The organism is Pseudomonas sp. MAG733B, from assembly GCF_036884845.1.
Taxonomy (GTDB): Bacteria; Pseudomonadota; Gammaproteobacteria; order Pseudomonadales; family Pseudomonadaceae; genus Aquipseudomonas.
Genome location: NZ_CP145732.1, coordinates 3,943,151 through 4,000,374 on the forward strand (window position 1 = coordinate 3,943,151; position 57,224 = coordinate 4,000,374).

Annotated in this window: 50 protein-coding genes and 1 pseudogene (1 of these 51 cut by a window edge); 12 read left to right on the top strand and 39 right to left on the bottom strand. The window is 60.4% G+C overall.

Going from position 1 to position 57,224, the window contains the following annotated elements; all coding sequences use genetic code 11:
* Nucleotides 1–10 precede the first annotated feature (10 nt).
* The 7 genes from V6Z53_RS18070 (at nt 11) to V6Z53_RS18100 (ending at nt 6,735) form a co-directional block, all read left to right on the top strand.
* On the top strand, nt 11–1,303 hold the full coding sequence (locus tag V6Z53_RS18070) for an OprD family porin (RefSeq protein WP_338586515.1): 1,293 nt from the start codon (nt 11–13) through the stop codon (nt 1,301–1,303).
* A gap of 65 nt (nt 1,304–1,368) precedes the next feature.
* Nucleotides 1,369–1,995 carry a TetR/AcrR family transcriptional regulator gene (locus V6Z53_RS18075; protein WP_338580971.1) on the top strand — a complete coding sequence of 209 codons (627 nt, stop codon included), beginning with the start codon at nt 1,369–1,371 and terminating at the stop codon, nt 1,993–1,995.
* Nucleotides 1,996–2,179: 184 nt separating this feature from the next.
* A complete protein-coding gene (locus tag V6Z53_RS18080) occupies nt 2,180–3,145 on the top strand; it encodes an amino acid ABC transporter permease (RefSeq protein WP_338580972.1) in 966 nt (321 codons plus the stop codon).
* Nucleotides 3,146–3,160: 15 nt separating this feature from the next.
* A complete protein-coding gene (locus V6Z53_RS18085) occupies nt 3,161–3,931 on the top strand; it encodes an amino acid ABC transporter ATP-binding protein (protein ID WP_338580973.1) in 771 nt (256 codons plus the stop codon).
* Between the two features lie 68 nt (nt 3,932–3,999).
* On the top strand, nt 4,000–4,839 hold the full coding sequence (locus V6Z53_RS18090; protein WP_338580974.1) for a transporter substrate-binding domain-containing protein: 840 nt from the start codon (nt 4,000–4,002) through the stop codon (nt 4,837–4,839).
* Nucleotides 4,840–4,929: 90 nt separating this feature from the next.
* Nucleotides 4,930–6,237: an FAD-binding oxidoreductase gene (locus tag V6Z53_RS18095; RefSeq protein ID WP_338580975.1), complete on the top strand. Its 1,308-nt coding sequence runs from the start codon at nt 4,930–4,932 to the stop codon at nt 6,235–6,237.
* 27 nt (nt 6,238–6,264) lie between these two features.
* The gene (locus tag V6Z53_RS18100; RefSeq protein WP_338580976.1) at nt 6,265–6,735 is read left to right on the top strand and encodes an Lrp/AsnC family transcriptional regulator; all 471 of its coding nucleotides are present in this window, start codon (nt 6,265–6,267) and stop codon (nt 6,733–6,735) included.
* 25 nt (nt 6,736–6,760) lie between these two features.
* On the opposite strand, the gene V6Z53_RS18105 is transcribed toward V6Z53_RS18100, so the two are convergent.
* The 5 genes from V6Z53_RS18105 to V6Z53_RS18125 form a co-directional block, all read right to left on the bottom strand.
* Complete coding sequence (locus V6Z53_RS18105) at nt 6,761–7,036, bottom strand: type II toxin-antitoxin system RelE/ParE family toxin (RefSeq protein WP_338580977.1); 276 nt, start codon at nt 7,034–7,036, stop codon at nt 6,761–6,763.
* Complete coding sequence (locus V6Z53_RS18110; protein WP_338580978.1) at nt 7,036–7,308, bottom strand: ribbon-helix-helix domain-containing protein; 273 nt, start codon at nt 7,306–7,308, stop codon at nt 7,036–7,038. The genes V6Z53_RS18105 and V6Z53_RS18110 overlap by 1 nt, the downstream gene beginning before the upstream one ends.
* Nucleotides 7,309–7,433: 125 nt before the next feature.
* Nucleotides 7,434–9,125, bottom strand: a complete 1,692-nt coding sequence (aspT, locus tag V6Z53_RS18115) for an aspartate-alanine antiporter (RefSeq protein WP_338580979.1) — start codon at nt 9,123–9,125, stop codon at nt 7,434–7,436.
* Between the two features lie 24 nt (nt 9,126–9,149).
* Nucleotides 9,150–10,763, bottom strand: coding sequence for a mechanosensitive ion channel domain-containing protein (locus V6Z53_RS18120; RefSeq protein WP_338580980.1), 1,614 nt, complete (start codon nt 10,761–10,763; stop codon nt 9,150–9,152).
* 144 nt (nt 10,764–10,907) lie between these two features.
* A complete protein-coding gene (locus tag V6Z53_RS18125; RefSeq protein WP_338580981.1) occupies nt 10,908–11,924 on the bottom strand; it encodes a succinylglutamate desuccinylase/aspartoacylase family protein in 1,017 nt (338 codons plus the stop codon).
* A 218-nt stretch (nt 11,925–12,142) separates the two neighbouring features.
* Between V6Z53_RS18125 and V6Z53_RS18130 the strand changes: the two are divergent.
* Nucleotides 12,143–12,571: pseudogene (locus V6Z53_RS18130) on the top strand (TetR family transcriptional regulator C-terminal domain-containing protein); the annotation flags it as partial.
* Here V6Z53_RS18130 and V6Z53_RS18135 read toward each other — a convergent pair.
* The 5 genes from V6Z53_RS18135 to V6Z53_RS18155 all read right to left on the bottom strand — a co-directional run bounded on the left by V6Z53_RS18135 (nt 12,527) and on the right by V6Z53_RS18155 (nt 17,899).
* Entirely contained in the window at nt 12,527–13,531 is a 1,005-nt protein-coding gene (locus V6Z53_RS18135) for a DMT family transporter (RefSeq protein ID WP_338580982.1), read from the bottom strand. The pseudogene V6Z53_RS18130 and the gene V6Z53_RS18135 sit on opposite strands and share 45 nt — an antisense overlap.
* Entirely contained in the window at nt 13,531–14,229 is a 699-nt protein-coding gene (locus V6Z53_RS18140) for an ABC transporter permease subunit (protein WP_338580983.1), read from the bottom strand. Before V6Z53_RS18140 ends, V6Z53_RS18135 begins: the two co-directional genes overlap by 1 nt.
* An 18-nt stretch (nt 14,230–14,247) precedes the next feature.
* Nucleotides 14,248–14,961 (bottom strand): ABC transporter permease subunit, encoded by a 714-nt coding sequence (locus V6Z53_RS18145; RefSeq protein WP_338580984.1) that lies wholly within the window; start codon nt 14,959–14,961, stop codon nt 14,248–14,250.
* A 126-nt stretch (nt 14,962–15,087) separates the two neighbouring features.
* Nucleotides 15,088–15,870 carry a transporter substrate-binding domain-containing protein gene (locus V6Z53_RS18150; protein WP_338580985.1) on the bottom strand — a complete coding sequence of 261 codons (783 nt, stop codon included), beginning with the start codon at nt 15,868–15,870 and terminating at the stop codon, nt 15,088–15,090.
* Nucleotides 15,871–15,895: 25 nt separating this feature from the next.
* On the bottom strand, nt 15,896–17,899 hold the full coding sequence (locus V6Z53_RS18155; protein WP_338580986.1) for an aminotransferase class I/II-fold pyridoxal phosphate-dependent enzyme: 2,004 nt from the start codon (nt 17,897–17,899) through the stop codon (nt 15,896–15,898).
* A 239-nt stretch (nt 17,900–18,138) separates the two neighbouring features.
* Here V6Z53_RS18155 and V6Z53_RS18160 point away from each other — a divergent pair, with 239 nt between their 5' ends.
* From V6Z53_RS18160 to V6Z53_RS18170, 3 genes are read left to right on the top strand one after another with little or no spacing between them, the layout of a single operon-like run.
* On the top strand, nt 18,139–19,677 hold the full coding sequence (locus V6Z53_RS18160; protein ID WP_338580987.1) for a TolC family protein: 1,539 nt from the start codon (nt 18,139–18,141) through the stop codon (nt 19,675–19,677).
* Entirely contained in the window at nt 19,670–20,806 is a 1,137-nt protein-coding gene (locus V6Z53_RS18165) for an HlyD family secretion protein (RefSeq protein WP_338580988.1), read from the top strand. Before V6Z53_RS18160 ends, V6Z53_RS18165 begins: the two co-directional genes overlap by 8 nt.
* The gene (locus V6Z53_RS18170) at nt 20,796–21,830 is read left to right on the top strand and encodes a DUF2955 domain-containing protein (protein WP_338580989.1); all 1,035 of its coding nucleotides are present in this window, start codon (nt 20,796–20,798) and stop codon (nt 21,828–21,830) included. Before V6Z53_RS18165 ends, V6Z53_RS18170 begins: the two co-directional genes overlap by 11 nt.
* A 145-nt stretch (nt 21,831–21,975) precedes the next feature.
* On the opposite strand, the gene V6Z53_RS18175 is transcribed toward V6Z53_RS18170, so the two are convergent.
* The 16 genes from V6Z53_RS18175 to V6Z53_RS18250 form a co-directional block, all read right to left on the bottom strand.
* The gene (locus V6Z53_RS18175; protein ID WP_338580990.1) at nt 21,976–22,431 is read right to left on the bottom strand and encodes a hypothetical protein; all 456 of its coding nucleotides are present in this window, start codon (nt 22,429–22,431) and stop codon (nt 21,976–21,978) included.
* A gap of 44 nt (nt 22,432–22,475) precedes the next feature.
* The gene (locus tag V6Z53_RS18180; RefSeq protein WP_338580991.1) at nt 22,476–22,823 is read right to left on the bottom strand and encodes a Rieske 2Fe-2S domain-containing protein; all 348 of its coding nucleotides are present in this window, start codon (nt 22,821–22,823) and stop codon (nt 22,476–22,478) included.
* Nucleotides 22,824–22,825: 2 nt separating this feature from the next.
* On the bottom strand, nt 22,826–23,137 hold the full coding sequence (locus V6Z53_RS18185) for a YciI family protein (RefSeq protein WP_338580993.1): 312 nt from the start codon (nt 23,135–23,137) through the stop codon (nt 22,826–22,828).
* A 3-nt stretch (nt 23,138–23,140) separates the two neighbouring features.
* Nucleotides 23,141–24,013, bottom strand: coding sequence for a dioxygenase (locus V6Z53_RS18190; RefSeq protein ID WP_338580995.1), 873 nt, complete (start codon nt 24,011–24,013; stop codon nt 23,141–23,143).
* A gap of 37 nt (nt 24,014–24,050) precedes the next feature.
* Nucleotides 24,051–25,118 (bottom strand): maleylacetate reductase, encoded by a 1,068-nt coding sequence (locus V6Z53_RS18195; protein ID WP_338580996.1) that lies wholly within the window; start codon nt 25,116–25,118, stop codon nt 24,051–24,053.
* An 8-nt stretch (nt 25,119–25,126) separates the two neighbouring features.
* Nucleotides 25,127–26,590, bottom strand: coding sequence for an aldehyde dehydrogenase family protein (locus tag V6Z53_RS18200; RefSeq protein WP_338580997.1), 1,464 nt, complete (start codon nt 26,588–26,590; stop codon nt 25,127–25,129).
* Between the two features lie 90 nt (nt 26,591–26,680).
* Complete coding sequence (locus tag V6Z53_RS18205; RefSeq protein ID WP_338580998.1) at nt 26,681–27,700, bottom strand: hydroxyquinol 1,2-dioxygenase; 1,020 nt, start codon at nt 27,698–27,700, stop codon at nt 26,681–26,683.
* Between the two features lie 48 nt (nt 27,701–27,748).
* Nucleotides 27,749–28,243 carry a hydroxyquinol 1,2-dioxygenase gene (locus V6Z53_RS18210; protein WP_338580999.1) on the bottom strand — a complete coding sequence of 165 codons (495 nt, stop codon included), beginning with the start codon at nt 28,241–28,243 and terminating at the stop codon, nt 27,749–27,751.
* 221 nt (nt 28,244–28,464) lie between these two features.
* Nucleotides 28,465–29,394 carry a LysR family transcriptional regulator gene (locus V6Z53_RS18215; protein WP_338581000.1) on the bottom strand — a complete coding sequence of 310 codons (930 nt, stop codon included), beginning with the start codon at nt 29,392–29,394 and terminating at the stop codon, nt 28,465–28,467.
* Nucleotides 29,395–29,621: 227 nt separating this feature from the next.
* Nucleotides 29,622–30,656, bottom strand: a complete 1,035-nt coding sequence (locus V6Z53_RS18220; RefSeq protein ID WP_338581001.1) for a branched-chain amino acid ABC transporter permease — start codon at nt 30,654–30,656, stop codon at nt 29,622–29,624.
* Complete coding sequence (locus V6Z53_RS18225; RefSeq protein WP_338581002.1) at nt 30,656–31,519, bottom strand: branched-chain amino acid ABC transporter permease; 864 nt, start codon at nt 31,517–31,519, stop codon at nt 30,656–30,658. The genes V6Z53_RS18220 and V6Z53_RS18225 overlap by 1 nt, the downstream gene beginning before the upstream one ends.
* A 2-nt stretch (nt 31,520–31,521) precedes the next feature.
* Nucleotides 31,522–32,214, bottom strand: coding sequence for an ABC transporter ATP-binding protein (locus V6Z53_RS18230; protein WP_338581003.1), 693 nt, complete (start codon nt 32,212–32,214; stop codon nt 31,522–31,524).
* 3 nt (nt 32,215–32,217) lie between these two features.
* A complete protein-coding gene (locus tag V6Z53_RS18235) occupies nt 32,218–32,943 on the bottom strand; it encodes an ABC transporter ATP-binding protein (RefSeq protein WP_248692590.1) in 726 nt (241 codons plus the stop codon).
* Nucleotides 32,944–32,968: 25 nt separating this feature from the next.
* On the bottom strand, nt 32,969–34,279 hold the full coding sequence (locus V6Z53_RS18240) for an ABC transporter substrate-binding protein (RefSeq protein ID WP_338581004.1): 1,311 nt from the start codon (nt 34,277–34,279) through the stop codon (nt 32,969–32,971).
* Between the two features lie 87 nt (nt 34,280–34,366).
* Entirely contained in the window at nt 34,367–35,713 is a 1,347-nt protein-coding gene (locus V6Z53_RS18245; protein WP_338581005.1) for an outer membrane beta-barrel protein, read from the bottom strand.
* Between the two features lie 697 nt (nt 35,714–36,410).
* Nucleotides 36,411–37,436 (bottom strand): IS110 family transposase, encoded by a 1,026-nt coding sequence (locus tag V6Z53_RS18250; protein WP_338580500.1) that lies wholly within the window; start codon nt 37,434–37,436, stop codon nt 36,411–36,413.
* A 323-nt stretch (nt 37,437–37,759) separates the two neighbouring features.
* Here V6Z53_RS18250 and V6Z53_RS18255 point away from each other — a divergent pair, with 323 nt between their 5' ends.
* On the top strand, nt 37,760–38,818 hold the full coding sequence (locus tag V6Z53_RS18255) for an RHS repeat-associated core domain-containing protein (protein ID WP_338581006.1): 1,059 nt from the start codon (nt 37,760–37,762) through the stop codon (nt 38,816–38,818).
* 75 nt (nt 38,819–38,893) lie between these two features.
* Here the strand turns inward: V6Z53_RS18255 and V6Z53_RS18260 are convergent, their stop codons facing one another.
* From V6Z53_RS18260 to V6Z53_RS18320, 13 genes are all read right to left on the bottom strand, one after another.
* Nucleotides 38,894–39,613, bottom strand: coding sequence for an NAD(P)H-dependent oxidoreductase (locus V6Z53_RS18260; protein ID WP_338581008.1), 720 nt, complete (start codon nt 39,611–39,613; stop codon nt 38,894–38,896).
* A gap of 9 nt (nt 39,614–39,622) precedes the next feature.
* Nucleotides 39,623–41,269: an ABC transporter ATP-binding protein gene (locus V6Z53_RS18265; RefSeq protein WP_338581009.1), complete on the bottom strand. Its 1,647-nt coding sequence runs from the start codon at nt 41,267–41,269 to the stop codon at nt 39,623–39,625.
* A gap of 2 nt (nt 41,270–41,271) precedes the next feature.
* Nucleotides 41,272–42,099: an ABC transporter permease gene (locus tag V6Z53_RS18270; RefSeq protein WP_338581010.1), complete on the bottom strand. Its 828-nt coding sequence runs from the start codon at nt 42,097–42,099 to the stop codon at nt 41,272–41,274.
* Nucleotides 42,100–42,102: 3 nt separating this feature from the next.
* Nucleotides 42,103–43,062 carry an ABC transporter permease gene (locus V6Z53_RS18275; protein ID WP_338581011.1) on the bottom strand — a complete coding sequence of 320 codons (960 nt, stop codon included), beginning with the start codon at nt 43,060–43,062 and terminating at the stop codon, nt 42,103–42,105.
* 169 nt (nt 43,063–43,231) lie between these two features.
* Entirely contained in the window at nt 43,232–44,833 is a 1,602-nt protein-coding gene (locus V6Z53_RS18280) for an ABC transporter substrate-binding protein (RefSeq protein ID WP_338581012.1), read from the bottom strand.
* Between the two features lie 98 nt (nt 44,834–44,931).
* Complete coding sequence (locus tag V6Z53_RS18285; RefSeq protein WP_338581013.1) at nt 44,932–46,347, bottom strand: aldehyde dehydrogenase family protein; 1,416 nt, start codon at nt 46,345–46,347, stop codon at nt 44,932–44,934.
* The gene (locus V6Z53_RS18290) at nt 46,340–47,530 is read right to left on the bottom strand and encodes an aminotransferase class I/II-fold pyridoxal phosphate-dependent enzyme (RefSeq protein WP_338581014.1); all 1,191 of its coding nucleotides are present in this window, start codon (nt 47,528–47,530) and stop codon (nt 46,340–46,342) included. The genes V6Z53_RS18285 and V6Z53_RS18290 overlap by 8 nt, the downstream gene beginning before the upstream one ends.
* Before the next feature lie 24 nt (nt 47,531–47,554).
* The gene (locus V6Z53_RS18295; protein ID WP_338581015.1) at nt 47,555–49,162 is read right to left on the bottom strand and encodes a 5-guanidino-2-oxopentanoate decarboxylase; all 1,608 of its coding nucleotides are present in this window, start codon (nt 49,160–49,162) and stop codon (nt 47,555–47,557) included.
* Between the two features lie 10 nt (nt 49,163–49,172).
* A complete protein-coding gene (locus V6Z53_RS18300) occupies nt 49,173–51,272 on the bottom strand; it encodes an acetate--CoA ligase family protein (protein ID WP_338581016.1) in 2,100 nt (699 codons plus the stop codon).
* Nucleotides 51,273–51,290: 18 nt separating this feature from the next.
* Complete coding sequence (locus tag V6Z53_RS18305) at nt 51,291–52,451, bottom strand: acyl-CoA dehydrogenase family protein (RefSeq protein ID WP_338581017.1); 1,161 nt, start codon at nt 52,449–52,451, stop codon at nt 51,291–51,293.
* A gap of 42 nt (nt 52,452–52,493) precedes the next feature.
* Complete coding sequence (locus tag V6Z53_RS18310; RefSeq protein WP_338581019.1) at nt 52,494–53,285, bottom strand: enoyl-CoA hydratase/isomerase family protein; 792 nt, start codon at nt 53,283–53,285, stop codon at nt 52,494–52,496.
* Nucleotides 53,286–53,617: 332 nt separating this feature from the next.
* Nucleotides 53,618–55,030, bottom strand: a complete 1,413-nt coding sequence (locus V6Z53_RS18315) for an amino acid permease (protein WP_338581020.1) — start codon at nt 55,028–55,030, stop codon at nt 53,618–53,620.
* A gap of 209 nt (nt 55,031–55,239) precedes the next feature.
* A protein-coding gene (locus tag V6Z53_RS18320; RefSeq protein ID WP_338581021.1) for an ATP-binding protein crosses the window boundary here: on the bottom strand, nt 55,240–57,224 show its 3' portion. The gene runs 277 nt beyond the window's last position; only the last 1,985 of its 2,262 coding nucleotides appear in the window; its start codon lies beyond the right edge, outside the window; the stop codon is at nt 55,240–55,242.

Genomic DNA, 57,224 nt, shown 5'->3' on the forward strand with positions numbered 1-57,224 from the left:
ACTGTCGACCATGGGCTGCTTATTGGCCGGGCCCGCCCCTGCGTATGCAGACTTCATTGCGGACGGCCACGGAGCCCTGAACGTGCGCAATTTCTACTTCAACAACGATTATAGAAATCAGCCAGGCCCCCAGGGACAGAGCAAAATACGCGAATGGGGCAATGGCTTCATGCTGGATCTCAAGTCGGGCTATACCGATGGCGCCTTAGGCTTCGGCCTGGATGTACTGGGTACTTTGGGCGTACGTCTGGACGGCGGAGCGGGCAATCATCGGGGCAGCTCGATGTTTCCCGACAACAGCGACGGCACGGCAGTCGATGAGTTCAGCCGGCTTGGCGTTGCCGTCAAAGCGAAACTGTCAAACACCGAACTCAGGGTCGGGACGCTACTACCCAAGCTGCCGATCCTGATTTCCAATGACGGCAGACTGCTCCCGCAAACATTTGAAGGTGCAATGCTCACCTCCAAAGCCCTCGACAACCTGACGCTGGTGGGTGGACGCATCAACAAAGCCACCGGGCGCGCTTCAACTAACGATGCCGGATTGGCCGTTTCTGGAGGACGACGTGAAAGCAATGATTTTTCCTTCGCCGGCGCAGACTATCAATTCAACAAACAGCTGCTCTTACAGTACTACCACGCCAAACTCGAAAATTATTACGATCAAGACTTTCTCGGCTTGACGCACACGTTCCCGATTATCGAAGGGCAAACATTCAAGACGGATTTACGCTACTTCCGAACTCGGGCGGAGGGTAAAAACGACAGTCCCCAGGGGCGCGCCGCCGGCTACACACTCAGCGGCTATGGCGACACGCCGGGCCGTATCGATAACGACACGTGGGCCGCGATGCTCACTTACAACGTGGGCGGCCATTCGTTGATGGGGGGCTATCAACGGGTTTCCTCCGGCAGCAACTTCACTCAATTGAACCAGGCAAGCACCGGTGAAGGTGCCGCCGGCGCCAGTACCTATCTGCCTACGGATCGCTTCGTCTCAAGCTTTCTGCGGGCGGGAGAAGATACCGCGTTCGGCATGTATGCCTACAACTTCGTGGCGTCTGGATTGCCCGGCCTTACTGCATCCATTGGCTATTACCATGGCACGCACATTAAACAATCCGGTGCTGCTGATGCCCGGGAATGGGAGCGCGACATCATTGTTGATTACGTCATTCAAAGCGGCAGTTTTCAGGGGTTGGGCCTGGGCCTTAGAAACGCAACGCTTCGAAGCGGAGTACCGAGTGACGGAGCTCAGGACCAGACTCGACTCGTGATGTCCTACACACTTGCCTTGTTTTGAATTCGAACCCGACAACAGCTTCCTGACTTCTTCCCGGCCACGCTCGTGGCCGGGCAACGGTAATCATGATGACTAAAACGACAAGCACGCCGTCCACGCACGTCGCCGTGTCCAGGTTAGAGGCTATCCGCAGTGTTGCGCTGCGCATGTTCGTCACTGAGGGCTACCAGTCCGTGAGCCTGCGTCAACTCGCCGAGCAGGCTGGCATTCAAGCGGGTTCGCTGTATCACCACATCGAAAGTAAACAATGCCTGCTGTTCGATTTCATTGAAGAACATGAATATCGCCTGCTCAACTGCGTCAGCAAACCTCCCCTCGCCCCGTTGGACCCAAGGTCTGCACTAGGGCACTACCTCGGCGCTTACTTGCGATGTTCCCTGGCACGGCGCGATGAGCACCTATTGGCCATGCGCGAGCATTGCTGCCTGGAGCCCGCTCAACAGGCAAGAATCCAAGGATTACGCGACAAACAGACGCAGATTTTGAAAGAGATCATCCGATCGGGTATGGCGCGAAGGCACTTCCAGGTGGATGACCTTGATATCGCGGTGGCTACTGTACGGGCCATGCTCGATGGCGCGGTGTTCGGGCCAGTCGGCAACGACTGCCGGGCCGAAGTACTCATCAAGACTTTGCAGCAGATGGTGCTTCGGTCACTGCTCAGTGTGGATGCCGAGCCGCACAGGTTTTGAGTGAGGAATGGCACTAACCAGATGGAAGAATTGACGGTACGTTTTTGGCAGATGTAGGGATCGCACCCACTGATATGCCAGAAGATACTGATATTTCCAGCACTCTGCAGGGTCCCGCCCGGCATTTCGCACACCCATAATTGGCCTACAACAACAAAGGGGCTCACCCTGAGGTACGTAGGCCATGTACAAAGACCATATCGTCAAGGCTCGCATGACTGACAGCGCCCTGTTCATGGGAGCGGTCGCGGCGGTCATTTTCATCATCACGCTTATCTGCGGTGTGGGTGAAGGTCGACTGTCCAATTTGATGGGGCCAATCGTTCTGGACTTGAAAGCACCTCTGGCGCGTGACATCGCGGTTGGGGGCACCTTCACCATCACGGTTGTACTGAACCTGTTCATCCTTGGCCGGTTTCCCTTGCGGGCGCAGATCATCACGGTCTGGTGCGAATTGCTGGTGCTGTTCCTTTTATTCTTCGACACCTTCAATCTTTCCTACAGCTTCATCGCGACCAAAGTGGGCTTCATGATTACCCAAGGGGTTTTCACCACCGTCTATGTGTCCGCGATTTCCATTGCCATTGCATTCGTCCTGGCATTGTTGGGTGCGACAGCCCGTTTATCTTCCAACGGTTTCGCCATTGCCATCGCCAGCTTCTACACCTCGTTTTTTCGCGGTGTTCCGCTACTCATCCAGATCTATCTCATCTACCTGGGCATTCCTCAACTCGGCTACGTGGTCGGTGCCGTGCCGGCAGGGATTCTGGCGCTATCGCTGTGCTATGGCGCCTATATGACGGAGATCTTCCGTGGCGGGATCAGCAGCATCTCCCGCGGTCAGTGGGAAGCCTCTCGGGCGATTGGCCTGAATCCCTTTCAAACGATGACTCGCGTCATTCTCCCGCAGTCCATGCGCCTGATCATTCCGCCAACGGGTAACCAGTTCATTTCGATGCTCAAGGACAGCTCGCTGGTGTCCGTGATCGGCGTCTGGGAGTTGATGTTCCTGGCGCGGACACAAGGACGCGCCGAGTTCCGTCACCTGGAAATGCTCATCACCGCAGCCGTGCTTTATTGGCTGCTGTCGATCGTGCTGGAAACCGTTCAGTCGCGCCTGGAAAAACACTTCAATCGCGCCCACCGCTGAATCAGGAGCATTACGATGAATCAGCCGTCAGCTTCAGCAGTCATTGCCCCGTACCCCGCCATATCGATTCACGAGATGCATAAATGGTATGGCGATTTTCATGTGCTCAAGGGCATCGACCTGCACATTTCAAGCGGCGAAATAGTGGTCGTGTGCGGCCCCTCGGGTTCCGGAAAGTCGACACTGATTCGCTGCCTGAATCTGCTGGAAGACTTCCAGAAAGGTAAGGTCTTCATCGACGGAATCGAGTTGACCCGCCACGCCGCCTGCGTCGCGAGCATACGGCGCCAGGTCGGCATGGTGTTTCAGCAGTTCAACCTGTTTCCACACATGACCGTGCTGGAAAACCTCATGCTGGGACCGCGCCTTGTCAGCAAGCTCAGCGAATCCGAGGCTCGCGAACTGGCCTGTGAATACCTTGATCGAGTACGGATCGGCAACCAGGCGGATAAATACCCCAGCCAGCTCTCGGGCGGCCAGCAGCAACGCGTTGCAATCGCCCGCGCCCTTTGCATGCGACCGCGCGTCATGCTGTTCGACGAACCCACCTCGGCGCTCGACCCTGAAATGGTCAAGGAAGTGCTGGACGTGATGGGTGAACTGGCCCAGGACGGCATCACGATGGTGTGTGTCACCCACGAGATGGGTTTCGCCCGGCGGGTTGCTGACCGAGTCATCTTCATGGATGAGGGTTGCATCCTCGAACAAGCCAAGCCCACTGAGTTTTTTGAAAACCCACAGCATGAACGTACCCGGGAATTCCTTTCACAGATTCTCAGCCACTGAGAAGCATCGCCACGAAGTCATCGACAAAAACAAAAAAAATCGCACTCAAGATACCTGGAGGCTTACTCATGATCTCGATCACACGCATCTTCACTGCAGCCGCTATCGCCACCGCCGTCACGATCACCACAGGCGCCGCCTGGGCGGGTTCGACGCTCGACCGCATCCATGAAACCAAGGTGATCAAAGTGGCCACCGCGGCAAACTGGCCACCGCAATCGTTCCTGGGCCCGGACAATAAACTGCAAGGGTTTGATATTGATGTCGCCACCGAAATCGGCCGGCGCCTGGGTAGCAAAGTCGACTTCGTGACACCCGAATACGGAATCATCACCGCCGGACGCTGGTCGAGTCGCTGGGACTTGTCGGTCGGTTCCATGACGCCAACCACCGAGCGCGCCCGCGTCCTCGATTTCCCCGCGATTTATTACTACACGCCCTATGTGTTCGCAGTGCACAAGGATGCCGCCGGGACTCAGGCGGCGGACCTCAACGACAAGACTATCGGCGTCGAAGCGGGCACCACATCGGAAGACTATATCAATCATCGGCTCAAGATCGACGCCCCCGATGTGCCAGCGTTTACCTACGATGTCACCGCTGGCGAGGTGAAGACTTATGGCGACAGCATGGGCCCTCTCGATGATTTGCGCATGGGCAACGGCGTCAGACTGAATGCCACCTTGTCCGCGCTGCCAACCGTTGTGGCAGCAGTCAAAAACGGCTATCCCATCGTCAGAGTGGAAGGCAAACCCGCTTACTACGAACCGTTGGCCATCGCCGTGGATAAAGGTGATGAGGCGTTCAACAGCGCGCTGACCAAGACCGTTGCCGACATGAAAGCCGATGGCACGCTCAAGAAACTTTCTGAAAAGTGGTACGGCGCCGATCTCACCGCAGTGCAATAAAGCCCAGGTGCAATAAACCCAAGCATGGCAGGCGCCCGTTTTCAACGTGGCGCACTGCATGTCTGCGCCCGAAAAAGGACAACGGACTTCATGTACACCTATAACAACAACTACTACACCGCCACGATGAACGACACTTCTCAGCGCCCAGCGCTGTCAGGCAGTGTCCAGGCCGATGTATGCATCATCGGCGCAGGTCTGGCGGGGCTGAGCACTGCATGGGAATTGGTGTCGCGAGGTCAGTCGGTCGTGCTGCTTGAGGCAGGTCGCGTTGCCTGGGGAGCATCGGGTCGTAACGGCGGCTTCGTGCTTCAGGGCTGGTCCGAAGGCCTGTCATCCATCGAGCGACGTTGCGGAAAACCAACTGCTGCCGCGCTGTTCAAACTGTCGCTCGAAGGCGTCGACACGGTTCGCGAGATGATCGCCCGCTACCAGCTGCCTGGCTGCGCGCCAACACCTGGAAAATTGAGCGTGGTGCGATACGAGGATGGCGATAATCTCAAGCGCATGCGCGACAAGATGGCGACGGATTTCGACTTCCACCTCGACTATCTGGATCGCCAGGCCGTACGTGACAAGCTCAAGACCGACAGGTATTTCCAGGCGCTTCGGGATAATCATGGATTTCACTTCCACCCCTTGAACTATTGCCTGGGCGTTGCCCAGCTTATCGAGCGCATCGGCGGCAAGATCCATGAACACTCACCCATGGTTCGGGTTGAGAGTCGTGATGGGCGCCATCGGGTACTCACTGATCAGGGCACGGTCGATTGCGCTAATGTGGTGTATTGCTGCGGCGGCTATGGTGGTCCTGAGTTCGGAAAGTTACGCCGCGCATTTCTGCCAATCGCAACCTACGCGGTACTGACCGAACATTTGGGCGAACGTCTGGCAGATGCGGTGGGCACCACCGATGCCGTCGGCGATAACCGCCGAGCCTCGGACTATTATCGAATTGTCGATGGTGACCGTCTGCTTTGGGGCGGTCGTATCACCACCCGAAACCTGCAGGATGAAAAGCGTCTGGGGCAGTTGCTGACCGACGATATTCTCGACGTGTATCCGCAATTGCGGGGCATCAAGATCGAAAAAGCCTGGTCCGGGCTGATGGGCTACGCAAGGCACAAAATGCCGCACATCGGCCCGCTCGGGAAGGGGCTATGGGCGTGTACATCATTTGGTGGCCATGGTATGAACACCGCCCCTATCGGCGGACGCGTCATTGCCGAAGCCATTTGCGGCGAGACTGATCGCTACCGTCTGTTCGATGCCTACGGTCTTGAATGGAATGGCGGCCCTCTCGGCCCGGCTGCGGCGCAGACGGTGTATGCCGGCCTGAAGATGATGGACATGTTTCAGGAGGCGTGCTCTCAACGCAGGGCGACGCATAAAAATTGAATCCGAGCGAAATCGAAGGACGTGTTGATGGATACGCAGAACCCGGGGCCACTGTTTAACCTGACCGAAAAGGACCGGCAGTTGCTCGGCCTCTTGCAGGCCAACGCGCGCGAGCCCACGGCGTCCCTGGCACGGAAACTCGAGGTCTCACGCTCTTCGGTACAAGAGCGGATCACCCGCCTGGAAAAGGCCGGCGTCATCACCGGATACAGCGTACGCATCGACCAGAACAGACTGCAGCAGACCATCAACTGCTTCACCATGACTTCCTGCACCAACAAGAGCTACACCGATGTCATGACCTCTCTTCGCAAGATGGAGTCGGTGCAGGCCGTGTATGCGGTCTCGGGCGAGTCCGACTTCATCATTCATCTCGCCACGCCGACCCTGAGCGAACTCAACGCCGAACTCACCAGGATCAACATGATCAAGGGCGTGGCGCACACCGCCTCCCATATTGTGATGGAAACCAAGTTCAGTCGGAAGTTGACGGTGTAGAGCGCTGCTTGTTGCCCAGGAGTTTTTATCGATTTTCGCGTGTATGCCAAAGGCGTAACAGATAGATGGTCGAGTTCTGAATTTCATAGCGCAGTTCGTAGTGGCCAATGAATATTCGGCGCACATCACGTGGATCAAACTCTTCCAAGCGCTCGCCAATGCGTGGGTTGGTTAGTAACGCATCGGGAGTATTCGTGAGTTGTTGAACCGTATGGATCGCAGCAGACTGGTTCACGGTGGCGAGAAATTCGTACAAACGGGTGAGATCGGAGAGCGCCTTGCTGGTCCACTTCAACTCCATTAGCGAGGCTCCGGAAGTGGGGAGTCAGTGCCGAGGCTGTCAGCCCATGCCTGAACAGCCTGATGATCAATCACACGACCGGCGTCCACATCTGCCAAAGCTTCACGGGTCAAACGATTGCGCTCTTCTTCCTGATCTATCCAGGCAGATAGCGCCTGCTTGACGATCCAGTTCTTGGAGCGCTCAAGACGCTCTGCGATTTCATCAATTTTTTCGGCCAGGTCTACAGGTACGTGAGCTGTTACAGAGCGGGTTTTGACGGTGGTAGCCATGTTAATTACTCCAAAGCTGCGAAGTGCGGCTGGACTTGAGTTTAATCGTAATGCCTGAGAATCAATCAGATTAAATCACAAATAATCACGTCAAACCGCCACTGGCGATGTGCGGTAAATCTCAGCTACCCCGCCACCACAAAAATGATAATCGGCCCACACACCGCCAGCAGCACATTGGAAATCGCATAACACACGGTAAAGCCAATCACCGGCGTGTTGCTGCCGGACTGTTCAATGATTTTGTTCATCGAAGCGGCTTCGGTCTGTGCGCCGGCCAGGGCGCCGAACAGGATCATCGGGTGCAGGCGCAGTACGTAGCGGCCGAAGTACAGCGCCACCAGCGGCGGCAAGATGGTCACCACGGCGCCAGATAACAACAGCGCCAGACCTTGCTCCTTCATGGCCGCGAACGCCGCCGGCCCGGCCAGCAACCCCACTACCGCGCCGAACGCGGTCAAGCCAAACTCGGAGAACGCCCATTGCGCTGCCGGTGGCAATGCGCCGATTTCAGGGTGCCGTGAGTTGTACCAACCGATCACCAGTGCGGCGACCAGCACGCCGCCACCAATGCCCAGTTCCACCGGGATCATCCCGATGTGCGTAGACAGCAACCCCAACAATGAGCCCAATACCATCCCCAGCGTGTGCACGGCGATGTCGCTTTTGTAGTTGTTTTCACGAATCCGCCCCAGGCGTTTAGCCAGGGCCTCGACGCTGGCGGTGCGGCCGGTCAGGGTCAGTACGTCGCCCCGGCGCAACACGGTATTGGGCAGCAGCGGCAGTTCGTAACCCTGGCGGGTGATGGTGTTGATGAAGCAGCCCAGGCGCCGGGTATTTTCCAGGCGGGATTTGGCCTGTTTGATGGTCTTGCCGGCGAATTCCGGCGAGGTCAGGACGAGGTCGACCTGACGGGTCGGAAACGACAGCGATTCAATATGATCGATTTCCGGCCCCACCCACTGCGAGAGTGGGCCGACCGCTTCGCGCAAGGCGTAGACGCCAATGATGTCGCCGGCCTTGAGGGTGAACCCTTCATCGCGCTCGATGATTTGGCCGGCGCGCACCACCCGCTCGACCGTCAGCGACTCGTGCTGGCTTTCGAGATCGGTAATCCGCAGGCCATCCGCCGGCCCATTGGCCGCCACTTGATGCGCGCGCACGACAATGCGCGTGTACGGCACGGTGATCGCCTCTTCTTCCTTGGCGATCCCCAACTCAAGTTCCAGTTCCCGGGCCGACGCCTTGAGGTCCACCCCCAGCAGCTTCGGGGCAATGCTGCCGACGAAGACAATCAGGCCAATGGTGCCGAACAGGTAGGTAATCGCGTAGGCAATCGCCATATGGCTATTGAGTTCGGCTTTGGCGGCGGTGTCGATCGCCAGTTGATTGATCGCACTGGTGGCGGTGCCCATGATCGCCGTGTCGGTCAGCGCCCCGGCGCCAAGGCCGGCGGTGAAGCCGGCGTCAAAGTCGAAAATCGCATTCATCAGCAGGATCGAGCCCAGCGCCGTCGCGCACAACACCACCGACAACAGCACCAGTTTCAGCGTGCCGCGATTAAGGCTGCCGAAAAACTCCGGGCCACTCTTGAAGCCGACCGCGTAGATGAACATCACAAAAAACACTGACTTCAATCCGGTCGGCACTTCCAGGCCGATCTGACCGATCAGCAGCCCCATCAACAATGCCCCGGCAACCGAGCCGAGATGAAAGCTGCCAATGTGGATGCGACCGATGAAAACGCCCAGCGCAATGGCCAGGAACACCGCGATTTCCGGGTCGGACCGCAAGGCATGGAGCAGAAACTCGAGCATGGTGCGGTCTCCCTTTCAGTGCGTTCAAAGATCCTTCGGTTCTTGCGCTGGCGCTGTGTACCACTTGTCCCTGGGCACCCGTTTCTCTTCGTTCGGATCACCCAAATAGTGCGGCGACATGATCTGCACGCCGTACTCGTTGAACACGTCCTGGATGTTGGCGTGCAGCATGCTCAGCAGCACGGCGCGCGGCCGAGGCTGGCTTGGAATGGCCTGGGCCACGAGACGATACTCAGGGTAAAAGTCCGACAGCGCGGTCTGGAACACCTGGGCTGGCGGCACTTCGAGAATACCCGGCGTGCGTTGGGCAGCTTCCAGCAGCATCGCTTCCACTTGCCGCCATGGCGTGTCGTAGCCGATGGTCACCACGGTGTCGACCACATAGCCGGGGCCTTGCACCGTGCGGGAATAGTTTTTGGTGACCGTGCCGGTAATCATTGAATTGGGCAGGGTCAGCACTTCCCCGAGACCGGTGCGAATGCTGGTGGTGAACATGCCGAGTTCGGTGACCGTGCCTTCATAGTCGCCAATGCGCACAAATTCGCCGGGGCGCAGGGTTCGGGTGTAAGTCAGGATCAGGCCCGCCGCTGCCTGACCGACCACACTGGTGGCCCCGAGGGAGATCATCAGGCCGATCAACACCGACAACCCCTTGAACGCGTCGGTGCCCGCGCCAGGCAGATAGGGATAGGCCATGGCCAACGCAAACAACCAGATCGCCAGCGAGGTCAGGCGTTGGGTCGGTTGCAGGGTTTCATGGTTCAGCCAGCTCAGGGTGCCTGGCATGGCCATCCGCCGCAGGATCCGGCGGGTAAACGCCGTGGCGCCCCGGGCAATGAAGAAAATTGCTACCGCAACGCCCAAACCCGGTATTGCACCGACAATGCCCTGAAGCAGATAACCGGCGACCTCCATCAGATAGTTGTTCAGGCTCTCGCCCCAAGGCCGGGTATAGGGAAAACGCGAAAGGACAAACCCCAGCCATTCGTAGGTGAGCAGCAAAACGACCAGCCAGCGCAGCAGCCCCAGCAAGCGACTGACCAGCGGATACAGGTAATTGGCGTCGATCACCTGCACCCGCCCTACTTTCAGCGCCTGGGTGTGCCGATGCATCAAGTCAGGCAGTTTCTTCAGCAAGCGGCGACGCAGATACGCCATGCCCCAGAGCAACGCAATGTAGATACCCGTGGCCAGCGCCGCAGCGCCCAGTGACCGGAGAATCAGGCGCAGACTGCGCGCTTCCTGGGTTTCGGCTACCACTTGACGCAACTTGTCGGCCGCGCTCTCGGCCGCCTGCTGGACCGATTCGAATTCAGTGGCATCGACATCTTTAGGGGAAACGATAAAGGCGCGCTTCGAGCCCAACAGCACCAGATAACTGTTTTGAATGGAATCAAGGCTGACTCGCAGATCATCCGCATCATCCAGTGCTTCATTAATCGCCGTTTTCGCGCGTTTGACTCGCACCTCCGGCGCTTCACCGAGTAATGCGGCGCGGAAAACCATGATGCTGCGATTGGCGATTTTCAGTTCAGCGGACGGTTGCTCAACCGGTGCGGGGGCGTCCTCCGCGAACAGAAGAACTGACCAGAACATCCCGAAAACAGTAAAAATTACAGCGAGCAACCTGCTCAGCATGCGTCAGTTCCTTAGGTCACAAATTCAGGTCCAGGGTACGTAACGCAGCGTAGTTCAGCGATGAGCGGTTGTCAGATTTGCGCAACTGGCACTCGCACGAAGTGCCAGTTTGAAGCAGCAGGTCACTGGGTTAACGGCGAATATCTAGTTCGGGTCCAGCAACCCACCGCTCCAATTACTCGACACACGACTGCCGGTAAATTTCGCCACCACCATACCCTGAGAGATCAGTCGATCGCGATAGCGGGTTACCATGCGCCCGGTCTGCTCGGCCACCAGCACCACCTCTGAAGACGGATCACCGGGGCGGCGCAGAATCCGCGCAAAGCGCTGGCCCTCCTCGACGATGTCGCCCAACTCTTTTTCAAAGATCAGTACGCCGGGTTGTGGCGCGAGAATCGTCTCCATCTGCGCCATGTCCTTGACCTCGACGGGCCAGTCGCCGGGTAAGACTGCGTCATCGATGATCCCGTAACCACACAGCCAGGCATACAGTCCTTCGGCATCCTGTTCGGCGTAGCGGTCGCTGACGTCGCCCTGCCCGCGCAGTTCCAGAGTCGCGGCCATGCGTCCTTGCGTCGTACCTTCACGCAGCCACGGGGCAATGATGGTTTCCTCGAAAGAGCCGTCGCCGCCGTCATCCCAGATAATCGCCACGTCCATTTTCATCGCAGCCGCCAGTTCGCGGCCACGGGGCCAGAAGCTGCGGTGCACGTAGATGTAGGGCAGCGCTTCGTCATCGGTGTGCAGGTCGAGCATCACGTCCGCCGGAGCCCCCAGTTGCACCAGTTTCTTTTGCCATTCCTGGACATTGGTAGACGGTTGCGTCATCGCCGCCGACTGATCAAAGCCACGGTTGAAGTTATGCCCGGTGGCATCGTGAAAACGTCCTAGGATCCGCCCTTGGCGAAACTGGCCGATACCCAGTGGATTGGCCTGTGGCACCACGGTGACAGTGCCCTTGAGTCGGCCTTCGGACTCGGCCACCGCAAGGCGTTGCATCAACAGATGCAGTACCAGCATCCCGGCGATTTCATCGGCATGCACGCCGGCCTGCAAATGCACCTTCGGCCCAGTACTGGCGCCTTCGAATCGCCAGGCACCGACCTGCACCGCGCCGCCATTGTTGTTGCGAACCTCGAACGAAATATCCTGCGCCATACGCTTGTCCTCCCGTCATGAACGTTAATAACCGCACCGCCGAGACTGGTGATTGAACACACGTTCAACTAAGCTCGCCAGCGTGGACCACCGCCAAGGAATTCTTTGTGACCACCATCGCCCCGAAAAACCGCCGCGCCGAAGCCGATGAACGCCGCGAACTGCTGGTTGCTGCCACCCTGCGCTGCCTGGTCCGCGATGGCCACGCCGGGATTTCCGTGCGGCGCATCGCCACCGAGGCCGGCGTGTCCGTTGGCCTGCTCAATCACCATTTCGGCAGCATCGATGCGTTGATTGCCGACACCTACCAGAAGCTTGCCAGCGAACTCACCACTGCCCTGCTCCACGAAATCCGTCAGGTCGGCACACCGGCAGAAAAAATGGACGCCTTTCTGGTCGGTTCTTTTTCACCGCGAGTCATGGACCCCAAACTGCTCGGTGCCTGGGTGGTGTTCTGGAGCCTGATCCGCCACTCCGAACACGTCAGCCAGTCCCACGAAAAAAGCTACGGCGCTTACCTCGACCTGCTGCGCCAGTTGCTCGATGAACTGGCGACCAGTGAAGGTTTCGTGATCCACGACACTCGCCTCGCCGCCATCGGTCTATCGGCGATGCTCGACGGTCTCTGGATCGAGTGGTGCCTCAACCCCGACACTTTCAGCCCCGCCAACGGGCTCCATATCTGCCGCTGCTGGATAAAGGGACTGCGACACGGAGCATTCAGCGCCGACGACGTCCTGTGACGAGTGCCGACCGAAAATCATCGCCAGGGTGCCGCTGACCGCGATCAGGCCAGCGCCGATCATCAGCGAGACATCCATCAATGTGCCCCAGATCAGGCTCGACAGCAGGAACGCCCAGATCAGCCCGGTGTATTCGAACGGCGCCAGCACCGTCGCAGTGGCGCGCTGGAAACTGGCGAACAACAGGAACTGACCGATACCGCCCATCAACCCCGCGCCGAGCATGCCCAACCAGTCCGGCATCGGTGCCGGCGTGTGGGTCCAGGGCAACGCCACCGCCATGCAAATGACGAACACCACGTTGGTGATCAGCATCTGCTCGAGCACCGAGGTCTGGTCATCGACCTGGCGTAGCTGGATGTAGGTGAACGCCCAGCACATCGCCGCCAGCAACGTCAGGACAATCGGCACAGGATTGGCCAGATTGTTCGGACGGCAAGCAATCACCACCCCGACAAAACCGATAATCAGGGTGAACCACTGCCAACCGGTGACGCGCTCCTTGAGAATCGCGGTCGCCAGCACCGTGACCATGATCGGTGCCGAGAAATACAGGGTGGTCATTTCCGCCAGGGTCAGGTCCCGGGCTGCCGTGTAGTACAGCAGCCACGCGGCGATCGACAACAACCCTCGCACCACCAGCAAGCGCCGACTGGACGAACGCCAGGCACGCTGCACCAGTTGCAAACGCCCGATCAGCAAACAGGCGACCGCCACCACCAGGGCGCGCCAGAACAGAATGGTGAACACCGAATAATCGGCCACCAGCCACTTGATGCCGGCGTCCTGCAAGGACAGGAACGCGTAGCCCAAGGTGCACAGGCCTATGCCTTGTAACGAGCGGTCGACTATTGGCTTGTTCATCATGCGGACCTGCGTACCGGTGTGCCCCGGCGTTCGAAAAAGGCAAACATCGCCTCGATGAGGAACGTCAGGCAAACGTAGACACCGGCCACCAACAGCAACGGTTCATACACTTGCAGGGTCTGCGCGCGCACCACGTTGGCCGCGCCCAGCAGGTCAATCACCGCAATGGTCGAAGCCAGCGCCGTGGATTTGAGCAGCATCACGGTTTCCCCGGCCAGGGTCGGCAACAGCAGGCGCAGTGCCCGGGGCAACCGCACACGCAGCAGGGCCTGGCGCGGGGTCATGCCGAACGCCGAGGCCGCTTCCATTTCGCCTTTGGGCACTGCCAGCAGGCCACCGCGAATCACTTCGCCGACGTACGCGCCCACCGACACCACCAGCGCGAAGACGATGTACCAGTAACCATCGCGCAGATACGGCCAGAGGAAACTGCCGCGAATCAACGGGAACTGCGCAAACAGGCTGCCCAGGCCGTAGTAGAAAATGTAGATCTGGATCAGCAACGGTGTGCCGCGAGTCACGCTGGTATAGAACAGGCTGACCTTGGCGATCACTTTGTTTTTCGAGATCCGCGCCAGCGCCACCAGCACCGCCAGCACAAAACCGAACACACTGGAAATCAACAGGATGGCGATGGTCGTTTGCAGCCCCCGGACCAACAGCGCCCCGTATTCAACTATCCACGCTGGAATCATTTCATTCTCTCTGCCGGTTCAGTCAACAAGAGGCATCCAGCGACGAATGCGTCGCTCCAACCGTCCCGAAAGGTAGTTGGACACCAGCGTCACCGCGTAATACAGCGCCGCAGCCGTGAGGTAGAACAACAGATAGTGACGCGTCGACCCCGCCGCTTGCTTGGCGGTGTACAACAGTTCATTGGTACCGACCACACTGATCAGCGCGCTGTCCTTGATCAGGTTGATCCACAGGTTGGACATCCCCGCTATTGCATAGGGCGCCATGATCGGCAGCGTGACGCGACGGAACAGACCGAAACCGTGCAGGCCGAACGCCTTGCCCGCCTCGATCTGGCCATAGGGAATCGCCTGGATGGCCGCGCGGAAAATCTCCGACGCATAAGCGCCTTGCACCAGTCCCAATACCACGATCGCCGCCAGCGGGCCGCTGACGTTGATCACCTCGTAACCGAGCGAGGTCATCAGCGAATTCAGCAGCATGGAACCCACGTAAAACAGCAGCAGGATCAGCAACAGTTCCGGAACCGCCCGAAACAACGTGGTGTAGCCACGGGCCAATGCCGCAATCGGTTTCGGCGCGCCCAACTTGAGGCAAGCCACCACCAAACCGATGGCCAGCCCGAGAACAAAGGCCCCGGCCGAAATCTGCAGGGTCATCCAGAGTCCCTTGAGCAGCGCCCCACCCCATCCTTGTTCGGTGAAATTGATCAAATCGAACATTGCTGGCATTTCAGTCTCCAAAAGCACCGCCGGCCCCTGTAGGAGCAAGGCTTGCCCGCGATGGGGCCCTTGAGGCTGTCAAAAGCATCGCGGGCAAGCCTTGCTCCTACAGGGATTTGTGTTTGGATTTGAGGATCAGAACGTCGGCTTCACGCTCGTGCCGAAGTAGCTCTGCGACAGATCGTCATAGTCCTTGCTCGCCAGCAGTTCCTTGATCGCCTTGTCGAGCTTGGCCTTGAGCTCGGTGTCGTCCTTGCGCATGCCGGCGCCTACGCCTTTGCCGAAGATCGGGTCGTACGGCACCGCGCCGAGGTAAGCCAGGTCTTTCGCATCCGGGGTCTTGACGAAGGCCGCCATGGCGGTGCCGTCGGCCATCATCAGGTCGATACGACCGGCAATCAGGTCGGCGTTGGCCGAGTCCTGGGTGTCGTAGTACTTAACGTCGGCGATTTTTTCGTAATAGGTCTTCAGGTAGCTGGCGCTCACGGTCGAGTTCTGCACGCCGATGGTCTTGCCCTTGAGGTCATCCGGGTACTTCTTCACGGAGGCATCTTTAGGGCCGACGATGGCGATCACCGAGTCGTAGTAGGCCTTGCTGAAGGCGATCTGTTTTTCCCGCTCTTCGGTCACCGACATCGAGGAGAAAATCACGTCGATCTTCTTCGCCAGCAGCGACGGAATGATCCCGTCCCACGCCACTTCCTTGATCTCGCACTCGGCTTTCATTTCGCTGCACAGCTTGTGGATCAGGTCGACTTCAAAGCCCTTCCATTCACCGTTGGCCTGTTTCTCGGTGTACGGCGGATAGGGTTCGGCCGCGACCGCGAAACGGATCGGCTGTGCCTGTGCCGCGCTCATGCCGGCCAGAAATACGCAGGCGGCGCCGGTTATCCAGTGTGCAAAACGTCGATTTCCCATGTTGTTTTCCCGTCTTTTTATGGTGTTAGCGAGTTTGATGAGCGTTGACGAATTGTCGGCAACGCTCGCTGCGTGGGTGTACGAACACTTCGTCCGGCGAACCGGTTTCCTCGATCAGGCCTTGATGCAGGAAGGCGACTTTGGAAGAGACATCGCGTGCGAAAGCCATTTCATGAGTCACCAGGATCATGGTCCGGCCTTCTTCGGCGAGAGAGCGGATCACCCGCAGCACTTCCCCGACGAGTTCCGGGTCGAGTGCCGAGGTGGGTTCATCGAACAGCATGACCTTGGGCCGCATGGCCAGGGCCCGGGCAATGGCCACCCGTTGCTGCTGTCCCCCGGAGAGAAACGCCGGGTACTCGTTGCGCTTGGCCGCCAGCCCGACGCGTTCAAGCAAGGCTTCGGCCCGTTCAGTGGCTTCCGCTTTGCTCTCGCGCAGGACCTGGGTCGGCGCTTCGATGAGGTTTTCCAGCACCGTGCGATGGGGCCAGAGGTTGAAGTTCTGGAACACCATGCCCAGGCTTGAGCGGATGCGTACCAGTTGCTTGGCGTCGGACACCAGCGGCGCGCCGGGGCGGGTGTGGTTGAGGTGAATGCTTTCGCCATCCACCAGAATGCGCCCCTGATCCGGCACTTCGAGCATGTTGATGCAGCGCAGCAAAGTACTTTTGCCCGAGCCGCTGGCGCCGATCAGTGAGATCACCTCGCCTTCGCGGGCCGTCAACGACACGCCCTTGAGCACCTCGATATTGCCGAAGCTTTTGTGCAGCTTCTCGACTTCAATCATGGTTCGGGCGGCGGTCGGCAGAACCAGGGTTTCGGTGGCCACGCTGGTGATCACCGGCCGTGGCGCTTCCCCGTTCAACACCAGGACAAAAGCACGAATACGCCGACAAGCTTCGGTCAGTCGCTCTTCACCCAACGTGAAGGACAGGCGCACAAAGCCTTGCGCCGGCTCACCGAAAGCGGCGGCATCCAGCACCGACACCCGCGCCTCGCGCAGCAGGCGCCAGGCAAATTCCAGCGACGTCAGACCGGTGCCGCGCACGTCCACCAGCACGAACATGCCGGCGTCGGGTTTGAGCACCGATATACCGGGGCAATCAGTCAGCCCCGCCACCACCAGATCGCGGCGGCGGCGGTAGATGTCACGCATGCCGTGGGTGACTTCGTCGTGAGACTGCACCGCCTTCAACGCGGCTTCCATACAAAACCCCGGCAAGCCGTAGAGCATGCTCAGCACCAGGGTTTCGGCATGGGCGACCAGCGCGGGATTGGCGACGATCCAGCCAATCCGCCAACCGGTCATGGCATGGGATTTCGACAGACTGCCAATCACCACGCAGCGCTCGGCCATGCCCGGCAATGCCGCCAAGCTCACGTGGTCACGCTCGAACGTCAGGCTTTCATAGACCTCGTCCACCACCACCCACAAGTCATGGGCGATGGCGAGTTCGGCGATGGCTTGCAGCTCTTCGCGGTTGAGCACCACGCCGGTGGGATTGTTCGGGTTGGAGAGGAAAATCGCCCGGGTCCGCGGCGTGATGGCCTTGGCCAGCACCGCCGCATCGACACGGAAATCATCGTCCGCAGAGCACGGCACCCGCACCAGCGTGGCGCCGGAAGCCTTGAGCGTTGCTTCGTAGGTCACGTACATCGGGTCGAGGGCAATCACTTCGTCACCGGCGCTGAGCAGGCACATCGAAGCGACGAACAAGGCGTTCTGCGCGCCCGCCACGGTAATCACGTTTTCAGCTTGCAGTTCGCGACTGAACAACTTGCCGTAGCGCGCCGCAATGGCTTCGCGCAGGGCCAGGCGGCCAGCAATTTCGGTGTAGTGAGTGTCACCTTCGCGCAGCGCATGGATGGCGGCATCGGTGATGAAGTCGGGAGTGGGGAAATCCGGGTCGCCGACACTGAGAATGATCACATCCTCGCCCCGGCGGCGCGCTTCGAATGCCGCGTAATGAATATCCCAGGCGGCTACGCCTTGACCTGAGATCCGCTCAACAAAGGGTGAAAACCGCATGCCAGTGCCTCGTTCAGAAAGAAGAAACGCAAGCCCGCAACCAGCCGGGAGAGAAGGTGGAACGAACATAGTCCAAGCTGAACACTCGTTCAACAGAAACCTGATCAGTGTTCGTGTTCAGCGCAAACAGGTCGTTTTTACGACAGTCGCGGCGTTTTTGCGCTGCGGCTCGTTCCAACCGACCGGCAGCCATTCCGGCGTCTATGCTGCTGGGATGTCCTTGGTCGGGAAAACGGGCGATGCATCCAGGTACAAGCCAGCTGCTGCTGTTTGTCGTGCTTGCCATCGGCGGTTGCGTGCGGTTGGGCCCGGACTTCCAGCCGCCCGGCGAAGCGTGGGTCGATCACTGGAACACCCCCGAGCTCGACCGCGCCAGCCAACGGGCACTGCAACCGGACATTCGCCAATGGTGGCAAATATTTGCTGACCCGACGCTGAACCAACTGATCGCTGAATCGGATGCCCACAACTCCAGCCTGAAAATCGCCGGTTTGCGGGTGATGGAGGCTCGGGCGCAGTTGGGCATTGCCCAGAGCGGCCTCTATCCGCAACTGCAACAGGTCAGCGTCGACAGCCTGTACGTCAACCGTCGGCAATACGGCGGCAACAACCCGATCGACAGCCATTTCTGGCAGCACAGCGCCGGGTTCGATGTCGGTTGGGAACTGGATTTCTGGGGACGCTTCAGCCGCGCCATCGAGTCGTCCGACGCCAGCTATTTCGCCGCCGAGGCCAACTATGACGACGCACTGGTCCTGTTGCGGGCACAGGTTGCCGACACCTACTTTTCCCTGCGCACCACCGAAGCACGCTTGCGGGTAGCCCGGGAAAACGCCCGCCAGCAACAACGCAATTACGAGATCACCGAAAAACTGTTCAACAGCGGCCAGACCGCCGAACTCGATCTGCAACAAGCCAAGACCCAATACCTGGGCACTTTGAGCACGATCCCGCTTCTGGAAGACCAGATCGGCCGTATCCGCAATGCGCTGGCGGTGTTGATCGGCCGCCCGCCCGGAGCGCTGCCGATGATGGCCGAGAACACCGGACTGATTCCGCTGGTGGACCGCGCCGTGCTGCAAGATGTCCCGGCCAACCTGCTGCTGCGCCGCCCCGACGTGCGCGCCGCCGAACTGAATGTCGCCGCGCAGTCCGCGCTGATCGGTGTCGCTGAAACCGATTTCTACCCGTCGTTGACGTTGCTGGGCAGCATCGTCTGGTCGGGCGACACCCTCAGCGGCACGTCCCGCAGCCTCGATCTGATCGGCGGCCCGAGCCTGCGCTGGAACGTGTTTGACTATGGCCGGATCAGCAACAACGTGCGCGTGCAGGACGCCCGTTTGCAGCAGTTGATCGAGGCTTACCGTGACAAGGTTCGCCAGGCCGCGCGCGAAGCCGACGATGCCGCCAATGGCGTGACCCGTTCGTTGCAGCGCGAACGCATTCTGCGCGAGGCCGAAGGTGCGGCGAAACGCTCACTGGAACTGGCCAACGCGCTATATCGCGAGGGCTACTCGGACTTCCAGCGGGTGCTTGATGCGCAACGCGCGCTGCTCGAACTCCAGGACAGTTACCTGGTCAGCCGTGGCGACGCGGTGAGCAACATGATTGCGCTGTACAAGGCCCTCGGCGGCGGTTGGTACAGCGCCCAGCCGAAAGTCGATTCCGCTACGCGCCGGCAAATGGAACAACGCACCGATTGGGGCGACCTGCTGGCCGAGCCCCCTGCCGCGCAACCCGCCTCCCCTTTGCCCAAACCGGTAAACAACCATGACTGAAGCCGTCCCTCCCAGCTCTGACGCCGCGCCGCCACCCGCGGAGCCCGCTGCTGATCCGACGAAAATAGGCATCAAATGGGTGCTGCTGCTGATCGTGCTCAGCCTGGCGTGGTATCTGCTGGCCGACCGATTCACGCCTTATACGCAGCAGGCACGGGTCAGCGCGTTTGTGATTCCGGTGGCGGCTGAAGTCGCCGGTCGAGTGGTCCGGGTCAACGTGCGCAACAATCAAGACGTCAAGGCCGGGGAAGTGATTTTCGAGATCGACCCGCAGCCGTACCAGATCGCCGTCGACCGCGCCCGTGCGGACCTCGAATCCACCCGTCGGCAGATCGGCGCCAGCACCGCCGGCATCGCTTCTGCCCAGGCAAACTTGCGTGCGGCTCAAGCCAATGAACTCAAGGCCCGTCAGGACAATATGCGGCTTGAGGGTTTGTATCGCGAAGACCCCGGAACCATTTCCGTGCGCCTGCTGGAAGTGTCCCGCGCCAACCGCGAAGCCGCCGTCAGCAAGGTCGCGGCGGCCCGCGCAGAAGTGCAGCGCGCCAAGGAAACGGAAGGCGGCAACGAGGAAGACAACGCCCAGTTGCGCAGTGCCGCGACGGCGCTGTCGAAGGCTGAACTGGATCTTTCCAATACGCAGATCCGCGCCCGCTCGGCCGGTCTGATCACTGATCTGCGCACTGACGTCGGCCAGTTCGCGGCGGCCGGTAACCCGGTGATGACCCTGATCGCGATCCATGATGTGTGGATCAGCGCCGACATGACTGAAAACAACCTCGGCCTGGTCAAGACCGAAACCCCGGTGTCCATTGTCCTGGACGCCCTGCCCGGCGAAGTGTTCGAGGGTCGCGTGCGCAGCATCGGCTACGGGGTCAGCGTCGGTCAGCCCGCCGCGCCCGGCAGCTTGCCGACCGTGCAGAACAGCCGCGACTGGCTGCGCCCGGCCCAGCGTTTTCCGGTGATCATCGAATTTTCCGCCGAGTCACTGGCCATGCTGCGCGACAACCGCGCGATCCGTGCCGGTGGTCAGGCCGAAGTCATGGCGTTCCCCAGCGAAGGCAATCTGTTGAACCCGCTTGGCCATGTGTTTCTGCGGCTGATGAGCTGGCTGTCGTATGTTTACTAAGCAGCAGCGCACACCCAGGGTTCAGCGCGCCCTGCGCCTGGCGACGGGCACGGCAATCTGTCTGGCGGTGAGTTTTGGCCTGGCCTTGCCGATTCCGTTTCTGGCTCCGGTGCTGTGTGCATTGTTGCTGGCCTCGGCCAATCGTCCGCTGCCGTTCAAAGCCGCGGTGATCCTGGCGCTCGCCGCCATGCTGACCACCGGCACTGGCCTGTTGCTGATTCCGCTGCTGCGTCACTACCCCAACAGCGGCGTGATGTTGATCGGTGTGGGGCTGTTTCTGGTGTTTCGATTCGGCCTGCGTGGTGGCAGCAACCTGATCGTCACGTTTCTGGTGATCGGCCTGACCATGATCTCTTCGGCGGGTGTGGCTGATTTTGGCCTGGCGGTGATGGTCATCAAGGCCATGGTTGCGGGGCTGATCCTGGCGGTGGTGGTCGGGATGTTCAGTCATTGGTTGTTTCCCGAACCGGCCAATGCCCCGCCGCCGCCCGCCGCGCCGGTTTTTCCCGCGAGCGAAGTCGACCGGGTGGCATTGCGTGCCACCTTGATCGTGATTCCGGCCTTCCTGCTGGCGCTGATCGATCCGGCCAGTTACCTGCCCATCGTGCTCAAGGCCGTCAACCTTGGGCAGCAGAGTGAGACGACTAGCGCACGCAATGCCGCACGGGAGCTGATCGGCTCAACCCTTCTCGGCGGCCTGCTGGCGTTCCTGTTCTGGAATGCGCTGAGCCTGTTTGTGCATTTGTGGATGTTCTTTTTATGGATGCTGCTGTTTTCCCTGTTCCTGGCACGCCGGATGTACGGCCTGAAGCCAACCCGATTCAGCCCGGGATTCTGGCTCAACAGCCTGATGACCCTGATCATCCTGTTGGGCCAGTCGGTGCAGGACAGTGTCGCGGGCAAGGACGTGCAAACCGCGTTCGCCGTACGCATGACACTGTTCATCGGCGTGACGCTGTATGCATGCCTGATGGTGCATTTGCTCGATCAGCGGCAAGTCAGCCAAGTGCAGAAGGTCCGTTGACCAGCGATGTACGCTCGATAACCTGTGGCGAGGGAGCTTGCTCCCGCTGGACTGCATAGCAGTCCCTCTTTATTTGGGGCCGCTTCGCGACCCAGCGGGAGCAAGCTCCCTCGCCACAGAGTCAACTTAGCGCCTGGTTCTTGATTCAGGGATTGACCTGATAACCCTTGCCTTGCAGGCAACTGGTGTACGCCGTCGAAGTGTTCGCGGTGTTGGTTTTTTCCTGTGCGCGGCGTTCCTGACGCTGGCGCGAGCCGCCTACTACAGCACCCGCTGCGGCGGTTTGCTTGGCGCGGTCCTGGCGATAATCCTGCTTGTTGTCGTCGTCGACGCGATCATAAAACTCATCGTGCTGACGCCCTCGTACCTGGGCCGCCGTGGCCCCGGCGACAGCGCCCGCCGCGGCGCCTTTGACCCGCCCGCCAGAAGGTGTCGAGGATGTCGACGCCGTTTGACTGGCCGCAATGCTGTTGCACTCGCTGATATCCGTCTGGGTCTGTTGCGAACTCTGGCCCTTCATCGGCACCACCGTTTGTGCCCAACCCTGGGCACTGAAAACCGACAATACGACGCACAGGCCGATGGGCGACAACCTATTCATGATGACCTCCGTAATGAGCGTGGTTCACCCTGAAAGATTGTAGTTCACCCCTCCTCCCGGACCTCCATAACCAGACTATTTCCGACCCAACGCACTGGCACCGATTCCAGCTGCGCGCCTTTGCACGGGCCGTCGATGCAGTGTCCGTCGTCGAAACGAAACATCGCGCTGTGGTGCGCGCACATCAGCACCTTGCCGCGATAGGTGCAGAACTCCTGCGGACGAAAGTCCAATGGCACCGAAAAGTGCGGACAACGGTTGATGTAGACCCACACCTGCCGGTCTTGGCGCACCGCAACAAGACCGGCGGGATGCAGTTGCTGGTGTTGCGGCAAGCCGAGGGCGCCGCCGTCGGCGATGTCGTCCAGTTGGCACAACGTGATGGTGGTCATGCTCAGCCACGCAATTCCGGGTTGCCGAGGCTCCAGTGCCACGGACGGATCTGCACGCTCGCAAACAACCCGGCCTGCACATACGGATCGTCCTGAACGAACGCCTCCACTTCCGGCAGGCTGTGTGCCTCGATCACCAGCAATGTGCCGTTCATCGCTGAACCGGCCTCATCGAGGGTTGGGCCGCCGAAGCGCACGACCACCCGATGGCTCTCGGTTGCACGCAGATGCGCTTGATGGCTGGGCCGCAAACGCTGACGCAACGCCAGCGAATCCGGGTGATCGGTGGCAAATACCGCAAAAAACTGGCCCATGGTTCACTCGGTTTCCATGACAAATTCGTAACACGCACGCTTGAACGGCAGTTCCATACCCAATTTGGCAGACACATCGTCGTGGCTGACCCGGTCTTCGTAGATCACCTGCAACGACTGTTTCACACCAAACACCGCATCGGACGCCAGATACGGGTCATCGTGATTGAACAGGTGCGTGACCAGTTTGCGATAGCCGGGCACTTCAATCATGAAATGCAGGTGCGCAGGCCGCCACGCATGACGGTTGGCCGCATCGAGCATGCGCCCCACCGGACCATCGGTCGGTATCGGGTAGGCCACCGGGACAATCGTGCGAATCGCAAAACAACCGTCGGCGTCGGTGCGATAGTGACCGCGCAAGTTGCCGAACGGCTGCTCGGTGTCCTGGCCGGAATACATGCCGTTCTCGGCAGTCTGCCAGACATCGAGCACCGCACCGGCCAAGGCATTGCCGTGAACATCGACCACCCGTCCACGCACCAGCGCCGTTTCGCCCGGGGTGAAGGCCATGTTTTCGCCGAACGCCCGATCAGGCATGCCGTCGATGTAGAACGGCCCGAACACCGTGGTTTCAGTCGCCGTTGCGCTGTGCCGATGGTTGATCGCATCCACCAGCATCGAAACGCCGAGGGTGTCCGACAGCAGAATGAATTCCTGGCGCACCAGGCCATCGCATTTATGCCCGGTCTCGGTCAGGAAGCGTATGCCTTCGAACCATTCCTGCTCGGTCAATTCGACCTCGCTGACAAAGGCGTGCAGATGCCGCGTCAGGCTTTGCATGATCTGCTTGTAACGCGCGTTGGGCGCGTCGTTGAAACTGCTCACGGCTTGCTCGGAAATCAGGGCTTCCGTGGCTTTGTCTTGATCGGTCATTGTTGTTATTCCGATGAAAGTGAAAGTGGCGGGCCTGTCAGGCGGGCGCCAGCCCTTGCAGGGCGCGGTTCAACAGCGCTTCGATCGGGCCTGGTTCAAACGGCCGTGGATTGTAATAAGGGCTGGCGCAGGCGATTTGCGCCGCTTCGGCCGGGCCGTTTGCGGGGAGACCGATGTCAGCCAGCGCCAAAGGAATGCCCAGTTTCTGGTTCAGCGCATAGAGCAAGGCGCCGACCTCGCTGGCCTCGCTGCCACCCAGTGCGCGAGCGGCACGTTGCAACGGTCCCGCCGCCGCTTCGCGGTTGTAGTGCGCGGCGTGCGGCAGAACGATGGCGTGGGCCTGGGCGTGGGGCAGATTGAAAGTGCCGCCCAAGGTGTGACAAAGCTTGTGGTGCAAGGCCATGCCGACCGAACCGAGGCAAATGCCCGCCAGCCACGCGCCGTACAACGCCTGGCTGCGGGCCTCGGCGTCGTTCGGATCATTGACCACGCCCGGCAACGCCTGCGCCAGTGAGCGAATCGATTCTTCGGCCATGAAACCGATAATCGGATTGGCGTCCTCGGCGTACAGCGCCTCGACCGCGTGTGCCATGGCGTTCATGCCCGAGCAGGCGGAGATTTGCGCCGGCAGGGTCAGGGTCAATTGCGGATCGTAAATCACGGTTTTCGGCAGAACCCTGGGATCACGCCCGGTTTTCTTCAGGCGGTTCTCGGTCAAGCCGTAGATCGGTGTCATCTCCGAACCGGCGTAAGTGGTCGGCACGGCGACGATCGGCAGGCCGGAATCCATGGCAATGGCCTTGCCCAGACCGATGGTCGAACCACCGCCAATGGCCACGCAGCAATCGGCATCCAGGCGCGCTGCTTCAACCCGCGCCGCCTGCGCCACTTCCAACGGAACGTGCATCACCGCTTTGGCATAGACGCCCGCCGCGCGATCACCGAGCAAAGCGGCTACCCGCTCGCCCAGCCCATGCTGTTCAGGGGTGGTGAGGATCAGCGCACGCCGGGCACCCAGCCGTTCGATTTCCTCAGCCAGCGCCGAGAGTTTGCCCCAGCCGAACACCACGCGGGTCGGCAGGCTTTGGTAGACAAAAGGATTCATGGCAAGCCTCAGCGTTTGAAGTGCGGCGCGATTTTCGCGTCGACGTTGACCCATACCGAACGGGCTTCGGTGTAGTCGTGGATCGCCTCAAAGCCCATCTCACGGCCGTAACCGGACTGGCCGACGCCACCAAACGGGCTGCCGGGGCTAACGCGTTTGTAGCAGTTGATCCAGCACATGCCGGCGTGAATCGCGTCGGCCATTTTGTGCGCGCGGGTCAGGTTCTGCGTCCACAGGCCGCTGCCCAGCCCGTACTCGGAGTCGTTGGCGATGGCCAGCGCTTCTTCGTCGGTGCTGAAACGCACCACGGTGACGAACGGGCCGAACACTTCTTCCTGGCACACCCGATCACTCGGTTTGGCTTCGACAATCGTCGGTTCGACGTAGAAACCCTTGGCCAGGGCCTTGTCGTCCGGCGCCTTGCCGCCAGCGAGGATCTTGCCGCCCTGCTCGATGGCAATATCGATGTAGGCCATCACACGGTCGCGGTGCAGCGCCGAGGTCAGTGGCCCCATTTCGGTTTCCGGGTCCATCGGGTCGCCCAGGCGAATGGACTTGGCCAATGCGATAAAGCGCTCCAGGAACTGGTCGGCGATGTCCTTGTGCAGAATCAAACGTGAACCAGCGATACACGCCTGGCCCTGGTTGTGGAAGATCGCCCAGGCTGCGCCATTGACGGCCGCTTCGATGTTGGCGTCTTCGAAAACGATGTTGGCACCCTTGCCGCCCAGTTCCAGCTGGATGCGCTTGAGGTTGCTTTTCGAGGCTTCGACGATCCGGCGACCAGTGGCGGTCGAACCGGTGAAGGCGATCTTGCCCACGTCGAGGTGTTCAGCCAGCGCTTGCCCGGCGGTATGGCCGTAACCCGGCACGACGTTGACCACGCCTTTGGGGAAACCGACTTCGGTCATCAACTCCACGATGCGCAATGTCGACAACGGAGTGATTTCCGAAGGCTTGATGACGATGGTGTTGCCTGCCGCCAGTGCCGGGCCCATTTTCCAACTGGTGAACATCAGCGGAAAGTTCCACGGCACGATCTGCCCGACCACGCCGATCGGTTTGCGCTGCACGTAGTTGAGGAATCCGGCTTCGACCGGAATCACCGAGCCTTCGATCTTGTCGGCCATGCCGCCGAAATAACGGAAGCAAGCGGCGGTGCGTGGCACGTCGAGGCCACGGGAATCGCGAATCGGGTGTCCCGTATTGAGGGATTCAAGCTGCGCCAGTTCTTCGCTGCACTCTTCGATCTTGTCCGCCAGTTTCAGCAGCAAGCGACCACGTTCGGCCGCGCCCAGCGCCGACCAGGCCGGGAACGCGCGCTTGGCAGCGGCGACAGCGAGGTCGATATCAGCGGCTTCGGCGGCGGCAATGCGGGTGATCAACGAGCCGTCGTGGGGCGACACAACGTCGATGGTGCCGCCGGCGACCGCATCGACGAAGCGGCCATCGATATAGAGCTGATTTTGCATAATGGTTTCCTCGCACCGCGCCTGTCGCGCAGTGTCTGACTGAATGGCTGGAAGCATGGCCCGACGGGTTGCCGGGCAAGACACGAGGTCTTAGAACTCGATCGGGTACGGCTTGAGCTCGCCGCTTTCGTAGCGTTGCGGCAGGTTCGGCGTGGCGTTTTCCCAGACCAGCAGCATCGAGCGTTTGGTCGAGTAACCCTGGTGGCGGATGTCCGCCGGCATGGCGCAGATGTCGCCGGCACGCATGGTGATGCGGGCGCGGGGATTGCCGTCGTCCTTGTCGCCGACGTCCCAGATGATCTCGTCGGACATTTGCAGGAACCACTCGACCCGGTCATTGCCATGGAACACCGGCAGGATGAATTCTTCGGTGGTCGGGCAGAACAGGCTGGCCTTGCACACCGAGGTCACCGACGGGTTCCAGGTCACGTCGGAACGCGACAGGTACTTGTGCAGGTTGAAGGCATGCAGTTCACCTTCGAAACCTTCGGCGGCGTGGATTTCCGGCTCGTCCTGCGGCACGTCGATGAACTGGCGATTGACCGGCAGATCGTTGCGCAGCGGTGAATCATCCGGCAGGCCCGGCATGCGTTTGGTGGCGATGCGGAAGCGTTCGATGGCTTCGATGTTGTCGCCGTTCTTGCGGCCGAACGCGCTGCCGGTTTCTTCCGGCGCGGCGAACGGGTCGAACGTGGCGTTGGTCCAGTCGCGCAGGATGGCCTTGAACGTGGCCATGATCAGCGGCGTTTCGAAGTTTTCGGTGTAGTTGACGCCGGCAGCCTTGAGCGTGCCATTGAAGGTGCCGGCGTAGAGGTCGACTTTGCCGTAGTAATTGCGGGTGCCGATGACCTGGTCGAAGTTGACCCAGCCGTAGAAAAAGCCCCAGGCCACGTCGCGCATCATGGCGCGCAGGAAGGCGTCGACCGGAATCAGGTGCGAGCGGGTCTGGCCTTTGGCGGGCCAGGTGATGCGGGCGAAATACTCGTCGCGCGACAGTTCGAAGGCGCCGAGTTCGAAGGAGCGGTAGCCGGTGACGGCATGAGGTGCGCTCATCTTGAGTTCATCGTCGGCAAACAGGGCGGTATCGGCAGCGGTTTCAAGCATGGCCATGGCGGGTTTCCTCTTGTTGTTGTGGGATGGGCGGTCGGGCTCGGCAGATCACTTGAAGCAGATGTCTGCCCACTTCTCGACCGACAACGGGCCTTTGATGGTCTGCTGCAGAATCACGCCCGGGCGACTGGCTTCGAAGCGATACGCCGTGCCCACCGGCAACAGGCATTGATGGCCGCGCTTGAGCAGCACGTAACCCATTGGCTTGCCCGCCGGCAGATCACCGGCCAGTTGCGTGCCCTCGCCTGCCTTGAGCGGCGAATCAAGCTTGAGGAAGTCCACCCGCACTTCGCCGTCCATGACGATGGCGAACTCGTCGTGCGCTGCGGTGTACCAAGGCGATTGGCCTTCGGCGCGCAGGGTTTCAATCACGTAGCCGAGGTTGAGGCCGACGATGACTTTTTCGTAAGGAAGGGATTTTTCCGCCACTTCGAAAATGTTCGAAAAGGCGTAGTGGCTGGCCTGGCCGCTGATGATCTCGACCGAGCCTTTGCTGTAGTTGTCCAGCGAGCCGAAGACTGTTTCGATTGCCGCGCTACTCATGGTTTTCACCGTTTTGTTGTTGTAGTAACAGTGAGTCAACAGTACGTCGCAGCCGATGCCGGAACAATTAGAGGACCGGCGACAACAGTGTTCGCGAAACGCAAACACTGCCTCGACTGTAGGAGCAAAGCTTGCTCGCGATAGCGGTGTGTTAGTCGATATGAATGTTGAATGTACCGCCGCCATCGCGAGCAAGCTTTGCTCCTACAGGGACGGTTCCTTCAGCGTACCCAACCCCGCTCCAGCAACGGCTTGTCCCAGCATGGCTCATCGCCGAAGTTCTCCACCAGAAAGTCGATCAACGTGCGCACTTTCAAGGCCCGGCGCTGGGTCGCGGGGTACACCGCCGAGAAATTGAAGGAAGACAACGCGTACTCCGGCAGCACTGGAATCAATCGGCCACTGAGCAAATCATCGCTGGCTACCAGGGTCGGCAGGCAGACAATGCACACCCCGGTCTGCGCGTAATCGCGCAACAAATGCACCGAGTTCGAACGTACCTGGCCCGGTAGGCTCAGCTCCACTTGCTCGTCGTCACGGGTGAAGATCCAGCGGTTGCGCGACGGATAGCCCTCGTACAGGGCGATCTTGTGTTGCAGCAGTTCCTGGGGATGGGTCGGCACGCCGAACTCGCTGGCGTAATCGGGGGACATGCAGAACAAGCGGCGCACGCTGAACAGTTTGCGCTCGATCAGGGTTTCGGCCATGGGCGGGAACATCTGGAACGCCACGTCGAAGCCTTCTTCGATGGGGTCGACCACGCGGTCGTTGACGATCACGTCGACTTCGATGTCCGGATACAACCGGGTGAACTCGGCGAGCATTCGGCCGAAGTGACCGATGGCAAACCCCGGCAGCATCTGTACGCGCAGTTTGCCGGTGGGTTTGGCGCGTAGTTCGCGCATGTGCTCGGTCAGCGAGTTGAAGCCCGCGACCATGTCGGCGCATTCCTTGTAGTAGGTCTCGCCCACTTCGGAGAGCCGCACATGCCGGGTGCTGCGATGGAACAGCGGCGCGTTGATGAACTGTTCCAGTTGCTGGATACGGTGAGTGATCACCGAACGGGTCACGCCCAATTGCTGGGCGGCCTTGGCGAAGTTGCCAGTCTCGGCCACCCGCACAAAGGCTTCGACACTGAGTAAACGATCCATGGGGCAGGCTCTCTGGATGCTTTTGTTCTTATAGGAACAGCGAGGTTAGCCTGTCGGCACCTCGCACTCCAGATCCATTGTGGCGAGGGAGTTTACTCCCGTTCGGCGGCGCAGCCGGCGCAGTCCCGGACAACGCGCTGTAACTGATATTCCGCGGTGTCCGGGTTTAGGGACGCTTCGCGACCCAGCGGGAGTAAACTCCCTCGCCACAAATTTCCCTCCACAGACTACCGAGCGTTTTGAATCGACAACCGCCGCTGCATCGGGAAAACCTGCCAGCCCAGGCGTTCGCTGATCAGTCCCCACACTCCTTGCGGCGCCTTGAGCATCATCACCACCGCGACCACGCCAAGGATGATCATGTACACCGCGCCGTATTGCGCCAGGCAGCCGCGCAACACGAAGTAGATCAACGTGCCGATCAACGGGCCTTCGAGGGTGCCGATGCCGCCGATGATCACGATGAAGATCACCACGGCCGTCCAGTCCTGCAGGTTGAACGCCGCATCCGGGGAAATCCGCAGTTTTTGCAGGAAGATCAACGCCCCGACCACACCGGTGCAACCGGCGGCCAGTACGTAGACCATCAGTTTGGTGCGGAACGTATCGACCCCGAGGCTGCCGGATGCCGGTTCCGAATCACGAATCGACGCCAGGGCCAGCCCTTGTCGCGAGCGCAACAAAAAGTACACCACTGCCACGGCGCCGATGGCGATGGCCAGTGCGGTGAAATAGATCAGCGTTTCGCGCCCGTCCCGGTCGTTGCCGATCTGCCGCACAATCGCCGCCGGCAAGCTTTGCCCCGATCCGCCGCCCAGGCTGCTCATCTGCGCCAGCCCCAAACGGAACACCTCCGCCACCACCCACGTGCCGATGGCGAAGTAGGCGCCACGCAGGCGAAACACGATCAACGCCGTGGGAATCGCCAGCAACGCGACCAGCACCCCGGAAAGCAGAACCGCGAACAATGGCGGTACGCCGAACTGGGTCGCCAACATGAACAACAGATAACCGCCCAAGCCAACGAACGCCTGTTGCCCTACCGAGACCATGCCGGCGTAGCCCGCCAGCAAATTCCACATTTGCGCCAACGCCAGGTAATAGGCGAACTCCACCACCAGCCGCAGGCTCGCACGGTCCGCCCACAAGGGTGCGCTGAGCAAAATCAACACGCACAAGCCCAGCAACGACAAGCCGATGGTGCTGCTGGTGGTCGTGCGTTGTACGCGATAAACCGGCGCGGGATTGTTCAAGGCATTCATCAGTCGACACTCCGGGGAAACAGGCCACGCGGACGCACGACCAGGATCAGCAGAAACACAAGGTGACCGGCGAGGATTTGCCAACCGGGATCGATTTTCGCGCCCACGGCCTGCGCGACGCCAAGAATCACTCCACCCGCCAGCGTGCCCCACAGGCTGCCCAGACCACCGATGATCACCGCCTCGAAACCGTACAACAGCCGCGCCGGTCCGACAGTCGGGTCGAAACTGGTGCGGATCGCCAGGAACACCCCGGCAATCGACACCACGGCCATCGCCAGCGCCATCGCCAAGCCGAAAATGTGCGCGTTGTTGACGCCCATCAGCCGTGCGGTGTGCTGGTCATCGGAGGTAGCGCGAAACGCTCGGCCCAACGAGGTTTTGTAGAACAACAGTTGCAGGCCGCCGATGATCAACAACGCGCTGCCAAACACGATCAGCGGCATCACGCCGACGCTCAGGCTGCCGATGCCGACACTCGCCACCTCAAGATCACCCTGGGACAGCTTCTGGCTATCGGCGCTGAAGAATTCCAACAGTACGTTCTGCACGATGATCGACAGGCCGAACGTCACCAGCAGCGGCGGCAGGATGTCCGTGCCCAGCGTGCGGTTGAGCAGCAGCCGTTGCAGCAGGTAGCCAAAGCAGAACATCAGCGGCACCACGATCAGCAGACTCGCCAGCGGACTGAAGCCCAGATGGTTGACCACCATCAGCGCCAGGTACGACGCCAGCACGATGAAGTCGCCATGGGCGATGTTGACCAGGCGCATGATGCCGAACATCAGCGATAGCCCCACCGCGAACATCGCGTACAGGCCACCGAGCAACACGCCTTGAAGCAAAGTATTGAGCCATTCCATCACTAGATCCCGAAATACGCGGCTTTGATTTGTGCTTTGTCCGCGTCCCCAGCGCGCCCGGTCAGGGACACGCGCCCTTCCTGGAAGCAATAGAAGCGGTCGCACACACTCAGTGCCTGATTGATGTCCTGCTCGACGAGAATCACCGTGGTGCCGTCGGCCTTGATCGAAGGCAACGCGGCGTAGATGTCCTTGATCGTCGTCGGCGCCAGGCCCAGGCTGATTTCGTCACACAGCAGCAAGTGCGGGTTGGCCATCAGGCCACGGCCAATCGCAACCATCTGCTGCTGGCCGCCGGACAGCGCCGTGCCGGGGCGTTTGCGCAGTTGTTCCAGCACAGGGAACAGCTGATAGATGCGCTTGAGCGTCCACGGTCCCGGGCGTTTGCTGTAGGCGCCGATCAGCAGGTTTTCTTCGACGCTCAACGACGGAAACAGCTTGCGGCCCTCCGGCACCAGGGCGATGCCGCGCTCCAGCACCTGATTGGCAGGCATGTCGCCAATCGCCTGCCCCTTGAAAGAAATGGCGCTCGGCTGGTTCTTGATCAGCCCCGCCAGCGAGCGCAGGAAGGTCGATTTTCCCGCGCCGTTGGAACCGATGATCGCCACGGTTTCACCGGCCTCAAGGGTCAGGCTGATGTCGAACAGCGCTTGAAAATCGCCATAGCCGGCGCAGAGTTTTTCGATGGTCAGCATGCGTCAGCTCCCGATGCCCATATAGATGTCCTGCACCCGAGGGTCGGCCATGACGCTGCGCGGCTCGCCTTCGGCCAGTTTGGCGCCGAAGTTGATCACCGTCAGGCGACTGACCACCGCCAGCAACGCGTGCACGATGTGCTCGATCCAGATGATCGCGACGCCGGATTTGTGGATGCCCTGAATGGTTTCCACCAGTGCCAGGCACTCCGGTTCCGTCAGGCCACCGGCGATTTCATCGAGCAACAGCAAACGCGGTTGAGTCGACAAGGCCCTGGCCATTTCCAGGCGTTTGCGGTCGAGCAAGGTCAGCGAACCGGCCAGCACATTCGCCTTGCGCATCAGGCCGGTGAGTTCCAGCGTCTGCGCGCACCATTGGCTGGCCTCCTTGTCCCGCAGCCGCGCACCGAAGGTCGCGCCCACCAGCAGGTTCTCGAACACGGTCATTTTCACGAACGGGTGCGGGATCTGGTGGGAACGGCCAATGCCTTGCTGGCAGCGCTTGAACACCGGCACGCGGGTAACATCGCGGCCTTCAAAATGAATCGTGCCTTTGTCCGCCGCCACGCCACCGGCGATCAGGTTGAACAGCGTGCTTTTACCCGCACCGTTGGGGCCGATGATGCCCAGTGCTTCGCCCGGTTGCAGGGTCAGGTCGATGGCGTCCGTGACCTTCACCTGGCCGTAGCTTTTGTGCACATCGGTCATTTGCAGAAGTGGTTGTTGCATGGTGCACCCGTGTCCTGTTGCGCGATCAATACGTAATGGCCTGCATCTCGCCGCCCAACGGAATCGCCGGCGCGGTGGCATTGCTGGTGATGATCAGGTCGTATTTGTTGTCCTGACCCAAGCGCCACTGGCCGCTGACCAGCGGGGTCTTGGCGACGTTTTTCACCGGTCCACCGGTCCAGTTGATCGGCCCGACCACGGTGTTGAGGTTGGTCTTGAGCAAGGCATCGCGAACCGCGTGTGCATCACCGACTTCCTCGGTGCGCTTGAGGATGTCCACCGCCAGTTCGAACAAGGCATGCACGAAGCCCAGCGGTTGCGTCCACTGCTTGCCGGTGGCCTGGGTGAAACCCTGAGCCAGTTGCCCGGCACTGGCGCCGGTCAACGATGAACTGAACGGGTGGGTCGGGCTCCACCAGATTTCGGTCGACAGGTTGTTACCGGCCTTACCCAACGCCTCGACGGCGGTCGGGAACAGCAGCGCCTTGCCCACCGACACCGCTTTGGGCTTGAAGCCTTGCTGGCGAGCCTGGGTCCAGAACGTGCTCAGATCCGGTGGAATCACCACACCGGTGACGATCTCGACATCGGCCTTCTTGAATGCGGCAATCTGTGCGGAGAAATCGTCGGTCAGGCTCTGGAAGCGGCCGGGGTCGACCAGTTGGAAACCCTTTTGCGCCAGCACCGGCGGGAAACCAAGCTTCTGGTCGCCCCAGGCATTGCCGTCGCCATCGTTGGGAAACAGACCGCCGACGACTTTGTTCGACGGCATCGCGCCCCACATCGAGCTGTAAGCGCCGATCACATCTTCCAGTCCCCAGAAGAAGTGGTAAGTCCACTCGAAGCCTTGATCCGGTTTACCGCCACGGGTGAAGAACCACGGCTGCCACGGGGCGACGGTGGAGATGCAGGGAATCTCGTTGATTTCGCACTGGTCGGACACCGGGTTGGTGGTTTCCGGCGTCGACGACACCAGCATCAGGTCGACCTGATCCGACAGAATCAGCTCGCTCGCCACTTCCGCCGCGCGGTTGGGGTTGGACTGGCTGTCCTTGACGATGACTTCCAGGCGATAGGCCTTGCCGCCAACGTTGATCGTGTTCTTCAGCACTTGCTTGAGCGATTCGATGATGTAGTTGTCGGCCGCCGCGAACGGCGCCAACGGCCCGGTTTGCGGGCTGACATAGCCGAGCTTGATCACCCGCTCACTGCCGATGGCGAAGGTGAACGGCATGCTCGCCAGTGCCACGCCACCGGCCGCAACGCCGGTGCTGCGCAGGAAATCGCGGCGGGAGAAATTACGGCCAAACAGGTTGTTATCGTTGTTGTCTGTCATGTCAGTACTCCAAAAGCCTGGACGAACGGGGTCGCCACGTGTGGCCGGGCCAACACGCAGGGTCAGGGGTAAACGGAAGAAGTCGGTTTAAAAGAACAAGCTGACGTCGAAGGACGCGACGACCTGCTTATCCTTTTGCCCATCGGCGTAGGCATCGCGACCGGGGCCGGAATGAATGTCGTAGCGCAGTTCCGGACGCAGGCGCACGTTGGGTGTCGGCATCCAGGCCAGGTTGGTGGTCACGCCGTAGAAGCTGCCCCAGGTCGGGTCCGGAATGCCGGTGTTCGGGTCGATATTGGCCATCATCACGTGGACCGGCGCATCGGTGTAGAACCATTCGGCGCGGCTGTTCCACATCAGGTTTTCACTGAGTTTGTGATACCAGTTGATGTCGGTGCCGTACCAGGTCGCATCGTTCTTGTTGGCGAAACCGGCGAACGCGCCCTGCTCCTGGGTGCCGTAGTTCAACTCCAGCGCCACGCGGTTGTTCGGGTCGAGCACTTGCGACAGGGTCAGGTACGACGCCAGGCGTTTGTAGTCATCGTCCTTGGTGCCCGCCGGCAGCGGTGAGCCGCAACTGCATTCGGCAAAGCTGTCGCCGGCGCCGTTGCCGTAGATGTTTTCCCAATCGATCCAAGTGGTGAAGTCCGCCGAGCGCCAGCGCACGTTGGCGATCACGTCCGGGTCGTGGTTGGGGTCTTGCAGGTTGTTCCAGCCCTGCACCACGCCCAGTTCGAAGCCGAGCATGCTTTCGCCGGGCGCCGACGGCAGTTTGAACGAGTACAACGCGCCGGCATGTTTGGCCGGGCCGTGCATGAAGGAATAGGTGTGCGAGTAGAAGTCAGTCGGTGCGGGTGACGGCAAGGCAAAGCCGATTTCGTTCTCCAGCGGCGTGTGGAAAATCCCGACCATCAGCTCCGAACCGCCAAGCACCGGGAAGTAGAAATTGACGTAGGCCTGGGCAACGGTGAATGCCGGATCTTCAGCCTTGTTGTCGCGGTTGACGCTCAGGTCTTCGTCCCAACCATAGGTCTTGAAGTAGCGCGCATCCTTGCCGTACAGCGCGGTGACGTTGAAACCCCAGTCAGCCTCTTGCGGCATCGGACCGGGAAACGGCCCCACGCGGCCGATCACATTGCTCTTGGGTTTCTTTTCCACGGCCAGGGCGAACTGGTTGAGGTTCACGCCTTCGTCGGTGTTGAAAAAGCTCTGCTTGCTGACGTCATCCGTGCCGTTGTTGTTATAGATCACACCGGCCTGCGCCCAGCCGTAGACTTTAATCCCGTGTTCACGCTCAAGGCTGTCGCCGAACACGCTGCGCACCAGCGAACCCATGGGATCGTCTGCCGCCAGCGCCACAGAGGGAAACAAAACGCCGGCACCCAGAACGGGCGCGACCAGGGTTGCTGCGCAAACCCATGCACGAATACTCATACCTGCCTTCCTTATTTTTATTAGGCGCCAATCCCCCGAAGGGGCATGTGGCCGAAAGCAAGGTATGACGTCTTGATGAGCCCTGGCTTGAGCTCCACCCGACCGTTGGCGGATCGTGGTGTTCGGCGTAATGGAGGCTACAAGCCAGCCACTACACCAACAATTCCAATCTCGGCGACTTCAGTGTTTGCGTATTCAGAACAATCCCGAGGGTATTTGCAGGGATCTTTTGTAGGAGTGAGCCTGCTCGCGATGGGGGTGGGTCAGGCAGCATTGATGCTGAAGCTGATGGCCTCATCGCCAGCAGGCCGGCTCCCACAGGGGTTTGTGGCGGGTACTTGGCCATCTGCGGCAACGCCGATCATTGTGGGAGCCAGCCTGCTGGCGATGGCGGTGGGTCAGCCAGCATGGATGTTGAAGCTGATGGCCTCATCGCCAGCAGGCTGGCTCCCACATCTATGGATACCCCCATTTCTGCAATACTGTTTTTGATGTGTGTTTGGCTTGCTTTCATCTATCCGGCGTCTGGGGGACGACCCTGCGCCTCGATGAGAATCGCGCCTGACGGCCCTTCATAGGGAGAAGGCTTTTTCAGCCTTGTGGGAGCCCAGGGTAGTCGTCAGGCCGGTTGGCCGTTCACGTCATCTGTTATCCAGCATCGCAAAACCAGGTGGGTGGTGCTCGGGTGGCAGCGGGGTCAAGCGTTCATCGCGCTTGACCCCGCCTTGAATTCATCATGGTGAGCGGCGATCGACCAGGCGATTCTTGCCAGTTTGTTGGCCAGGGCGCAGACCACACGGTTGGAATGATGGCGAGCCAGTAGCTGGCGAACCCAATCGGCTAGCGCTCCTGTCTGTCGTTCCAGCCCCATCAGATACACACGGGCGCATTGAATGAGCAGTCGCCTTTGATTTCGGTCACCGCGTTTGCTGATACCCAAAAGTACGGTCTTGCCACCGGTGGAATGTTGTTTGGGCACCAGCCCAATCGAGGCTGAATAGTCTCGACCGCACTTGAACTGCTGGCCGTTGCCCAACTCCGCAGCCAGGACGCTGGAGGTGATCGGGCCTACGCAAGGTATCGTCATCAGGCGAGAAGCCAGATCATCTTCAGCGGCTTGGCGTTCAACCTGCTTGTCCAGCGCCTTGACCTGCCCGTCCAGGTAGTTGAAGTGCGCATGCAGTCCCAGCAGGATTTGTTTGATCAGCGCAGAAAATGAGCATTCCTCCAGCAGCGCTGGCAGTTCTTTGATGGAGTGAAAGCCTGGGGACAGGCTGATACCGACCTCCAACAGGCCGGCGTGAATCCGATTGACCGTAGCGGTGCGCTCCTTGATGTAGGACTCGCGCACTGAGTTGAGCATGGCCAGCGCTTGTTGCGCTTCGGTTTTCGGGGACACAAAACGCATGGTCGGGCGGCTCGCCGCCTCGCAAATCGCCATGGCATCGGCGAAGTCGTTCTTGTTGCTTTTTACATAAGGACGCACGAGATGAGGCGCTATGAGCCTGGGCATATGCCCCCATTTTGCTGCTTCTCGTGCCATATAGTGGGCGCCGCCACAGGCTTCCATCACCACCGTGCACGGTTCAAGGTTGGCCAAGTGCCTGGCCAGTCCCGCGCGATTGAATTTCTTGTGGTAGAGCTCATGACCGCGATCATCTTGAGCATGCAGATGGAAGGTATGTTTCCCTAGATCGATAGCGACAATAGTTACGTTGTTCATGGCAATGGCCTCCGAAAGACACCCTGTGAAAGCTTAGAGAGCAATCACAGGGTGTGAGGGGGTAGCCATTTCATTAGGGGTTTGTGGTGGGTACTTGGCCATCTGCGGCAACGCCGATCATTGTGGGAGCCAGCCTGCTGGCGATGGCGGTGGGTCAGTCGACATTGATGTTGAAGCGGATGGCCTGATCGCCAGCAGGCTGGCTCCTACAGGGGTTGTGGGGGTTGATCTGAAAAATCTACCTATCAGTTCTACTAGTACCCGCTTCCTTCAAATCTGCGGATACTCAAACCTCTCGATTATTGAAAGCGTGGAGTGCCGTTATGTATTGCTGCCGCTATCGCTACGACCCACTGGATCGGTTGATCAGCCACATCGAGTCAGCCGCTCCACGACATCGCTTCTATTGCAAAAATCGCTTGGTCACCGAGATAGAGGGCGCGCTCAGGCACTCCATCGTTCAGCATGGCGATCTGTTGTTGGCGCAAAATCAGCACGAGAATGATGCGTTCGGTACCACCTTGCTGGCGACGGACTTACAGCGCTCGGTGCTACTCACGCTTGAGAAGAGCACTGGGCGCCAACCTATTGCCTACTCCCCCTACGGCCACCGGTGCGCCGAAAGCAGGCTGACCGGGTTGCTGAGATTCAACGGCGAGCGGCCAGATCCGGTGACCGGGCATTATTTGTTGGGTAATGGGTATCGGGCGTTTAATCCGGTTTTGATGCGGTTTAATAGTCCGGATAGCTTGAGTCCGTTTGGGAAGGGAGGGATAAACTCGTATATGTATTGTTTGGGCGACCCTATAAATCGAGGAGACCCTGACGGAAAGAGCCCACTGGTGTTTCTCAAAGGAAATTTGACAGGAAAGATGAAAGTGTCTGGCGAAACCGCTTACATCCAACCAGGGATATCTACCAATCAAGCGATGCGGGCGAAAAGCAAAATAGAACTCCAAATGAAACAGATCGACAAAAACACAGCAAATCTTAATGCAAAATTTAAATCAAACATGGAGAGAAACTACTCACCTACAACCAGCGACAACACCCTACAAGAGCTCGCAATAAACACCATCAACTCTAATAACAAAATAAACATCACAGAGCTGCCCAACAAGCTTAAAGATCACATACAAAACATGGATGTAACAACTCGGCACTTTTATGAAGAGGTTCGTATTCTTGATAAAATCGATCTTTCACGCTTGGACTGGGTCGCATTAAGGGGGAGCCATATTCATCTGCATCGAGACCACATGCGACTGAGGCAGTTAGCACTAGCCTACCAACGAGAAGTATCTGCCATACGAGACACTAATGAGGCGCTGGAAATTAACTCCAGAGGGATTTTCAACGACCATTTCACTTCGCGCAGATAAGTACGAAACTTTTCAGGTTAGTTGATCGTTCCACTCATGAAAACGATCAACAGGCAAAGGCCGTTAATCCGGCTCTTATCTCAGATCAAATGTCTGACACAGTGGATACAGTTGTTCATCAAACTCCGCCAACTTCGGAAACACCAACGGATGATCATCACTCAGATGCTGCAACCGCTGCCCATAATCAGCCAGAAATTGCTGACGCGCCTCTTCACTGATATACGGCACATGCCACGCCACAAACGGTTCCAGCACATCAAAACCAACGTAAGCCAAGGTCCCACGCAAAATCGGCCGCAACATGTCTTCCAACGGACCATGAATCGCGCCCTCACCAAACATGTGTTCGCGCCCACCCAATGTCACCGTGACCAGCGCCTTCTTGCCCGCCAATCCTCCCTGATCGTAAAAGCGCTTGCCGCCATAGCAAATGCCCGACACCAGCACCCGGTCAATCCAGCCCTTGAGTATCGCCGGGGTGGAGAACCAGAAGATCGGGAAGTTGAGGATCAGCAGGTCAGCCCACAGGAGTTTGTCGAGTTCGGCCTGGATGTCGGCAGCCAGCGATTGGCTCTTCACGCCAAGGCGTTGTTCCAGTGCATAGACCAGATACTCGGGGTTTTCCCGCGACGAGAAGTCCGCGTCGCTGGCCACCGGGTTCCAGTTCATTTTGTACAGGTCGCTGACCTGCACTTCATGGCCCTGCGCTTCTAGGGTAGCCACCGCTTGGTCACGCAGCGCAGCGGTGAAGGATTTTGGTTCCGGGTGGGCGTGGACGATCAATACTTTCATGGTGATTCCTTAGACTTTTTCCAGCGTATTGGATGAGTTTGCGGTCGCGCGGCTGGCCAGCAAGCGGTCGAGCCAGTCCGGGTCCATTTGTGGTTCGGACGAGAACAGCAGTCCGGTGTAATCCTGATGCGGCGGCGTAAAGATCTGGCTGCGCGAGCCGTGGTCGACCACCCTGCCCCGTTGCATCACCAGCACTTCATCGGCAATCGCGCGCACGGTGGCGACGTCATGGGTGATGAACAGGTAGGCGACGCCGAGTTGTTGTTGAATGCGGTTGAGCAGCTTGAGCACGCCTTCAGCCACCAGTTGATCGAGGGCCGAGGTGACTTCGTCGCAGATGATCAATTGTGGGTCGGCCGCCAGCGCGCGGGCAATGCAGATTCGCTGCTTCTGTCCGCCGGACAATTCACGGGGCTGACGCTCCATGAAGGTCGCCGGGTCGAGTTCGATCATTTCCAGCAGTTCGGCGACCCGCGCGCGCATGGCCTTGCCCTTGAGGCCGAGGTAGAACGTCAGCGGCCGGCCGATGATGTCGACGATGCGCTGGCGCGGATTCAGCGCCGTATCGGGGATCTGGTAGATCATCTGGATGCGCCGCAGTTGCTCCTTGCTGCGCTGACGAAAGTCCGCCGGCAGTGGCTCGCCGTCGTACAGCACTTGTCCGTAAGTTGGCGGTAAAAGGCCTGTGATCAAGCGCGCCGTGGAGCTTTTGCCGCTGCCGGATTCACCAATCACCGCCAGTGTCTGGCCGCGATAGAGCTTCAACGAAACGTCGTGCAGCACCGGTTGCTGACCGTAACTGGCGCAGCTGTTGCGCAGCTCCAGCAAAGGTTCTTCCTGCTGCGGGCAGGCCTTCGGTTCAGTGCGGAAACTGCGCACCGCCCACAGCGACTTGGTGTAGTCCTCCTGCGGATCGCCGAGCATCTTGCGGGTCTCGGCCTCCTCCACCAGTTTGCCGTGGCGCAACACCATGATCCGGTCGGCCATCTGCGCGACCACCGCCAGGTCGTGGCTGATGTAGATCGCGGCGCTGCCGTAGGTCTTCACCGCATCGCGAATCGCCGCCAGCACTTCGATCTGCGTGGTGACGTCCAGCGCGGTGGTCGGTTCGTCGAAGATGATCAGGTCCGGGTGGCAAGCCATGGCCATCGCGGTCATGACGCGCTGCAACTGGCCGCCGGAGACCTGATGCGGATAGCGTTGGCCGATGGTTTCGGGATTGGGCAGGCGTAGCACGCGATACAACTCCACGGCCTCGCGCATCGCCTGTTCGCGGCTCATGCCGCCGTTCTTCACAGCGGTTTCCACGTGCTGATCGATCAGCCGATGGGCCGGGTTGAACGAGGCCGCCGCACTCTGCGCCACGTAGGCAATACGCAAACCACGCAGCTTGCGCAGTGCTTCGGGTTTGGCCTTGAGCAGATCGATACCGTCGAAATGCACCGAGCCACCGGTAATCCGGCAGCCGTCGCGGGTGTAGCCCATGGCCGACAGGCCGAGGGTCGACTTGCCTGCGCCGGACTCACCGATCAGCCCCAGTACTTCGCCGCGTTGCAGGGTCAGGTCGATGCCCTTGATCAGCGGATGCCACGCGTCTTCGTAATGACCTTCGATGTGCAGGTCGCGGATTTCCAGCAAAGGTTTGGTGGTCGTCATGTTCAGCATTCCTTGAGGCCGCTGGATTTGTGCAGCATCCAGTCGACGACGAAGTTGACGCTGACCGTGATCAAGGCCACGGCCAGGGCGGGCAGCAACGGGCTGATGTCGCCGAAGGTGATCAGTACGGCGTTGTCGCGCACCATGCTGCCCCAGTCGGCGGTCGGCGGTTGAATACCGAGGCCGAGGAACGACAGCGCACTGATGAACAGGAACACGAAGCAGAACCGCAGACCGAATTCAGCAATCAACGGCGCCGCCGCGTTCGGCAGCACTTCGCGGGTCACCAGCCAATACAGGCCTTCACCGCGCAGGCGTGCGGCTTCGACAAAGTCCTGCACCACCACGTTCATCGCCACGGCGCGGGACAAGCGGAACACTCGGGTCGCGTCCAGCAATGCGATCACCAGCACCAGTGAGGTCGCCGTGGTGCCGACCACGCTGAGGATCAGCAAGGCGAAGATCAGTTGTGGAATCGCCATCAGGATGTCCACCACCCGCGACAAACCCTGATCGACCCAGCCGCCCTTGATCGCCGCGATCAAACCGCACGAGCCACCGAGCAGAAACGCCAGCACCGTGGTCAGGAACGCAATGCCCAGTGTGTTGCGCGCGCCGTAGACCAGACGGCTGAACATGTCGCGCCCGAGGTTATCGGTGCCCAACAGGAACTGCCCGCCCCATGGCGCAAAGCCCTCGCCCACCACTTGGGTTTCGCCAAACGGTGCCAAAATCGGAGCAAACAGCGCCACGAAGATGTACAGCACGATCACCAGCAGCCCGAACTTCGCGCTCAGCGGCGCGCGCATTAATTGTTTGATCAGGTTCATGGACTACCCCTTCGGATGCATCAGGCGTGGATTGCTGGCAATCGACAGCACATCGGCGCTGGTGTTGAGCAGGATGTACGTCGCGGCAAAGATCAGGCTGCACGCCTGCACCACCGGGATGTCGCGCTTGGCCACGGAGTCCACCAGTAACTGGCCGAGGCCCGGATAGACAAACACCACCTCGACCACCACCACGCCGACCACCAGGTACGCCAGGTTCAACGCGACGACGTTGACGATCGGCGCCAACGCATTCGGCAAGGCATGGCGGAAGATGATTCGCGACTGGCTGATGCCCTTGAGCCGGGCCATTTCGATGTAAGGGCTGGCGAGCAGGTTGATCAGAGATGCGCGAGTCATGCGCATCATTTGCGCGATCACCACCAGGCTGAGGGTTGCCACCGGCAGTACCGAGCGTTCCAGTATCGTGCCGAGGGACGCGTCCGGCGCGAGGTTGGAAATGCTCGGGAACCAGTTGAGCTTCACCGCGAACACCAGGATCAGGATGTAGGCGACGAAGAACTCGGGGAACGACACCGCGCTCAGGGCCGAGGTGTTGAGCAAGCGGTCGAACCAGCTATTGCGGTACAACGCGGCGAGCATACCCAGCAGCAAAGCCAATGGCACCGACACCAGCGCCGCCAGCAATGCGAGGCTGAACGTGTTGCCCAAACGCGCGCCGACCAGTTCGGCAATGGGCCGCTGGTTGGCCAGCGACACGCCAAGATCACCGTGCAGCAGTTGCCAGATCCAGTGACCGAAACGGGTCAGCGGCGGCAAGTCCAGACCCAATTGCGCGCGGTAGGCAGCCACGGTTTCCGGTGTGGCGGACTGGCCGAGCATGGCCTGGGCGATGTCGCCCGGAAGCAGGCCGACGGCGAGAAAGATAATCACCGATACGGCGAACAGCGACAGCAGGCCCAAGGCCAGGCGCTGCCCTAACAGCTTGAAAATACTTCTCATCGTGCGGTTCCTTGAATTGGGCACGCTGGTGAAGATTGCAATATCCCCTGTGGGAGCGGGCTTGCTCGCGAAAGCGGTGTGTCAGTCGCCATATGTGTCAGCTGACAGAACCTATTCGCGAGCAAGCCCGCTCCCACAGTTGATCTTCATGGGTTGATAGATCGAAGTTTCACGCCTGCCACCACCGCTCAATCACCCGCAACCCATCCAGCTCGCCATACGGCGCGGTCTGTCCGCCATGGGCAACCTTGTTGGAACGCGCCGCCACCGAACTGGCAAACAACGGCACAATCGCCCCGCCCTCGTCGCGGCAAAGGCCCTGCATTTCGTTGTACATCTCGCGGCGCAGCGGGTCGTTCATCTCGCCCCGGGCAGCGTTGAGCAGTTGATTGAAACGCGCGTTATCCCAGTGGGTTTCGTTCCACGCCGCCCCCTTGGCGTAACCGATGCTGAACATGCGGTCGGCGGTCAGGCTGGAGTACCAGAACGAGGTGGTGAACGGTTGCTTCATCCAGACGTTGGAGAAGAAACCATCGGCGGGTTCGCGTACCACGTCGATGTCGATCCCGGCCGCGCGCGCCTGTTCCTTGAACAGCACCGAGGCGTCGACGGCGCCGGTGTACGCAGCGTCGGAGGCTTGCAGGCGCACCTTGAGCGAATCCAGGCCGGCCTTTTTCAGGTAGAAACGCGACTTGTCCGGATCGTAAGTGCGCTGCTCCAACGCAGTGTTGATGAAGCGGCTGCCAGGCTGGATCGGGTGATCGTTGCCCACCAGGCCATAGCCGTGCAGCACTGAAGCCAGCAAGGTTTCGCGGTTGATCGCGTGCTTCATCGCCAAGCGTACATCGTTGTTCTGGAACACTTGACTGTCGGTGAGCATCGGGAAGGTGTAGTGCTGCGCGCCTTTGGTTTCTTCGATCACCAGGTTCGGGTTGCGCTTGAGCAGCGCGACGGTTTTCAGGTCGACCTTGTTGATCACGTCCACTTGCCCGGTGACCAGTGCGTTGACCCGCGCTGCTCCGTCCGCGATGGCGATCAATTCGGCGCTGGCGAAGTGCGCGCGCCCCGGTTTCCAGTAATCGGGGCTGCGTTCCAGGGTCATGCGCACGCCCGGCTCGAAGTCCTTGAGCCGATAACCGCCAGTGCCGACGCCGGCCTTCCAATCGGGCACACCGTCCTTGCTCGGCATGATCACCAAGTGATAGTCGGCGACCACGTATGAGAAATCGGCGTTGCCCGACTTCAATTCGAACACCACGCTGTCGCTACCGTTGGCGCTGACTTTGGCGACATCGCCCAACACGGTTTTGGCGGCCGAGGTGGATTTCTCGCCGAGGTGATGCTGGATCGACGCCACCACATCTTCGGCGTCCAGGGTCTTGCCGTTGTGAAAGGTCACGCCCTGGCGCAGTTTGAAGGTCCAGACGCGGGCGTCCGGGGTCGAGGTCCAGCTCTCTGCGAGTTCAGGGATGGCGGTGCCGTCGACGGCGATTTCGGTGAGCGTGTTATAGACCGCCGAGAAACCGACGAAGGTGAAGGTGTCGGCCCAGGAGCCCGGATCCTTGGAGTCCGTGGTGCTGCCACCGGCCAGGCCCAAACGCAAAACGCCGCCCGGTTTCGGCGTGGCCTCTTCGGCGAAGGCGCCAAACGGCAGACCCATGGAGAACGCCCCGGCCACCGCTGCTGCAGTCGCGCTGTACTTGAGAAAGTCCCGGCGCGGAAAGCTGAATTCATGGTTCGCTTGAGTAATCTTGTTTTTGTTATCGCTCATTGCATTGCCCCTGATCAAAAGCTAATGGAATTCCAATTCAAAACCACGCAAAGCACCGGGCCGTGGCCCGGTGCGTACAACGTTTGAATCGCCAACTGTCACACCTGGATCGCCTTCACTTCGACGAATTCGTTCAGCCCTTCTTCCCCCCACTCCCGACCATTGCCCGACTGTTTGTAGCCACCGAACGGCGCCTGATAGTTGAACGCCGCACCATTGAGGAAACACTGCCCGGCGCGCATCTGCCGGCCCAGTTGCAAGGCGCGCTCGGCGCTACCGGCCCAGACGCCGCTGGACAGGCCGAACGGCGAGTCATTGGCAATCTGGATCGCTTGCGCCTCATCGGCGTAAGGAATCAGGCACAGCACCGGGCCGAAGATTTCTTCCTGGGCGATGCGCATGCGGTTGTCGACATCGGCGAACAGCGTCGGGCTGACATAAAAGCCGCGTTCGAACGTAGAGGGCGTGTCACCGCCGCACAGCAATCGCGCGCCTTCCTGTTGCCCGACCTTGATGTAGTCGAGCACGGTGCGCCGTTGCCCGGCCGAGCACATCGGGCCGAGGAAACTTTGCGGGTCGAGTGGATCGCCCATGCGCAGGCTCAGGGTTTCCGCGAGTGCCAATTCCACGGCTTCGGCATAACGACTGGCCGGCAGCAGCATGCGGGTCAACGCGGTGCAGGTCTGGCCGGAGTTAATCATCACGTCCTGCACGCCGTAACGCACAGCGGCCGCCAGATCCGCGTCTTCAGCAATCAACAGCGGCGACTTGCCGCCCAGTTCCAGGCACACGCGTTTCACCGAAGGCGCTGCCGCTTGTGCGACGCGAACACCGGCGCCGGTAGAGCCGGTGAACGACACCATGTCCACGTCCGGATGCTTGGCCAACGCTTCGCCGACTTTCGAACCCGGGCCGCTGACCAGATTGAACACCCCAGCTGGCAGGCCGATGGCTTCGATCATCTGCGCCAGCAAAAACGCGTGCAGCGGGGTTTCCTGGCTCGGCTTGACCACCACCGTGCAACCAGCGGCCAATGCCGGGGCGAGTTTGCCGATCAACTGATGCAGCGGGTAATTCCACGGGTTGATGAAGGCACAGACGCCGACCGCTTCGCGAATCACCAGCGAATTGCCGACTTCGCGCACTTCGTCCATCAGGTGCGCCAGTTCGACGTATTGCTCAAGGCCCTCGATCGGCCCGTCAACCTGCACCGAGCGACACCACTGCACCGGCATCCCCAATTCAGCGGTGATCACCGCGGCCATTTCATCGGCGCGAGTCCGCAGTTGTTCGGCGAGTGCACGGATATAACCGGCGCGCACGCTGGAGGGCGTACGCGACCACGAGGCAAAAGCTTTGCGCGCAGCCGCCACAGCGTTGTCGACATCGCGTTCATCGCCAAGCGGAACGCTGCCGGCCACTTCCTCGGTGGCCGGGTTGATCACCTCGGCGATGCCCTGCCCCGACGGGGTTTGCCAGCGTCCATCAATAAACAGTGCCTTGTGGTTAAGCATGTACCTGAGCCTCCATTAATTCGTGGGCACAACGGGCGATGCGCTGACAGGCATCACGCAGCGGAGCGGCGCCGACTACCAGGCCGAGGCGAATGTGCCCGGCGGCGCTTGGGCCGAAGGCTTCACCGGCCAATACCGAAACGCCGTGGCGATCGAGCAGGCGGTCGGCAAACGCCTGGGCGCTGAGCCCGGTTTCGCGGATGTCGACCATCACGAACATCCCGCCATCGGGCTTCAACGCCCGCACACCGGGGCAATCGGCGAGGCTGTCGCAGACCAGATCGCGGCGCTGGCGATAGGCTTCGCGCATGGCTTCCAGCTCTGGCAGGTTGCTTTCCAGCGCGATGACCGCGGCGTCCTGAATGAAATCCGGCGAACCGTAGAGCATGCACAACGCGAGGTTTTCCAGGTGCGCGGCCAGCGATGGCGGCGCGACCACCCAGCCGACGCGCCAACCAGTCATGGCGTGGGATTTCGACAGGCTGTTGAGCGTCGCGGTACGTTCGGCCATGCCCGGCAGGCTCGCCGGGCTGACGTGTTCGCCTTCGAATAGCAGTTCGCTGTAGACCTCATCGGAAATCAGCCACAGATCGTGGCCGATGCACAGTTCGGCCAATGCCTCCCAAGTACGGCGTGGCAGGCTTGCGCCGGACGGGTTGTGCGGGCTGTTCAAGGCCAGCGCCCGGGTACGTGGGGTGATGCGAGTCGCCACGTCTTCAGGCAGCACGCGGAAACCGTTTTCCGAACGCACCGGCACTGGCACCACCACGGCGCCGCAAGCACCGAACACCGCCTCGTAGGTGACATACATCGGTTCGGCGACGATCACTTCATCGCCGGGATTGAGTACGCATTGCGCGACGCTGAACAGCGCGCATTGCGCCCCGGCCAGCACCGTGACCTGATCCGCCGAGACGGTTTGACCGCTGCGTTGTTGGTGACGCTTGGCGATGGCTTCACGCAAGGCACGCTTGCCGCGCACTTCGGCGTAATGGGTGTTGCCGTTCAGCAGACTGTCGATGGCGCCTTGCACGATGGGTACCGGCGTGTCGAAATCCGGATCGCCCACGGACAGCAACAGAATGTCTTCGCCCTGTTCGCGCATTGCCAAAGCGCGGTAGTGAATGTCCCACGCGGCAGCACCGTCACCGGCAATACGTTGAGTCAGATCGGAAAAGCGCATGGCTTCATCCCCTTGAAATACACATCAATGCGCACAGGCATGCTTGAGTTCGATCAGCGTCACGCCGTTGCGCTTGAAACCGTGGCGCAGGTCGGTCTGCAATTCGGCCAGGCTTTGCGGCTGAGTCACGGTGCAACCGAACGCACGGCCAAGGGCGGCGAAATCCGGGTTGCGCGGCAACACGCCGATCGGTTCGATGTCCAGGCCAAGCATGTCGTCGCGGATCTGCCCCAGGGCATCGTTGTTCCACAGCAGCACCACCAGCGGGCTGTCCAGTTCCTCGACCGCCGTCGCCAGTTCCTGCGCGGTGTAGAGGAAACCGCCGTCGCCCACCAGCACCAGTCCCGGGCGTTGCGGCGCACCGAATTTGGCGCCGATGCCGGCCGGCAAACCGTAGCCCAACGTGCCGTAGCCGGTCGGGTGCAACCAGCTGCGGATTGCCTGACTGTCGAAGGCGTAGTTGCCGGTGTAGGCCAGTTGCGTCATGTCGGTGCTGATGAACGCGTTTTCCGGCAACTCCGCAGCGATACGTTCGAGAATCGATTGATGAATCGACTGCAACGGGCCATGGCTGGCCTTGACCGCTTCACGCAGTGCGGCCACCGAGGCAACGGCTGCGCCGGCGTCACGTACTTCCGACGGCAGACGTTCCAGCAAACCACTGAGGGTCTGTTGCGCATCGCCATGCAACGCCACGGCGCATGGATAGAAGTCGTTGAACTTGCGCGGATCGATGTCCACCCGCAGCAACTCGCCATTGAGCGGCAGGCGTTCGCGCCAGAAATCGGTGTCGGCCATTTCGGTGCCGACTGCCAGGACCACGTCGGCTTCGGCAATCAGGTTCCAGCCCGGTTCTACGCACAGCGATGAACCGGCATTCAGTGGTGCGTCCGGAGGCAGCAAACCTTTGCCGGCGACGCTGGTGAACAGCGGCGCGGCCAATCGGCTGCTGATTTCTTGCAGCTGCGAAACAGCATTCAACGCACCCCCACCGGCGATGATCATCGGCCGTTTGGCGCTGTTGAGTTTGGCCACCGCTTCATCGAGCGCCGTGGTGGATGCGGGACCACGCCCCGGACGACGCACCACGTCATTGCTCCAGTCGCGGGCAATCGGTGCCGCCAACACGTCCAGCGGCACCGAAATGTGCACCGGGCGCGGACGCTCGCTGTCGAACACCGCGTAGGCACGGGCGATCAGTTCCGGCAAGTCTTCGGCGGTCAGTGCCACTGCCGAGAACGCGGTGATCGGCGCGGTCATGGCGCGCTGGTCCTGGCACTCGTGCAGGATGCCCCAGCCCTTGCCGAGGCTGGCGGTGTGGTTGACGCTGGAAATCACCAGCATCGGAATCGAGTCGGCGTAGGCCTGGCCGATGCCGGTGGCGGCATTGGTCACGCCGGGGCCGGTGATGATGAAGCACACGCCGGGTTTGCCGCTGACTCGCGCATAGCCGTCGGCCATGAAACTGGCGCCCTGTTCGTGACGCGTCAGGACGTGGCGGATGCCGCTGCCGGGCAAGCCGCGATACAGCTCCAGGGTGTGCACGCCGGGAATGCCGAACACCGTATCGACGCCGTAGTTGGCCAGCAGGCGCACCAGCGCCTGGCCACCGGTCAAGGTTTTGCTTTGCATGTTCAGATCCTCACGCATGGCCGAGGCGAATCAACGCATCGACCGCAGTCGTGCCATCGGCACCGACCAACAATGGGTTCACATCGAGTTCGAGCAATTGACCGGCGTTCTCGCAGGCGTAATCGGCCACGGCGCGGATCGCCGTAACCAACGCATCGAGATCCGCCGCTTCGCGACCGCGAAACCCTTGCAGCAATGCCGCGCTGCGCAGGCTCAACAAGGCATTGCGGATCGCGCCGTCGGTGGTCGGCAGCAGCAGGCTGCGACTGTCCTTGAGCAACTCCACCAGAATCCCGCCAGCGCCAATCACCAGCGCCAGACCGAAATCGTTTTCGCGCTTGATGCCGACGATCAGTTCGGCCAGCGGTGGCTTGGCCATCGGTTCCAGCAGCAGTTGATCGAACGGAACGCCCGGCGCATAAGCCGCGATGCTCGCGCTCATCTTTTCCAGTGCAGCGCTTAATGCCGCGCCATCCTTGAGGTTCAGTGCCACGGCACCGGCTTCGGTCTTGTGCGGCAATTGCGCGCTGACCGCTTTGAGAACCAGCGGATAACCCAGTGACTCGGCATCCTCCAGGGCTTTCTGCGCAGAGCTCAATACGCCGTTTGGAATCGGCAGGCCGAAAGCTTTCAAGGCCTGTTTGGAATCCCATTCATTGAGCAACTGGCCGTCGCCTTCAAGCGCTTGCGGGCACAGCGGCACCAAGGCCGATTCGCCCAGATCCAGCAACGCCTGACGATTGCGCTGGTAACCGGCAATGCGGCCCCATGCAGCCAAACCATCCTCGACACCTTGCAACGCCGCCACGCCTTGGGCGTGCAGACGTTCGCGGGCATGAGCCGGCAACAACTCAGGGAACGCCGAGGTGACAAAACCGGTCTTGCCGTGACGCACCAGCGCCTTGCAGAACAGGTCCAGCAGCAGGTCGCATTCCTTGCGCTCGCCGGTGAATTCCGCCGGGTAGTCGAGTACCAGCATCGCTGCGTCGGCTGGCGTGCGCAGGGCGCTGTCGAGCATGGTGTTCAAGGCATCGCCATCGCCCCAGATCGCCGTGGTGAAATCCAGCGGGTTTACGAGGTTGGCGTAGGTCGGCAGCACCTGCGCCAGTTCGCCAACCTGGCCGTCATCAAGTTTCGGCAAGCCCAGGTCGTTGCGCTCGGAGTAGTCAGCGATCAGCCCGGCATCGCCGCCGGAACAGGCCAGTGCGATCAAGCTGTTGCCCGCGGGCAGGTTGCCGCACGCGGCGGCTTTCAGGGTTTCGACAAAACTCACCGGGCCACTGACGCGGATCACCCCGAGGCGATCGAACAGCGCGTCGTAAAGCGCATCGGAACCGGACAGGGAACTGGTGTGACTCAGGGCCAGTTCGGCACCGATCTGCGACACGCCGGTTTTCAGCGCGATGATCGGGATTCCCTTCTCCAACGCCTTGTGCGCGGCGCGGGCAAAACCCGGTACGTTTTTCAGGCCTTCAAGGTGCAGGCCGATAGCAGTAACGCGCGGCTCATCGAGCAGCACGTCCAGCAATTCGGCCACGCCCAGTTGCGCTTGATTGCCGACCGAGGCCATGTAGGCCACCGGCAGCGAACGATCGCTCATCGACAGGTTGTAGGCGAAGTTGCCGCTCTGGGTCAGCACCGCCACGCCCTTCTCCACCGCTTTGCCGCCATGGGCCACCGGCCACAGCGCGGAGCTGTGCAGGTAGTCGAGCAAGCCGTAGCAGTTGGGGCCGAGCAAGGCCATGTCACCTGCCACTTCGATCAGTTTTTGTTGCAGGGCCTGGCCTTCGGCCCCGGTCTCGGCGAAACCCGAGGCGTAGCAGATCGCCCCGCCCGCGCCGATGGCGGCCAGTTCGGCGACGCAGCTCAGGGTCAGATCGCGATTGGTGGCAATGAAGACTGCATCAGGGCCACACGGCAATTCAGCAATGCTGCGCACGCACGGCACGCCTTCGAGGCTGTCGTGCTGCGGATTGACCAGCCACATTTGCCCTTGGTAGCCGCCCTCGGCACAGCGCTTGAGCGCGCGCGCCATGCTGCGGCCGCCGACAAACGCCACGTGTTGCGGCGCAAGCATGCGCTTGAGGTTGTCGCGAATGGATTGAGACATGGACATTCTCCGGACGGATCAGCGCAACAGTGGCCGCAGCAATTCGCGGGAAATGATGTGGCGCTGGATTTCCGAGGTGCCTTCCCAGACTCGCTCGATCCGTGCGTTACGCCAGATACGTTCCACCGGACTTTCATCCATCAGGCCCATGCCGCCAAAGATCTGCACCGCCTCATCGGCCGCACGACCGAGCACTTCACTGGCGAACAGCTTGGCCATGCCGGCCTCGCCATCAGTCATGGTGCCCTGATCCATTTTCCACGCGGTGTGCAGGGTCAGTAGTTCAGCGGCGCGGATTTGCGTGGCCATGTCGGCCAGCTTGAACGACACGCCCTGGAAGTTGCCGATGGCCTGGCCGAATTGCTTGCGGTCCGCCGCCCATTGCAGGGATACGTCGAGTGCGCGCTGAGCCTGACCGACGCAGTTGGCCGCGACCATCACGCGCCCGGCGGTCAGCCAGGCGTTGGCCACTTCCCAGCCCTTGCCGACTTCGCCCAGCACTTTGCTGGCCGGTACACGGCAGTCGTCGAAGAACATTTCGAAGGTGTGATAACCACGGTTGCTCACGCACTTCGGGCCACGGCGGATGGTCATGCCCGGGGTGTTGCGGTCGACCAGGAACGAAGTCACGGCGTTACGCTTTTTGCCGTTTTGTTCATAGGTGTCGGTCACGGCGAAGACGATGGCGAAATCGGCGTGGCCGGCGTGGCTGATGAAGTGTTTGCTGCCGTTGAGGACGAAGTCGTCGCCCTCACGCACGGCGCGGGTCTGGATCGCGTTGGCATCGGAACCTGCACCCGGTTCGGTCAGCGCGAAGCAGTCGATTTTCTCGCCCTGGATGCACGGCAGCAGGTAGTCGTTGATCTGGTCGCCGGTGCAGGCCATGAGGATTTTCGACGGACGGGCGACGAACACGTGCAACGCCCAGGACACCTTGGACAGCTCACGCTCGATCAGCGCCTGGGACAGATAGTCGAGACCGCCACCGCCGACTTCTTCCGGCATGTTGAAGGCGTAGAAACCGGCGGCAATCGCCTTGCCGCGAATATGCGCAGCCAGTTCCGGGGAAACCTCATCGGCGCGATCGACCTCGGTTTCGTAAGGCAGCAGTTCCTTTTCGACGAAGCTGCGTACCGAGTCCACCAACATTTCTTGTTCTTGGGTCAGTTGGAAATTCATGCTGCTACCTGTTGTTCGTGTGCTGATAGAGGGGTGCGGGGCTTAGCGGCCAATAAAGCGTGCCGGGCGTTTTTCCGTGGCCGCGCGCAGGGCTTCGCTGCCGTCTTCGCTGCGACCGCAGAGCAGGCCGGCGGCCAGTTCCGCTTGCAGTTGTTCGGGCAGGCTGCGCTCGGCGCCTTCACGCATGAGCTTCTTGGTCTGGGCGAAGGCAAAGGTCGGCCCGGCGGCGAGGCGCGTGGCCAGCTCGTTGGCGACGGTCAGCAGTTGCTCATCGGCGCAGACTTCGCCGACCAGCCCGGCAGCCAACGCACGGTCAGCGCCCCACAGTTCGTCGAGGAACAACAGACGCTTGGCCTGTTCGCTGCCGATCAGGCGTGGCAGGTGCCAACTGGCGCCGGCGTCCGGCGAGTACGCCATGCTGGTGTAACCGGCCTTGAAACGCGCCGACTGACCGGCAATGCGCAGGTCGCAGCACAGGGTCAAGTCCATCCCGGCGCCTACGGCGGTGCCGTTGATAGCGGCGATGGTTGGTTTTTCCAGGCTGTGCAGGCGGGTCATCAGGGCGTGGGCGGTTTCGGTCCAGCCGTAGGTTTCCAGCGCGCCCCGGGCTTCGGCGTCGGCCCACTCATCGAGGTCGGCGCCGGCGCAGAAGCTGCGACCGCTGCCGGTCAACACGACGACGCGCACGGCAGGATCGGAATTGAAGGTATCGAGCAAGGCATGCAGGTTTTTCAGCGTCGGGATGTCCAACGCATTGCGCTGCGCGGTGCGATTGAGCGTGATCCAGGCAACGCCTGCTTCGACCTGACTGAGCAAAGAATCATGGGTAGTCATGCGAATCCTCGAATTATTGTGATTGGTCTGAGGTGATGCGACTTGAGGCCATACTAAACGAGTGTTCAGTAAGGCGGCAATCGGCGAGGAAATAAGCTGTAACAGCTGTATAAATCGACTATCTAACTGTATTTAAAGGATTTTTCTAAGTAGACCTGGTTCGGATGGCTAAAGCTGTTACAACTTCGAACAACTGCCCACAGGCACCACAAAAACAACTGTGGGAGCCAGCCTGCTGGCGATGACGGCGTCACATTCAACATCTCTGTTGACTGATACACCGCTATCGCCAGCAGGCTGGCTCCCACAGGGGATGTGCTGGGTTGAAGGAATTATGCAGTCGGCAAGCTCGGCGCCAACACGCCCTGACGCTTGCGATGAACCAGGAAGTACGCGCCATAGCACAGCGCAATAAACCCGAAGCCCCAGTACAGCGATGGCCGCTGGGTTTCATCCAATGCGAGGAACACGAACAGCGAACAGCACAGCGTGATGCACATCAGCGGCAACACCGGGAACCACGGCGCGCGGTATTTCAGGTCGCTGAGTTTGTTGCCGTCACGCAGCCAGGCCTTGCGGAACTTGTACTGGGCCAGCGCGATGACGATCCAGGTCACGGTGCCGGACATGCCGCTCACCGCCATCAACACCATGAACAAAGTGTCGGCCGCGACGAAACTGGTCATCAGCGACACCAGCGCAAAGCACAAGGTGATGCTCAAGGCGCGCAATGGCACACCACGTTTGCTCAGCGGCGACAGGCTTTTCGGCGCCATGCCGGTTTTCGACATCGCCCACAGAATGCGCGTCGACGCGTACAGCCCGGAGTTGCCCACCGACAGGATCGCTGTGAGGATCACGAAGTTCATCAGGTCAGCGGCGTAAGGAATGCCAACCATGTCGAACACCTGCACGAACGGACTTTCCATCAGCCCCGCCTGCTGCCACGGCACGATGGCCGACAGCACGATGATCGCCAGCACATAGAAGATCAGCACGCGGAACACAACGTTGCGCACGGCACGGGGAATGCTCTTTTCCGGCTGATCGGTTTCACCGGCGGCCACACCCATGATCTCGCAACCCTGGAAGGCGTAGACCACGGTCATCATCACCGCGAACACGGCGGACAAACCGTTGGGAAACAACGAATCGCCAATCAGGTTGGTCGCCATCGGCGCGGGCGCCCCACTGCTCAGCGGTATCGCGCCGAAGATCACCAGCACGCCAACCACGATAAAACCAAGAATCGCCGCGACCTTGATCCCGGAAAACCAGTACTCCGCTTCACCGAACGCACGGGTCGCCATGGCATTGATGCCGAACAGCACCACCACGAACAGCGCCGACCAATACCAGATCGGCACCTCCGGAAACCAGCGGGTCATCAGCATGCCGGCAGCGGTGAATTCCAGGCCGACGGTGGTCGCCCAGCTCATCCAGTAGACCCAGCCGATCATGAAACCGGTGGCTGGCCCGATGTATTGGGTGGCGTGGGTCTGGAACGAACCGGATACCGGCATCTGCACCGACAGTTCACCGAGGCAGACCATCACCAGGTACATCAGGAATCCGGCGACCAGATATGCCAGGATCGCGCCCACCGGCCCGCCCTGATTGATGATCACACCGGAGCCCATGAACAACCCGGTGCCGATCACGCCACCGAGCGACAGCATGAAAATATGCCGGCTCTTCAGGGCGCGGGTGAGTTGGATGCCTTTGCGATCGATGTTTTCACTCATGTCCGGCACCTCAGCAGTTGATGAGGCGGACAGCGCATGACAGGACGTCACGGCGCGGGGATGGATCAGCTTTACGGCAATTCATTATTATTATCTCCAATAAGCTTCGAAGACCGCGCTGCGGCGGTTGCATCGATTATTGGAAAGCCATGTAAGGTCGCGTTGAACGTAAAGATCGAAGTTGTGAAAAGTCGTAACAAACTTGTACGTCAGCTCTGCAACAGATGTTCCAGCGTCTGTAGCGCGTGCTTGCAGTGCTCATGAACCGTAGGCGCCAACTGCTCAATGGCCGATTGATCGTTAATCAGCGCCGCTTCTTCCACTGATCTCAGCACGCCGGCCAAGGCACGGAAACCCAGTGAGTCGCAGCTCCCCGCCAAACGGTGGGCCAGGTGCGCGATTTCAGTGAAGTCGTCGGCTTCAATGGCTTCGTTCAAAGCCTCGCGATGCTGGACGATCGAATCGCGCAGCACCGCCAACAGCCCTTGAACCTTCTGCTCGCCGAGCAGATTGCGGTGGGTTTGCAGCAGCGGCCAGTCGATGGCGACGTCATCCTGCACCGGTTTTGGCGTTATCAATTGCCCGTTCAGCACCTTGCGCAGATTGTCCAGCTTCAGTGGCTTGGACAGCACGCCATCCATACCGGCATCCAGATAACCGCGTACCAGCGCCGGTTGCACACTGGCGGTCAGGGCGAAAATGCGTGCGGTGCGGTTCGGCCCGCCGAGGCTGCGGATCTGTTTGCACAACTCGACGCCGCTCATGCCCGGCAGATGCACGTCCAGCAGAATCAGATCGAATGTTTGCGCGGCGCACTGCACCAACGCCTGTTCGCCCTCCTCGGCCAGCCACACCTGATGGCCATCCCGTTGCAGCAAGCCCTTGACCACTTCGCGATTGAGCGCCACGTCTTCGACCACCAGCACCTTCAATGCCGGCCCGGCCACCGCCATCGGCACCTGCGCCGTCACGCCGGCAGCAGGCTGCAACGTCAGCTCGAACCAGAAACAACTGCCATGCGCGACTTCACTGGTGACCCCGATACTGCCGCCCATTTGCTCGACCAGGTGTTTGCAGATCGCCAGTCCCAACCCGGTGCCGCCAAAGCGCTGCGCCACTTCCTCGCTGGCCTGGGTAAAGCGCTCGAAAATCTTCGCCTGCATCTGCGGCGCAATGCCAATGCCGTTGTCGGTGACGCTCACCCGCAGGCGATCGCCGCTACCCCCTTCGGGCTGCGTAAGCAGCGCCACGTCGACACTGACCTCGCCGCCCTCGGTGAACTTGATGGCATTGGCCAACAGGTTGCTCAAAACCTGTCGTAAGAATTGCTCGGCACCGTGGTGATGTTCGGCCACCCGCTGATCGACCCGGCAATGCAGGATCGTGTCGTTGTTCAGCGCCTTGGGTTCCAGCAGGGTCAGCACTTCGTCGAGCAACTGACGAATCGAGAAGTCCACCGGCTCGGGCAGGCTCACGCCCTCCTCCAGTTTGGCGAAAAACAGCACTTCATTGAGGATGGTCAGCAAACCCTCGCCCGCCTTGTGCAAGGCATCCAGGCGTTTGCTGTCCTGCTGATCCAGGCTCGCGCCGCGCAGTAACTCGGCCATACCGAGGATGCCGTTGAGTGGCGTGCGTAGCTCGTGACTCATGGTCGCCAGGAAACGCGATTTGGCAAGGTTGGCCGCTTCGGCTTCGTCCTTGGCGCGCATCAGGCTGGCGGTGCGCCGCTCGACCATTTTCAGCAATTCATCACGGTTGTCCTGCAAAGCCAGGCGATCGCTTTCGCGGCGATCGATGTCATTGAGGATCGCCCGGCGCATGTCGTCCAGGGCGTAGGCCACGGTGTCGATCTCGTCTTTTTGTGCGCTGCGCTGCTTGTCGAGACGCAGCGGCTCGTGCCAATCACCGGCAGCAATACGCCGGGCAAATTCAGCCATGACTTTCAGGTGTCGGGTCACCAATCGATAAAACAACCCCGACAGCGCCACCGCCAGGCCACAGAGAAATACCGCCATCCACAACAGGCTGGTCAACCCTGTGGCATACAGGCGCTGATACACCGCGCCCAGATCGGTGCTGACTTCGAGTTTGCCGAGGTGACGCAACGGGCCGGATGGCGGCTGATAATCCAGGGCAAATCGCTCGATACGCAGTGGGCCGATCGGCTCAGGATTGCCGTGCTGCAAATCGAAAT

Excerpts from the sequence above, each read along its gene's own strand:
- V6Z53_RS18290 (WP_338581014.1), bottom strand. The coding sequence starts at position 47,530 with ATGCGCTTTTCCGATCTGACTCAACGTATTGCCGGTGACGGTGCTGCC.
- V6Z53_RS18235 (WP_248692590.1), bottom strand. The coding sequence starts at position 32,943 with ATGCAACAACCACTTCTGCAAATGACCGATGTGCACAAAAGCTACGGC.
- V6Z53_RS18225 (WP_338581002.1), bottom strand. The coding sequence starts at position 31,519 with ATGGAATGGCTCAATACTTTGCTTCAAGGCGTGTTGCTCGGTGGCCTG.
- V6Z53_RS18275 (WP_338581011.1), bottom strand. The coding sequence starts at position 43,062 with ATGAGAAGTATTTTCAAGCTGTTAGGGCAGCGCCTGGCCTTGGGCCTG.
- V6Z53_RS18095 (WP_338580975.1), top strand. The coding sequence starts at position 4,930 with ATGTACACCTATAACAACAACTACTACACCGCCACGATGAACGACACT.
- V6Z53_RS18315 (WP_338581020.1), bottom strand. The coding sequence starts at position 55,030 with ATGAGTGAAAACATCGATCGCAAAGGCATCCAACTCACCCGCGCCCTG.
- V6Z53_RS18145 (WP_338580984.1), bottom strand. The coding sequence starts at position 14,961 with ATGCCAGCAATGTTCGATTTGATCAATTTCACCGAACAAGGATGGGGT.
- V6Z53_RS18175 (WP_338580990.1), bottom strand. The coding sequence starts at position 22,431 with ATGAATAGGTTGTCGCCCATCGGCCTGTGCGTCGTATTGTCGGTTTTC.
- V6Z53_RS18100 (WP_338580976.1), top strand. The coding sequence starts at position 6,265 with ATGGATACGCAGAACCCGGGGCCACTGTTTAACCTGACCGAAAAGGAC.
- V6Z53_RS18210 (WP_338580999.1), bottom strand. The coding sequence starts at position 28,243 with ATGAGTAGCGCGGCAATCGAAACAGTCTTCGGCTCGCTGGACAACTAC.
- V6Z53_RS18305 (WP_338581017.1), bottom strand. The coding sequence starts at position 52,451 with ATGAATTTCCAACTGACCCAAGAACAAGAAATGTTGGTGGACTCGGTA.
- V6Z53_RS18180 (WP_338580991.1), bottom strand. The coding sequence starts at position 22,823 with ATGACCACCATCACGTTGTGCCAACTGGACGACATCGCCGACGGCGGC.
- V6Z53_RS18215 (WP_338581000.1), bottom strand. The coding sequence starts at position 29,394 with ATGGATCGTTTACTCAGTGTCGAAGCCTTTGTGCGGGTGGCCGAGACT.
- V6Z53_RS18195 (WP_338580996.1), bottom strand. The coding sequence starts at position 25,118 with ATGAATCCTTTTGTCTACCAAAGCCTGCCGACCCGCGTGGTGTTCGGC.
- V6Z53_RS18170 (WP_338580989.1), top strand. The coding sequence starts at position 20,796 with ATGTTTACTAAGCAGCAGCGCACACCCAGGGTTCAGCGCGCCCTGCGC.
- V6Z53_RS18245 (WP_338581005.1), bottom strand. The coding sequence starts at position 35,713 with ATGAGTATTCGTGCATGGGTTTGCGCAGCAACCCTGGTCGCGCCCGTT.
- V6Z53_RS18120 (WP_338580980.1), bottom strand. The coding sequence starts at position 10,763 with ATGCTGAGCAGGTTGCTCGCTGTAATTTTTACTGTTTTCGGGATGTTC.
- V6Z53_RS18160 (WP_338580987.1), top strand. The coding sequence starts at position 18,139 with ATGCATCCAGGTACAAGCCAGCTGCTGCTGTTTGTCGTGCTTGCCATC.
- V6Z53_RS18165 (WP_338580988.1), top strand. The coding sequence starts at position 19,670 with ATGACTGAAGCCGTCCCTCCCAGCTCTGACGCCGCGCCGCCACCCGCG.
- V6Z53_RS18310 (WP_338581019.1), bottom strand. The coding sequence starts at position 53,285 with ATGACTACCCATGATTCTTTGCTCAGTCAGGTCGAAGCAGGCGTTGCC.
- aspT (WP_338580979.1), bottom strand. The coding sequence starts at position 9,125 with ATGCTCGAGTTTCTGCTCCATGCCTTGCGGTCCGACCCGGAAATCGCG.
- V6Z53_RS18185 (WP_338580993.1), bottom strand. The coding sequence starts at position 23,137 with ATGGGCCAGTTTTTTGCGGTATTTGCCACCGATCACCCGGATTCGCTG.
- V6Z53_RS18300 (WP_338581016.1), bottom strand. The coding sequence starts at position 51,272 with ATGTCTCAATCCATTCGCGACAACCTCAAGCGCATGCTTGCGCCGCAA.
- V6Z53_RS18080 (WP_338580972.1), top strand. The coding sequence starts at position 2,180 with ATGTACAAAGACCATATCGTCAAGGCTCGCATGACTGACAGCGCCCTG.
- V6Z53_RS18105 (WP_338580977.1), bottom strand. The coding sequence starts at position 7,036 with ATGGAGTTGAAGTGGACCAGCAAGGCGCTCTCCGATCTCACCCGTTTG.
- V6Z53_RS18075 (WP_338580971.1), top strand. The coding sequence starts at position 1,369 with ATGATGACTAAAACGACAAGCACGCCGTCCACGCACGTCGCCGTGTCC.
- V6Z53_RS18155 (WP_338580986.1), bottom strand. The coding sequence starts at position 17,899 with ATGCGGTTTTCACCCTTTGTTGAGCGGATCTCAGGTCAAGGCGTAGCC.
- V6Z53_RS18265 (WP_338581009.1), bottom strand. The coding sequence starts at position 41,269 with ATGACGACCACCAAACCTTTGCTGGAAATCCGCGACCTGCACATCGAA.
- V6Z53_RS18200 (WP_338580997.1), bottom strand. The coding sequence starts at position 26,590 with ATGCAAAATCAGCTCTATATCGATGGCCGCTTCGTCGATGCGGTCGCC.
- V6Z53_RS18260 (WP_338581008.1), bottom strand. The coding sequence starts at position 39,613 with ATGAAAGTATTGATCGTCCACGCCCACCCGGAACCAAAATCCTTCACC.
- V6Z53_RS18085 (WP_338580973.1), top strand. The coding sequence starts at position 3,161 with ATGAATCAGCCGTCAGCTTCAGCAGTCATTGCCCCGTACCCCGCCATA.
- V6Z53_RS18125 (WP_338580981.1), bottom strand. The coding sequence starts at position 11,924 with ATGGCGCAGGATATTTCGTTCGAGGTTCGCAACAACAATGGCGGCGCG.
- V6Z53_RS18280 (WP_338581012.1), bottom strand. The coding sequence starts at position 44,833 with ATGAGCGATAACAAAAACAAGATTACTCAAGCGAACCATGAATTCAGC.
- V6Z53_RS18295 (WP_338581015.1), bottom strand. The coding sequence starts at position 49,162 with ATGCAAAGCAAAACCTTGACCGGTGGCCAGGCGCTGGTGCGCCTGCTG.
- V6Z53_RS18285 (WP_338581013.1), bottom strand. The coding sequence starts at position 46,347 with ATGCTTAACCACAAGGCACTGTTTATTGATGGACGCTGGCAAACCCCG.
- V6Z53_RS18150 (WP_338580985.1), bottom strand. The coding sequence starts at position 15,870 with ATGGGAAATCGACGTTTTGCACACTGGATAACCGGCGCCGCCTGCGTA.
- V6Z53_RS18220 (WP_338581001.1), bottom strand. The coding sequence starts at position 30,656 with ATGAATGCCTTGAACAATCCCGCGCCGGTTTATCGCGTACAACGCACG.
- V6Z53_RS18240 (WP_338581004.1), bottom strand. The coding sequence starts at position 34,279 with ATGACAGACAACAACGATAACAACCTGTTTGGCCGTAATTTCTCCCGC.
- V6Z53_RS18135 (WP_338580982.1), bottom strand. The coding sequence starts at position 13,531 with ATGAACAAGCCAATAGTCGACCGCTCGTTACAAGGCATAGGCCTGTGC.
- V6Z53_RS18205 (WP_338580998.1), bottom strand. The coding sequence starts at position 27,700 with ATGGCCATGCTTGAAACCGCTGCCGATACCGCCCTGTTTGCCGACGAT.
- V6Z53_RS18110 (WP_338580978.1), bottom strand. The coding sequence starts at position 7,308 with ATGGCTACCACCGTCAAAACCCGCTCTGTAACAGCTCACGTACCTGTA.
- V6Z53_RS18255 (WP_338581006.1), top strand. The coding sequence starts at position 37,760 with ATGTATTGCTGCCGCTATCGCTACGACCCACTGGATCGGTTGATCAGC.
- V6Z53_RS18230 (WP_338581003.1), bottom strand. The coding sequence starts at position 32,214 with ATGCTGACCATCGAAAAACTCTGCGCCGGCTATGGCGATTTTCAAGCG.
- V6Z53_RS18270 (WP_338581010.1), bottom strand. The coding sequence starts at position 42,099 with ATGAACCTGATCAAACAATTAATGCGCGCGCCGCTGAGCGCGAAGTTC.
- V6Z53_RS18190 (WP_338580995.1), bottom strand. The coding sequence starts at position 24,013 with ATGACCGATCAAGACAAAGCCACGGAAGCCCTGATTTCCGAGCAAGCC.
- V6Z53_RS18070 (WP_338586515.1), top strand. The coding sequence starts at position 11 with ATGGGCTGCTTATTGGCCGGGCCCGCCCCTGCGTATGCAGACTTCATT.
- V6Z53_RS18140 (WP_338580983.1), bottom strand. The coding sequence starts at position 14,229 with ATGATTCCAGCGTGGATAGTTGAATACGGGGCGCTGTTGGTCCGGGGG.
- V6Z53_RS18090 (WP_338580974.1), top strand. The coding sequence starts at position 4,000 with ATGATCTCGATCACACGCATCTTCACTGCAGCCGCTATCGCCACCGCC.
- V6Z53_RS18250 (WP_338580500.1), bottom strand. The coding sequence starts at position 37,436 with ATGAACAACGTAACTATTGTCGCTATCGATCTAGGGAAACATACCTTC.